This window comes from Candidatus Halobonum tyrrellensis G22, from assembly GCF_000495475.1.
Lineage (GTDB): Archaea > Halobacteriota > Halobacteria > Halobacteriales > Haloferacaceae > Halobonum > Halobonum tyrrellense.
In genome coordinates this window covers 1-53,000 of the sequence record NZ_ASGZ01000021.1, presented here as the reverse complement: position 1 = coordinate 53,000, position 53,000 = coordinate 1, and the positions used below count along the sequence as shown (strand labels likewise).

General features: G+C 63.3%; 65 protein-coding genes, 2 tRNA genes and 1 pseudogene (1 of these 68 running past the window's edge). 18 read left to right on the top strand and 50 right to left on the bottom strand.

Annotated elements, in window-relative coordinates:
- From K933_RS06545 to K933_RS06535, 3 genes are all read left to right on the top strand, one after another.
- Positions 1-542: the end of a molybdopterin-dependent oxidoreductase gene (locus K933_RS06545; RefSeq protein ID WP_049947669.1), read on the top strand. Its footprint begins 979 nt before the window's first position; the window shows 542 of its 1,521 coding nt (coding positions 980-1,521); its start codon lies beyond the left edge, outside the window; the stop codon is at positions 540-542.
- Between the two features lie 132 nt (positions 543-674).
- Positions 675-1,460 (top strand): zinc transporter, encoded by a 786-nt coding sequence (locus tag K933_RS06540; RefSeq protein WP_023393909.1) that lies wholly within the window; start codon positions 675-677, stop codon positions 1,458-1,460.
- A 130-nt stretch (positions 1,461-1,590) separates the two neighbouring features.
- Positions 1,591-2,256 carry a DUF3267 domain-containing protein gene (locus K933_RS06535; RefSeq protein WP_023393908.1) on the top strand — a complete coding sequence of 222 codons (666 nt, stop codon included), beginning with the start codon at positions 1,591-1,593 and terminating at the stop codon, positions 2,254-2,256.
- 61 nt (positions 2,257-2,317) lie between these two features.
- Here the strand turns inward: K933_RS06535 and K933_RS06530 are convergent, their stop codons facing one another.
- The 4 genes from K933_RS06530 to K933_RS06515 form a co-directional block, all read right to left on the bottom strand.
- Positions 2,318-2,656 (bottom strand): hypothetical protein, encoded by a 339-nt coding sequence (locus K933_RS06530; protein ID WP_023393907.1) that lies wholly within the window; start codon positions 2,654-2,656, stop codon positions 2,318-2,320.
- A complete protein-coding gene (locus K933_RS06525) occupies positions 2,653-3,672 on the bottom strand; it encodes a DUF7490 domain-containing protein (protein WP_023393906.1) in 1,020 nt (339 codons plus the stop codon). The genes K933_RS06530 and K933_RS06525 overlap by 4 nt, the downstream gene beginning before the upstream one ends.
- Positions 3,673-3,795: 123 nt before the next feature.
- Positions 3,796-4,731, bottom strand: a complete 936-nt coding sequence (locus K933_RS06520) for an alpha/beta hydrolase (RefSeq protein WP_023393905.1) — start codon at positions 4,729-4,731, stop codon at positions 3,796-3,798.
- Between the two features lie 435 nt (positions 4,732-5,166).
- A complete protein-coding gene (locus tag K933_RS06515) occupies positions 5,167-5,352 on the bottom strand; it encodes a hypothetical protein (protein ID WP_023393904.1) in 186 nt (61 codons plus the stop codon).
- A 170-nt stretch (positions 5,353-5,522) separates the two neighbouring features.
- Between K933_RS06515 and K933_RS06510 the strand changes: the two genes are divergently transcribed.
- Entirely contained in the window at positions 5,523-7,004 is a 1,482-nt protein-coding gene (locus K933_RS06510) for a PAS domain S-box protein (RefSeq protein ID WP_049947667.1), read from the top strand.
- A 305-nt stretch (positions 7,005-7,309) separates the two neighbouring features.
- On the opposite strand, the gene K933_RS17880 is transcribed toward K933_RS06510, so the two are convergent.
- On the bottom strand, positions 7,310-7,969 hold the full coding sequence (locus K933_RS17880) for a hypothetical protein (RefSeq protein WP_152529767.1): 660 nt from the start codon (positions 7,967-7,969) through the stop codon (positions 7,310-7,312).
- Between the two features lie 865 nt (positions 7,970-8,834).
- Here K933_RS17880 and K933_RS17875 point away from each other — a divergent pair.
- Positions 8,835-9,044, top strand: coding sequence for a hypothetical protein (locus K933_RS17875; protein WP_152529766.1), 210 nt, complete (start codon positions 8,835-8,837; stop codon positions 9,042-9,044).
- A 25-nt stretch (positions 9,045-9,069) separates the two neighbouring features.
- Here the strand turns inward: K933_RS17875 and K933_RS06505 are convergent, their stop codons facing one another.
- Positions 9,070-9,351 carry a hypothetical protein gene (locus K933_RS06505; RefSeq protein WP_023393902.1) on the bottom strand — a complete coding sequence of 94 codons (282 nt, stop codon included), beginning with the start codon at positions 9,349-9,351 and terminating at the stop codon, positions 9,070-9,072.
- A gap of 234 nt (positions 9,352-9,585) precedes the next feature.
- Between K933_RS06505 and K933_RS17870 the strand changes: the two genes are divergently transcribed.
- Positions 9,586-10,353 carry a hypothetical protein gene (locus K933_RS17870; protein ID WP_152529765.1) on the top strand — a complete coding sequence of 256 codons (768 nt, stop codon included), beginning with the start codon at positions 9,586-9,588 and terminating at the stop codon, positions 10,351-10,353.
- Here the strand turns inward: K933_RS17870 and K933_RS06500 are convergent.
- The 3 genes from K933_RS06500 to K933_RS17865 form a co-directional block, all read right to left on the bottom strand.
- Complete coding sequence (locus tag K933_RS06500; RefSeq protein WP_161631408.1) at positions 10,350-10,889, bottom strand: SLATT domain-containing protein; 540 nt, start codon at positions 10,887-10,889, stop codon at positions 10,350-10,352. The two genes, K933_RS17870 and K933_RS06500, sit on opposite strands and share 4 nt — an antisense overlap.
- Before the next feature lie 227 nt (positions 10,890-11,116).
- Entirely contained in the window at positions 11,117-11,773 is a 657-nt protein-coding gene (locus K933_RS06495) for a site-specific integrase (protein WP_049947666.1), read from the bottom strand.
- 515 nt (positions 11,774-12,288) lie between these two features.
- A complete protein-coding gene (locus K933_RS17865) occupies positions 12,289-12,582 on the bottom strand; it encodes a hypothetical protein (RefSeq protein ID WP_152529763.1) in 294 nt (97 codons plus the stop codon).
- 132 nt (positions 12,583-12,714) lie between these two features.
- Between K933_RS17865 and K933_RS06490 the strand changes: the two genes are divergently transcribed.
- Positions 12,715-12,915: an antitoxin VapB family protein gene (locus K933_RS06490; protein ID WP_023393899.1), complete on the top strand. Its 201-nt coding sequence runs from the start codon at positions 12,715-12,717 to the stop codon at positions 12,913-12,915.
- Positions 12,916-12,998: 83 nt separating this feature from the next.
- On the opposite strand, the gene K933_RS06485 is transcribed toward K933_RS06490, so the two are convergent.
- The 3 genes from K933_RS06485 to K933_RS17860 form a co-directional block, all read right to left on the bottom strand.
- The gene (locus K933_RS06485; protein ID WP_049947665.1) at positions 12,999-13,301 is read right to left on the bottom strand and encodes an AbrB/MazE/SpoVT family DNA-binding domain-containing protein; all 303 of its coding nucleotides are present in this window, start codon (positions 13,299-13,301) and stop codon (positions 12,999-13,001) included.
- A gap of 32 nt (positions 13,302-13,333) precedes the next feature.
- Positions 13,334-13,504 carry a hypothetical protein gene (locus K933_RS18295; RefSeq protein WP_161631407.1) on the bottom strand — a complete coding sequence of 57 codons (171 nt, stop codon included), beginning with the start codon at positions 13,502-13,504 and terminating at the stop codon, positions 13,334-13,336.
- 93 nt (positions 13,505-13,597) lie between these two features.
- The gene (locus K933_RS17860; RefSeq protein ID WP_152529762.1) at positions 13,598-13,831 is read right to left on the bottom strand and encodes a hypothetical protein; all 234 of its coding nucleotides are present in this window, start codon (positions 13,829-13,831) and stop codon (positions 13,598-13,600) included.
- 64 nt (positions 13,832-13,895) lie between these two features.
- Here K933_RS17860 and K933_RS06480 point away from each other — a divergent pair, with 64 nt between their 5' ends.
- Genes K933_RS06480 through K933_RS06475 form a run of 3 tightly spaced genes read left to right on the top strand, consistent with a single transcriptional unit; the run spans position 13,896 to position 15,454 of the window.
- A complete protein-coding gene (locus K933_RS06480; RefSeq protein ID WP_049947664.1) occupies positions 13,896-14,486 on the top strand; it encodes a DUF7437 domain-containing protein in 591 nt (196 codons plus the stop codon).
- Between the two features lie 52 nt (positions 14,487-14,538).
- Positions 14,539-15,075, top strand: coding sequence for a GIY-YIG nuclease family protein (locus tag K933_RS17440; protein ID WP_080509210.1), 537 nt, complete (start codon positions 14,539-14,541; stop codon positions 15,073-15,075).
- Between the two features lie 55 nt (positions 15,076-15,130).
- Positions 15,131-15,454 (top strand): hypothetical protein, encoded by a 324-nt coding sequence (locus K933_RS06475; RefSeq protein WP_049947663.1) that lies wholly within the window; start codon positions 15,131-15,133, stop codon positions 15,452-15,454.
- A gap of 10 nt (positions 15,455-15,464) precedes the next feature.
- On the opposite strand, the gene K933_RS17855 is transcribed toward K933_RS06475, so the two are convergent.
- Complete coding sequence (locus tag K933_RS17855; protein WP_152529761.1) at positions 15,465-15,755, bottom strand: hypothetical protein; 291 nt, start codon at positions 15,753-15,755, stop codon at positions 15,465-15,467.
- Positions 15,756-15,844: 89 nt separating this feature from the next.
- On the bottom strand, positions 15,845-16,012 hold the full coding sequence (locus K933_RS18290; RefSeq protein ID WP_161631406.1) for a hypothetical protein: 168 nt from the start codon (positions 16,010-16,012) through the stop codon (positions 15,845-15,847).
- Positions 16,013-17,034: 1,022 nt separating this feature from the next.
- On the opposite strand from K933_RS18290, the gene K933_RS06470 reads away from it, so the two are divergent.
- Entirely contained in the window at positions 17,035-20,310 is a 3,276-nt protein-coding gene (locus K933_RS06470; protein ID WP_023393897.1) for an N-6 DNA methylase, read from the top strand.
- Between the two features lie 43 nt (positions 20,311-20,353).
- Here K933_RS06470 and K933_RS17850 read toward each other — a convergent pair whose 3' ends face one another.
- The 6 genes from K933_RS17850 to K933_RS06445 all read right to left on the bottom strand — a co-directional run bounded on the left by K933_RS17850 (position 20,354) and on the right by K933_RS06445 (position 26,992).
- Positions 20,354-20,974 (bottom strand): hypothetical protein, encoded by a 621-nt coding sequence (locus K933_RS17850; protein WP_152529760.1) that lies wholly within the window; start codon positions 20,972-20,974, stop codon positions 20,354-20,356.
- A 59-nt stretch (positions 20,975-21,033) separates the two neighbouring features.
- Positions 21,034-21,597, bottom strand: coding sequence for a hypothetical protein (locus K933_RS17845; protein WP_152529759.1), 564 nt, complete (start codon positions 21,595-21,597; stop codon positions 21,034-21,036).
- 71 nt (positions 21,598-21,668) lie between these two features.
- Positions 21,669-22,361: a hypothetical protein gene (locus K933_RS06460; RefSeq protein WP_023393895.1), complete on the bottom strand. Its 693-nt coding sequence runs from the start codon at positions 22,359-22,361 to the stop codon at positions 21,669-21,671.
- 337 nt (positions 22,362-22,698) lie between these two features.
- Entirely contained in the window at positions 22,699-24,153 is a 1,455-nt protein-coding gene (locus K933_RS06455) for a hypothetical protein (RefSeq protein ID WP_023393894.1), read from the bottom strand.
- Entirely contained in the window at positions 24,150-26,027 is a 1,878-nt protein-coding gene (locus K933_RS06450; RefSeq protein ID WP_023393893.1) for a UvrD-helicase domain-containing protein, read from the bottom strand. Before K933_RS06450 ends, K933_RS06455 begins: the two co-directional genes overlap by 4 nt.
- Positions 26,024-26,992 carry a hypothetical protein gene (locus tag K933_RS06445; protein ID WP_023393892.1) on the bottom strand — a complete coding sequence of 323 codons (969 nt, stop codon included), beginning with the start codon at positions 26,990-26,992 and terminating at the stop codon, positions 26,024-26,026. The genes K933_RS06450 and K933_RS06445 overlap by 4 nt, the downstream gene beginning before the upstream one ends.
- Positions 26,993-28,253: 1,261 nt before the next feature.
- Here K933_RS06445 and K933_RS17840 point away from each other — a divergent pair.
- The gene (locus K933_RS17840; protein ID WP_152529758.1) at positions 28,254-28,520 is read left to right on the top strand and encodes a hypothetical protein; all 267 of its coding nucleotides are present in this window, start codon (positions 28,254-28,256) and stop codon (positions 28,518-28,520) included.
- A gap of 726 nt (positions 28,521-29,246) precedes the next feature.
- Here K933_RS17840 and K933_RS17435 read toward each other — a convergent pair.
- The 27 genes from K933_RS17435 to K933_RS06320 form a co-directional block, all read right to left on the bottom strand.
- Positions 29,247-30,317, bottom strand: coding sequence for a tyrosine-type recombinase/integrase (locus K933_RS17435; protein ID WP_023393891.1), 1,071 nt, complete (start codon positions 30,315-30,317; stop codon positions 29,247-29,249).
- The gene (locus K933_RS17835) at positions 30,304-31,053 is read right to left on the bottom strand and encodes a hypothetical protein (RefSeq protein ID WP_152529757.1); all 750 of its coding nucleotides are present in this window, start codon (positions 31,051-31,053) and stop codon (positions 30,304-30,306) included. Before K933_RS17835 ends, K933_RS17435 begins: the two co-directional genes overlap by 14 nt.
- 105 nt (positions 31,054-31,158) lie before the next feature.
- A complete protein-coding gene (secY, locus tag K933_RS06440) occupies positions 31,159-32,634 on the bottom strand; it encodes a preprotein translocase subunit SecY (protein ID WP_023393890.1) in 1,476 nt (491 codons plus the stop codon).
- A gap of 3 nt (positions 32,635-32,637) precedes the next feature.
- Complete coding sequence (locus tag K933_RS06435) at positions 32,638-33,150, bottom strand: uL15m family ribosomal protein (RefSeq protein WP_023393889.1); 513 nt, start codon at positions 33,148-33,150, stop codon at positions 32,638-32,640.
- Positions 33,147-33,605, bottom strand: a complete 459-nt coding sequence (gene rpmD / locus K933_RS06430) for a 50S ribosomal protein L30 (RefSeq protein WP_023393888.1) — start codon at positions 33,603-33,605, stop codon at positions 33,147-33,149. Before rpmD ends, K933_RS06435 begins: the two co-directional genes overlap by 4 nt.
- Positions 33,605-34,291: a 30S ribosomal protein S5 gene (locus K933_RS06425; RefSeq protein ID WP_049947662.1), complete on the bottom strand. Its 687-nt coding sequence runs from the start codon at positions 34,289-34,291 to the stop codon at positions 33,605-33,607. Before K933_RS06425 ends, rpmD begins: the two co-directional genes overlap by 1 nt.
- Positions 34,292-34,849: a 50S ribosomal protein L18 gene (locus tag K933_RS06420; RefSeq protein ID WP_023393886.1), complete on the bottom strand. Its 558-nt coding sequence runs from the start codon at positions 34,847-34,849 to the stop codon at positions 34,292-34,294.
- Positions 34,849-35,313: a 50S ribosomal protein L19e gene (locus tag K933_RS06415; protein ID WP_023393885.1), complete on the bottom strand. Its 465-nt coding sequence runs from the start codon at positions 35,311-35,313 to the stop codon at positions 34,849-34,851. The genes K933_RS06420 and K933_RS06415 overlap by 1 nt, the downstream gene beginning before the upstream one ends.
- Positions 35,310-36,050, bottom strand: coding sequence for a 50S ribosomal protein L32e (locus K933_RS06410; protein WP_023393884.1), 741 nt, complete (start codon positions 36,048-36,050; stop codon positions 35,310-35,312). Before K933_RS06410 ends, K933_RS06415 begins: the two co-directional genes overlap by 4 nt.
- Positions 36,051-36,587, bottom strand: a complete 537-nt coding sequence (locus K933_RS06405) for a 50S ribosomal protein L6 (protein WP_023393883.1) — start codon at positions 36,585-36,587, stop codon at positions 36,051-36,053.
- A complete protein-coding gene (locus K933_RS06400; protein WP_023393882.1) occupies positions 36,587-36,979 on the bottom strand; it encodes a 30S ribosomal protein S8 in 393 nt (130 codons plus the stop codon). Before K933_RS06400 ends, K933_RS06405 begins: the two co-directional genes overlap by 1 nt.
- 2 nt (positions 36,980-36,981) lie before the next feature.
- Positions 36,982-37,188: a 30S ribosomal protein S14 gene (locus K933_RS06395; protein ID WP_023393881.1), complete on the bottom strand. Its 207-nt coding sequence runs from the start codon at positions 37,186-37,188 to the stop codon at positions 36,982-36,984.
- On the bottom strand, positions 37,181-37,717 hold the full coding sequence (locus tag K933_RS06390) for a 50S ribosomal protein L5 (RefSeq protein WP_023393880.1): 537 nt from the start codon (positions 37,715-37,717) through the stop codon (positions 37,181-37,183). The genes K933_RS06395 and K933_RS06390 overlap by 8 nt, the downstream gene beginning before the upstream one ends.
- Positions 37,714-38,448 (bottom strand): 30S ribosomal protein S4e, encoded by a 735-nt coding sequence (locus K933_RS06385; RefSeq protein ID WP_023393879.1) that lies wholly within the window; start codon positions 38,446-38,448, stop codon positions 37,714-37,716. Before K933_RS06385 ends, K933_RS06390 begins: the two co-directional genes overlap by 4 nt.
- A gap of 1 nt (position 38,449) precedes the next feature.
- A complete protein-coding gene (gene rplX / locus K933_RS06380; protein WP_023393878.1) occupies positions 38,450-38,812 on the bottom strand; it encodes a 50S ribosomal protein L24 in 363 nt (120 codons plus the stop codon).
- A gap of 1 nt (position 38,813) precedes the next feature.
- Entirely contained in the window at positions 38,814-39,212 is a 399-nt protein-coding gene (locus K933_RS06375; RefSeq protein WP_023393877.1) for a 50S ribosomal protein L14, read from the bottom strand.
- A complete protein-coding gene (locus K933_RS06370) occupies positions 39,212-39,538 on the bottom strand; it encodes a 30S ribosomal protein S17 (protein WP_023393876.1) in 327 nt (108 codons plus the stop codon). Before K933_RS06370 ends, K933_RS06375 begins: the two co-directional genes overlap by 1 nt.
- Positions 39,529-40,029, bottom strand: coding sequence for a ribonuclease P protein component 1 (locus tag K933_RS06365; protein WP_023393875.1), 501 nt, complete (start codon positions 40,027-40,029; stop codon positions 39,529-39,531). Before K933_RS06365 ends, K933_RS06370 begins: the two co-directional genes overlap by 10 nt.
- Before the next feature lie 7 nt (positions 40,030-40,036).
- Positions 40,037-40,255: a 50S ribosomal protein L29 gene (gene rpmC / locus K933_RS06360; protein ID WP_023393874.1), complete on the bottom strand. Its 219-nt coding sequence runs from the start codon at positions 40,253-40,255 to the stop codon at positions 40,037-40,039.
- A 3-nt stretch (positions 40,256-40,258) separates the two neighbouring features.
- Complete coding sequence (locus tag K933_RS06355; protein ID WP_023393873.1) at positions 40,259-41,269, bottom strand: 30S ribosomal protein S3; 1,011 nt, start codon at positions 41,267-41,269, stop codon at positions 40,259-40,261.
- Positions 41,269-41,730: a 50S ribosomal protein L22 gene (locus tag K933_RS06350; RefSeq protein ID WP_023393872.1), complete on the bottom strand. Its 462-nt coding sequence runs from the start codon at positions 41,728-41,730 to the stop codon at positions 41,269-41,271. Before K933_RS06350 ends, K933_RS06355 begins: the two co-directional genes overlap by 1 nt.
- A gap of 7 nt (positions 41,731-41,737) precedes the next feature.
- Positions 41,738-42,160, bottom strand: a complete 423-nt coding sequence (locus tag K933_RS06345) for a 30S ribosomal protein S19 (protein ID WP_023393871.1) — start codon at positions 42,158-42,160, stop codon at positions 41,738-41,740.
- The gene (locus K933_RS06340) at positions 42,160-42,888 is read right to left on the bottom strand and encodes a 50S ribosomal protein L2 (RefSeq protein WP_023393870.1); all 729 of its coding nucleotides are present in this window, start codon (positions 42,886-42,888) and stop codon (positions 42,160-42,162) included. The genes K933_RS06345 and K933_RS06340 overlap by 1 nt, the downstream gene beginning before the upstream one ends.
- A 2-nt stretch (positions 42,889-42,890) precedes the next feature.
- Positions 42,891-43,142 carry a 50S ribosomal protein L23 gene (locus K933_RS06335; RefSeq protein ID WP_023393869.1) on the bottom strand — a complete coding sequence of 84 codons (252 nt, stop codon included), beginning with the start codon at positions 43,140-43,142 and terminating at the stop codon, positions 42,891-42,893.
- A complete protein-coding gene (gene rpl4p, locus K933_RS06330; RefSeq protein WP_023393868.1) occupies positions 43,139-43,885 on the bottom strand; it encodes a 50S ribosomal protein L4 in 747 nt (248 codons plus the stop codon). Before rpl4p ends, K933_RS06335 begins: the two co-directional genes overlap by 4 nt.
- The gene (locus K933_RS06325) at positions 43,885-44,901 is read right to left on the bottom strand and encodes a 50S ribosomal protein L3 (protein WP_023393867.1); all 1,017 of its coding nucleotides are present in this window, start codon (positions 44,899-44,901) and stop codon (positions 43,885-43,887) included. The genes rpl4p and K933_RS06325 overlap by 1 nt, the downstream gene beginning before the upstream one ends.
- 15 nt (positions 44,902-44,916) lie before the next feature.
- Positions 44,917-45,750 carry a putative RNA uridine N3 methyltransferase gene (locus tag K933_RS06320; RefSeq protein WP_023393866.1) on the bottom strand — a complete coding sequence of 278 codons (834 nt, stop codon included), beginning with the start codon at positions 45,748-45,750 and terminating at the stop codon, positions 44,917-44,919.
- A 241-nt stretch (positions 45,751-45,991) separates the two neighbouring features.
- Between K933_RS06320 and K933_RS06315 the strand changes: the two genes are divergently transcribed.
- From K933_RS06315 to K933_RS06305, 3 genes are all read left to right on the top strand, one after another.
- Positions 45,992-46,062 (top strand) — tRNA-Gly (locus tag K933_RS06315).
- A 253-nt stretch (positions 46,063-46,315) separates the two neighbouring features.
- Positions 46,316-47,155, top strand: coding sequence for a helix-turn-helix transcriptional regulator (locus K933_RS06310; RefSeq protein WP_023393865.1), 840 nt, complete (start codon positions 46,316-46,318; stop codon positions 47,153-47,155).
- Between the two features lie 98 nt (positions 47,156-47,253).
- Positions 47,254-47,324 (top strand) — tRNA-Gly (locus K933_RS06305).
- A 184-nt stretch (positions 47,325-47,508) separates the two neighbouring features.
- Here the strand turns inward: K933_RS06305 and K933_RS06300 are convergent.
- Positions 47,509-48,717 carry a YihY/virulence factor BrkB family protein gene (locus K933_RS06300; RefSeq protein ID WP_023393864.1) on the bottom strand — a complete coding sequence of 403 codons (1,209 nt, stop codon included), beginning with the start codon at positions 48,715-48,717 and terminating at the stop codon, positions 47,509-47,511.
- Positions 48,718-48,877: 160 nt separating this feature from the next.
- Between K933_RS06300 and K933_RS06295 the strand changes: the two are divergent.
- The 3 genes and pseudogenes from K933_RS06295 to K933_RS06285 all read left to right on the top strand — a co-directional run.
- Positions 48,878-49,180 (top strand): annotated as a pseudogene (locus tag K933_RS06295) (MTH1187 family thiamine-binding protein); the annotation flags it as partial.
- 236 nt (positions 49,181-49,416) lie between these two features.
- The gene (gene mch, locus K933_RS06290; RefSeq protein WP_023393862.1) at positions 49,417-50,409 is read left to right on the top strand and encodes a methenyltetrahydromethanopterin cyclohydrolase; all 993 of its coding nucleotides are present in this window, start codon (positions 49,417-49,419) and stop codon (positions 50,407-50,409) included.
- Between the two features lie 13 nt (positions 50,410-50,422).
- Positions 50,423-50,977 (top strand): hypothetical protein, encoded by a 555-nt coding sequence (locus tag K933_RS06285; RefSeq protein WP_049947661.1) that lies wholly within the window; start codon positions 50,423-50,425, stop codon positions 50,975-50,977.
- A gap of 17 nt (positions 50,978-50,994) precedes the next feature.
- Here the strand turns inward: K933_RS06285 and K933_RS06280 are convergent, their stop codons facing one another.
- Together K933_RS06280 and K933_RS06275 are read right to left on the bottom strand one after the other, a co-directional pair.
- Positions 50,995-52,620, bottom strand: a complete 1,626-nt coding sequence (locus K933_RS06280) for a GTPBP1 family GTP-binding protein (RefSeq protein ID WP_023393860.1) — start codon at positions 52,618-52,620, stop codon at positions 50,995-50,997.
- Positions 52,621-52,766: 146 nt separating this feature from the next.
- A partial coding sequence (locus K933_RS06275; RefSeq protein ID WP_023393859.1) for a J domain-containing protein occupies positions 52,767-53,000 on the bottom strand: 234 nt, incomplete at its 5' end.

The window sequence follows — 53,000 nt, the reverse complement described above, 5'->3', positions numbered from 1 at the left end:
TCGCGTACGGGATGAACGGGCTCGACCTGCCGCGCGGGCACGGCTACCCCGTCCGGGCGCTGATCCCGGGCCACTGGGGGGAGATCAACGTCAAGTGGCTGACGGAGATCGAGATCCTGGAGGAGCCGGCGACGGGCTACTGGGAAAAGCAGGGCTGGCACGGCACCGGCCCGGTGTCGACCGTTGCCAAGATCCACGCCACGGACACGAGCGGCGACTCGGTCGTCGTCGGCGGGCACGCCTACGCGGGCACCCGCGGCGTCTCCGCCGTCGAGGTGTCGACCGACGGCGGCGAGACGTGGACCGAGGCGGACCTGTCGGCGCCGCTCCCCGGCGCGGTGGCCGCCGACGCCGACCCCGCCGACATCGGCGGCGAGGCGGACGACGCCTGGCGGATGTGGCGCCACGAGTACGACAGCGAGACCAACCACGAAGTCGTCGCCCGCGCCGTCGAGGCCGACGGCACCGTCCAGCCCCGCGAGGAGCGGTCCGCCTATCCCCGCGGCGCGACCGGCTGGGTCTCAGTCGAGGTGTTCCCCTGACCCACCCCCCGAACCGGAGTCGTTATTAACATTGGAGCGTTCGTTAGTAACGTGAGCGAGGTTATTAACGCATTTTCGGGGGTTAACAACCGCAGGCGGGCGGCCTACCTCGGCGCGGGGAGCGTCGCGGCGATGGTGGTCGCGGGCGCGCTCGCGCTGTGGACCGGCCGGACGACGCTGTTCGGCGTCGCGTGGACCGCGTTCGTCGGGATGGGGGCGGCGGCGTGGCTGGGCGCGCGCGCCTCCCGCGAGCACGCCCGGCGGCTGGTGTGGGGGTACGGCCTCGCCAGCGGCGCGATGGTGACCAGCGCCGCGGTGTTCCTGCTCCCGCAGGCGCTCGGACAGCACATGCAGTACGGCGGGCTCGGCGTCGCGCTCGGCCTGCTCGTCGGGTTCGCGACCCACACCCTCGGCCACCGACTGGCACACATGGACCTGCCGGTCGACCGGACGCTCGCGGAACTGACGGCCCACGCGGTGTCGGCGGGCGCGATCATCGGCGTCATCTACGGCAACATGACGCTCGGCCCGCTACTCGGGCTTGCCATCGTCTCGCACAAGGGTCCCGCGGGCTACGCCGCCGCGAACCGGTTCGTCGGCGACGGCGGCGACTGGCGGGCGGTCCTCCTGCCCGCGGCGGGCGTCGGCGTCGCCGCCGTCGCGGCGTCGTTCCTCCCGCTGCCCGCCTCCGATCCGGTCCGGGGCGTCGTGTTCGGCTTCGCCGCCGGCGTCTTCCTCCACGTCGCGATGGACTTCCTCCCCGAGTGTGAGATCGGCTCCGAGATCCACGAGTCGATCGAGGGGAACCACGAGGACGCCGACGCCCACGCGGTGTTAGACCGGATGCGCGCACACGCCGTCGCCAGCACCGCCCTCGGCGGCCTCGCGGTGTTCCTCGGCTGGCTCGTGGTGGTCTGAGACGGGTCGGCGTCGGAACCGACGGCGCAGGACGGGTCGGGTCCGAACGGGGGCCGGCCGACGCGGCCCGGACCGACCGCCCCGCGAGCGCCCGGCGCGTTTTTGCTCCCCGAGGCGGGAGTGGCGGACCGTGAGCGACCCACCCGCGGACCGACCCGGCGAGACGGAGCCCGGAGCCGCACCCGACCCGCCGGCGGGGTACGGACCGCCGTGGCGGTTCGCCTACCCCGCACTCGGGGTGAACCTCCTCGCGGCGACGCTGACGGTCGTCTCGCTCGCCGGGTTCGGGTGGCTCGCGCTCGCGCTCCGGCGCGCGGACCTGCTCGCGTGGGTCGTGGTGACCGACACGCCCGACGGCGTGGTGTTGAACCTCGGGGGCGTCGCGGTGGCGTTCGTCGTCGGCTTCCTCCTCGCCGTCCCGCTCCACGAGGCGGTCCACGGCGCCGTCGCCACCGCGTTCGGCTACCGGGTGTCGTACGGCGTCGCGACCAACGTCGGGGGGGTGTACGCCGCCGCGTTCGGCCAGTTCCAGCCGCGCGAGCACCTGATCCCGGTCGCGCTCGCGCCGCTGGTCGTCCTCGACGCGGTCGGAGTCGCGCTCGTGGCGTTCGCGCCGGCGCCGGTCGCCGCGGGCGCGGTCGGCGCGCTCGTCGTCAACACCAGCGGCGCCGCCGGCGACCTGTACGCCACGACCGTCGCGCTCCGGACGCCGCCGGGGACGCTGTTTTACGACGTCGACATGCGCAACTCGTACGTGTTCGAACCCGCCGGGGAGGGGGACGGCGCCCGGCGGTGAGCGGGCGGCGCCGGCCCGCCCGGCGCGGGGCGTTCCCGCGGTACGCCGTCGGGCGGCCGGCTCAGACCAGCCGCCGGAGTTGGACCGAGACGCCGAGCGCCGCGAGCAACAGCACCGCGAGGTTGAACGCGGCGCGGAACAGCGAGCGGTACTCGGCGGCGACCCAGCGGTTGATCGTCGCCCCCGCCGCGAGGTAGAACTGGAGCGCGGCGACCACGCCGAGCAGGACCAGCCCCGCGAGCACCGCGTAGTTGAGGTACCGGCGGAGGTTGCGGGCGGTCGACTCCCGGTCGGCGTCGCGGTCGCCGGTCGACTCCGTCGACTCGACCGGTTCGGCCGGGGCGGGCTCCGTCGCGGACGACGCGTGCGTGTCGGTGGTGTCTGTGTCTGTGTCGGTCATCGTGAACGCCTCCGTGCGACGAGCGCCGCCGCCAGGAGGGCGACGGCGGCGACGCCGGCGGTGAATCCGGGTGTCTGTGCGCCGGTCGTTCGCTCGGCGCCCGCCTCCGTCGGGACGCCCCCGCCGCCCGCGCCGCCGCCTTCGAAGTCGCTCACCTCGAACTCCACCTCGCGGGTGGTCTCGTTGGCGGCGATGCGCTCTGTCGGGTCGAGGTTGGCGACCGAGCGGGCGGTGCCGACGAGGACGCCGTCCTTGTAGAGGGCGGCGTCGACGTAGTAGTTGTACTCGGAGGGGACGGTCAGGGTCGCCGCGGCGTCGACCGTCCGTCCGGGTCGGATCGACCCCACGTCGGCGCTCGCGCGCGCGGCGACGAGGTTGGAGTCGGCCTGCCGGGCGACGAACTCGACGCGGAGGTCGTCGTTGACCGCGTCGCCGCCGTTGGTCAGCGAGGCGGCGACCCGGAGCGTGGTGCGGTTGGCCGCCTCGTCGACGGCGTCGACCGACACCGACAGCGGCGGGACGGCCTCGCTGTCGGTGAACCGCACCGCGGTCTGGGCGTACGACGGCACGAGCGCCTCCATCCCCGCCACCTGCCGGCGACGGCTGTCGACCGCCTCGCCGTCGCGGAACACCGTCGTCTCGACGACGTACCCGCCCTCGCGGTCGACCCGGAGGGTGGTGTCGACCGGGACGCTCCCCTCGGCGTCGAGCGTCCCGAGGTCGACCGTCTCCTCGGCCTTCAACAGCCCCGACTCCGCGTCGTACGCGCGGAACCGGACCGAGACGTTCCGGGCGGGGTTGCCGTCGTGGCGCACCCGCGTCTGCAGTTCGAGTTCGGCGGTCGCGCCGCCGACGTCGCCGGGAGCGACGGCGACGTCCTCGGCGACCCGAACGGGACCGGGGCGGAGCGGTTCGTCCGAGGGAACCGCGACGACGCCGGGGACGACGACCGCCGCGAGGAGGGCGACGACGAGGACGGCGGCTGCCGCCCCCGCGAGGTACTGTTCGCGGGACACACCGCGTGGGTTTCCACGACCCGACTAAATGCTTTGTGTGCGGCCGGACGGCGCGAGAGGGGAAGTCCCGCCCGGCCCCGCCCACCCCGGCCCAGTCGAGGCGTCACCCGACGCGGCCGCGTCTCACAGCCGCGCGTCGAGGAACGCGACCTGCTGGGCGACCACCTCGTCGAACCGGACCGTGTAGGCGTCGAAGTGGCCCATCGGGAGTCGGAGCAGCGACGCGTCCGGGAGTCGGTCCGCGAGCGTCTCCACCGAACTGTACGGGACGAGGTCGTCGTCGGTGCCGGCGACGAGGAACACGGGGCACGTCACCTTCGCGGCGTCGTCCGCCGGCGTGTACCGCGGGAGCGCGAGCAGCGTCCGCGCGCGCGTCTCGTTGCGCCACGTCGACTCCCGGGGGACCAACGAGAGGAAGCCGTCCTTCGCGCCGGGCGCGTTCAACACCGCGAACTCGTCGGGGTCGCCGTACACCTTCACGCGGTGCGGGCGGTCGGCCAGCCCGCCAGCCCGGTCGCGGAGGCCCGCGAACAGCGCCTTGAGCTTCCCGAACAGGCCGTGACTGGCGAGCAGCGACCGCCCGTTGGCGACCGGCATCTGCCCGACCACGCCGTCGACGTCCGACCGCTCGGCCGCGAGCGACACCGCGTAGCCGCCCGACAGCGCCGTCCCCCACAGCACTCGTCCGTCGCCGACCGCACCCATCAGGTCGAGTCGCGCGAGCGCGGCGCGCCAGTCGTCGAGCTGTCGACCCGGCAGGACCAGCGGGTCGCCCTCCGAGGGACCGAACCCGCGGTAGTCGAAGCGGAACGCGGCGTACCCCGCCGCGGCGAACGTCTCGGCGAACCGCGGGAGACCGAACGACGACTCGCCGGCGTAACCGTGCGCCATCACGACGACCGGCGGGTCGTCGGCGTCCGCGGGGAGGTACAGCGTTCCGACGCACTCGTCGCCCTCGGAGTCGAACGCGACCCGACGGGTGGCGTACGAGTCGCGCGGCGGCCGGTCGCGCTCGCCGCGTTCGCTCGCCGCGGCGCGGCTCGCCCTCCGCTCGGTCACCGGGCGCCCTCCCGGGCGGTACACGCGCCGCCGCCGTCGGCTCGGAGCCACCCCGCTCGCGGGGCGTCGTCTCTGGTTCGCATACGTTCGGCTTCCCCCGCCGGTGACTTACCGGTTCCGGGGGACGGCAGAATCGGGCGGCGGTGGGTACGGCGGGTCCGGGGAAACCATGTCAGAGGCGGCCCCGCGTACCCGTCGCCGTCGACAACTGCGTGCGCTCGATACTTAACCGCTATGTGAATCTGGGTTCACCTAACGTCAGCCAGCGAAAACGAGCCGGGAACACGGCCGGAAAGAATCGGACGACGGCGGTCGATCTGGGTCGGTCGACCGCCCCGCGGACGGCATCGACCGCGCTACCTATCGCCGAGCGCGACCGCATCCACGGTCCCGACGTCGCGGTCGAGTTCGGGGTCGGCGCCGGCCGTCCCGTGTTCAGCGGAGCTGTTCGAGCGGTACGGCGCCGCTGACGTCGGCCGAGACCCACCGCGCGTCCGGCGCGTCGGGGTCGTACACCGTCACCGCGCCCGGCGACTCCCCGTCGTCGAGGAGGTAGCTCAGGTCGAACTCGGGGAACTGCTCTAGCCCGCTCGGCTCCGCGCGGCCGTCCATCGCGCTCATGGCACGAACGCCGCCCTCGGGGTACATCAACGTATGCGACCGCCTCTCACGGCTGAGAACCGCCGCGTGTCGATTCGGTAACAACCTGGCCGTCCGACTCGGCTCGGACGGGGGTGGAGCGTAGGTTTTTATACTCTGCTCGTACTTTCTACGCGGCATATGGGGAAATAATGAACGGGGGGAACACGACGGCGGCCGTTCGAGTGGTACACGTCGGCGGCGGGGACGGGTTCGCCGAGTCGGTGCGGGAGTTCCTCCGAGAGCGGGCCGACGGCGTCTCCGTCGTCGCGGTGGCGGACGCCGCAGCCGCGCTCGCGGAACTCGAAGAGGGGGACGTCGACTGCGTCGTCAGCGGGCACCGGTCGGCGGGGACCGACGGGCTCGACCTGCTCCGGCGCGTCCGGGACCGCTGGCCCGACCTCCCGTTCATCCTCGTCTCGGGGGCGGACGAGGACGATGCGGTGGCGCTCGAAGCGATCGGGCTTGGGGCGACCGACTACCTCCGCGAGACGTCGGACGCGACCCAGTACGCCCTCCTCGCGAACCGGATCCGCAACCTGGTGGCGCACGAACGGGCCGAAGCGGCGGTCGAACTCACCGCGCGTCGGACCGAAGCCCAGTTCAAACTCCTCGTCGACAGCGTCGAGGACTACGCCATCTTCCTCCTCGACGAGGAGGGGTACATCCGGACGTGGAACCGGGGAGCGGAGAACATCAAGGGGTACGAACGCGAGGAGGTCGTCGGCGAGCACTTCTCGGTGTTCTACCGCGAGGAGGACGTCGAGGCGGGCGTGCCCGAGCGGAACCTCCGGGACGCGGCCGAACACGACCAGGTGCAAGACGAGGGGTGGCGCGTCCGCGCCGACGGCTCGGAGTTCTGGGCCGACGTGACGATCACGGCGCTCAGACACGACGGGGAACTCGTCGGGTACGCGAAGGTCACCCGCGACAACACCGCGGCCCACCAAGAGCGGATGCTGCTCGAACAGAACGAGCAGCTGCGGCACCTGATCACGTCGATATCGCACGACCTCAAGAACCCGCTCAACGTCGCCGAGGGCAACGTCGAACTCGCCGCCGACACGGGCGACCTCTCGTATCTCGACGAGAGCCGGCGGGCGCTCGACCGGGTGAACGAACTCCTCTCGTACCTGACGAACCTCGCGAAGGAGGGCGGGCGGCTGACCGACCCCGTCCCGGTCGACCTCCGGGAGGTCGTCGAGGCGTCGTGGGTCACCGCGGGCGGCGACCGCGAGCGCCTCTCGGTCGACGCGAGTCTCGACCACGCCGTCGTCACCGCCGACCGCCACCAGCTCAGACAGCTGTTCGAGAACCTGTTCGCGAACGCCCACTGCCACGGCGGTCCCGACGTGCGCGTCCGCGTCGGCCGCCTCGAAGGCGGGGACACGGGGGTGTTCGTGGCCGACGACGGCCCGGGTATCCCCGAGGGGGAGCACGAAGCGGTGTTCGAGATCGGTCACACCCACCAGCCCGACGGGACGGGCTTCGGGCTGGCCATCTGCGAGCAGATCGCCGAGACCCACGGCTGGTGTATCGGCGCGACCGACGCGCGCGACGGCGGCGCCCGCTTCGAACTCCGGGGGATGACCTTCGAGGACGGCCGGGCGACGACGACCGGCGAGAGAGCGTAGCCGCGGTCCGCGGCGGAGACCGACGCGGTCGAACCGAGGGACCGAGGAGGGACGCGTCGCTCGGGGTCGGGGGACGGGCGGGAGAATCGAGCGACGAGCGGAGTCGGCGTCCGGTGCCGACTCAGTCGCCGCCGAACATGGTGCGCATCATAGACCAACTAACAACATTTAGTGATAAATAGGAAATATACTCCGGTAAGTACTCCTTCGGTATTTGTGCGTATGAGGAAAGTCTTCTCAATGACCGGGGTTGTAGCCAGGTGTCAGCCAGTATCGAGCTATCACAGTTTAGAACCATCTCCGATTTACTTCCCATTGTCCGATTGCTTGTCAAGAATCGATTTGTAAATGCGCTGTCTATTCTCAAACGCGTCGGTTTTCTTCGACTCCCACGTCTCCTCAGAGGGGGAAACAAGTTGACGTACCTGATGAATGCGGTCAGCGAGTGCAGTGGACCATCCGATTCCGAAGAGTCCTGCCAGTGAGTCAAATGAATCGCCGCGTTGGAAGGCAGTTGTAGTATGATAGGGTCTTTCTTCGGTATAAACGACCGGGGTTCGACCACATTCTATTGTTGCTTCTATGCGGTTTTCTGATGCTTCAGTTGAGTCAATAAACTCGGGCATCCCATATTCCTCATGGTCTGTCTGAACATATCTACGCGCCACGTTCTTATCCTGATATGCGACGATAGTTCGCCACTGTTCGGTATCAGAAGACAGGATAGCGTCGACCTCGTGGATTGGAGAGTCCTGGAGGTGCCCCCAATACAAGATTGCTATTCCCAAGACTTCACCACTGGATTTGTTAGCCTCAACGACGGTTGGCCATTCTTTGTCAGTCGAGTCGTGAACGACATAACGTTCGAAGTTTATTTCAAGTATTGGCTCCACATTGGTAATCCTCTTCCGCATTTTGCCACCAATCGGGAGTTCAATCTTGGTCGCCCGGTTCTTATGTGTCATATCACACTGATAGACACCTCTGAATATGAATTTTTGCCCCTCACCAGGTCTAGCGGCTAGTTAGGAGGATTTTGGACACACTAGATGTGTCCGAATAGGAGTGTATGTCTAGACCCTAGAAGACCAGCGAAGATAAGATGCTTATCTAGAGGAAGCGGTTAAACTAGCTTCGGATGTGTCTTACCAAGATTGGCTGGTTGCCATTAGTCTCTAGGAGCTTTCTCATGATGAAGCGTCTTAGGCTGGCTTTCCTTCTGTCGAAAGTAAGCCCTGAGACCGCTGAGCGTGTAGAGAAGACACACTTGCCTCATCTAAAAATGGTATTATCATCCGTCGTAGACCCGATGATACCAAGGAGTAGCGCGGTGAATTACAAGCATGGTGCGTGAAACCAGGGAGGACGTGCAACGTGAGGAGCGGCTCACAGAGATACGGGAGTACTCAGATGGTGCGCGCCTCCCGAGCGGCTCTCCATTGATGTGGCGCTTCCTGAACTGGCTCTACGCGCGGACCGGTCATGAGGCAAATCCGCCAGAGTGGATTGAAGAACAGGAGTAACTACGCTACCAGTACCCTCGACGCTTGAGAACACGCGAATTCAGTATACTGGATTCCCGCCCTATTTCATTCAAGACCCGGGGTGGAGAGAGATGAGAGATATGAATGCAAGACAGGGGACGAGCCATGCGTAGACAATGGCGTTGACGACGCAAGTTGTAGTTTGGAACTTCGTCGGCTCGTCTCCGATAGTGAGGAGCGTGACAATCGGGATAAGCGTGCTTCTATTCTCAGTCCTCCTACAAACGTCACGTGACAAGCTGACCGTCGGCGAACCGACTAATATTCTCGACGCTTACACACAGATATGCCCCTTGACGAGGAGTCCAGCGAGCTTCTTCGCCGCCATGCCGCCAGCCTCAGACAGTTGCACCGGATGTTCAACGAGCCGCCTGAAGCGACCTGTACACCCTCCCCTGACACAGAGAGTGCACCCACGAGGAACATGGATGACGCTGAGCTTGAGGCTGAACTCGCCGAACTGGAAGCGGAGTTGCGGAATGAACGAGAAGAGTGATTGGACTGCTCTCTTTGTCTGCCCTCTACTCAGTTCTCGGCCCTGAACCAAACGCCGCCTCGCCAGCATCGCTCGGCATTGTTCCTTCCCAGTCGTCGCGGTCGGCGGTTGCCGGCTGGAGGTCCTCGTCTTCTCTCTCAACGTCTCGGAACAGGTCACGGTAGTAATCGAGGTACTCACACTGCTCTTCAATCCACTCGACGAACGAGCGCACGGCCTCCTCCCACTCATCCTCGTCAAACTCCTCGTTTAGCCCTCGGGGTTCATCTAACACCTCTCCACTCTCCTCCTTCACCCGTATCACCATCAGCTGGATGCGCCGCTCGTGCAGGATGATGGAAGAGTGCCACCGTAGTTTTCCTTCCTACTCGTCGTCAGCCATAGTAGAAACCCGTTATCGAGGTACATCAGGTCGAGGGGTGGTCAGGAACGGGGGCCACGACCAATCTGGACACGACTTCTCTTCTCCAGTACCGATAAGGGTGGGTACGCTGTTGTATCTCCGACCTGAGTTTGACCGCATTGCTCTCTCGTCTCCAGCATGACATGGGAAGATGGGTTAGGGGTCGGGCTATCTCCCGACCAAGCACGCTCAGCCAGGAAGATACTCATCAGGATAGCCCGAGATAGAGGAAGATGGCGAGAGGCAGGTTCTAGGGGAGGATATTTTAAATGCTTTCAGATATATCTTGAGGTGACTGCTCTCCCCATGAAACAACTGGTTCGTAGTGGTGCATCACCATCTCTCCTTCTATCGCGGTGTCGGCGGCAGAGAAACTGGATATGTTGGGCCCATCATCGAGACCCTCGCCTCAGCAAGAAGGTTCCTCTGGACCTCTCTAAGTGGAATGAGTCAAGAAACGAATACGAGTCGGGAGCTTATAGTGACCAGTCAAACTGGAAGTCCTTCGACGAAGCTTTTGAACGGAGTCGGGAAGATACATCAATTTCGGGATTTGGTTTCGTAATGATGGGAACTCCCTACTGCTATATCGATATTGACAACTGTGTGGACCCAGATTCACTAGAAATTGATGACGAAGTGTCTTCTCTGATAGATGAGGTAAACTCCTACACCGAGATTTCATCAAGCAACACCGGCCTCCATATCATTGCGCGAGGGAATCCGTCATCTTACGGATGGGCTCCCGACCACTCGGACATCGAAATCGGAGTGTTTGATGGAAGTTGGGTTGATGTGACACTCCAACACGTAGCCTCCACTCCAAGGGAGACCAACAACATCCATAAGGTGGTTAATGAACTCTGCGAACGGTACAACATCGAAACCCACGGTGGGTGGGACTAATCGGATTTCAGTATCGCATTCACTTCTTCCGCATCGGAACCCGCCGTCGCTTGGGCTTCTTTCTCAGACAAACGATTGTACCAGAAGTTGGTGGTTCTCGGTGACATCTGATTTATCTGGTCTCGCGTCCGGGTGAGTTCTCGGAAGCGTTCCCGCTTTTCGGAGATGGTAGTGTCGTCGTCGTGCATCTCCACGTCGATGAAGCTCTTGAAATCCTCATAGAGGGCGTGGTGCCTGTCCCCGGCGCTGAAATGCTTTTGCGATTTTACTCCAAGTTTCAGCACGGCTTGCGACCACGAACCGATGGCGACTAAGAACGCGATTGTGATGAGAATCTGTTGAGAGACTGCGTCCCACAGAAGGGACACTACGATGGCGGCGGTACCGACAGCGACAAGAAGATTCATGGCGATTCCAATCTTCTCGTAGGCCTCGGCCATCTTATAGTGCGTTTTGAACGTGTACCGGAGACCATTCATCATCTCGGCACACCGCTCTCGCATCGCATCTGCATTCGGGGGTTCGTTTGTGCTCATGCTTGAACCCGTCATACTCTAAAGGCCGTCCTACAGGGTAATGGTCTTTGGGAGGGGGGTCGAACAGCCTATAGATAGTAGGTTATACGCTTTTAATCAGTATCTATCTAGTAATACAAAACTCCGGGGTATATTTCTGCTTCTGGTCAGGAGGCGTAATTTCGATGTTGTCTAGTGTCTCTCAATTCGCTTCTTGATTTTCCCTGAAGGAGAGTACGCTTCGTAAGCTACCGCCGTTGGAAGTGGTCGTACACTCGCTCGGTCGTGGTGACGGAGCGGTGCCGGAGATGGTTCCGCACGTCCACAAGGCGGGTGTCTGAGTCTGCGAGCATATAGTTCGCAAGTGAGTGTCTGAACGCGTGCGGGTGGAGTTCGCTCGGGTCAGCAGGTGCTCCATCTGAACGGTGAATAGTCACGTCAGCGTGGACGGCGAGGTCTCGTACGACGTTCCGCATCGACTCAGTACTCATCACGTCTGATTGCCGCGACGGGAACACGTAGTCGCTCCCCCGGGCGCGGTACCACTCACTTCCGAAGTACGTTCGGAGGAGGCGCACCGTCCCGAAGTGACCGTACGGGTCGAGTCGCATCGTGACCGCACCGGGCGTGATGTCCTCACGAGGGTAGTCCTTCTGGATGTGCCCGGGGAGGACGACCTCGGCATCGTCGAGTCGGAACATCGCTTCCTTGAGTTGGCGTAGTTCGTTCGCACGGAGTCCAAAGTCGATGGCCAGCACGACGAGTACCTCGTCGCGGAGCCGCCGCCCGAGGGAGTCGTACCGGAGCGGGCGGTCGTGGGCCGCGTCACGGAGCGGGTCCACTTCGCGGATGTTGATGTAGCGATGCACCACGGGCTTCTTCGATGTGGATTCTGTGTTGCTCATTCAGAATCACCTACGACTTCATCGTAAGCGGTCTGGAACCGGGGTCTGAGGTCGGGGAGTTGTGCTTCAAACTCGCGCTGGAAGCAGGACGCACAGAGAGTGCACCCGTTCTCACGCGTGTTGTACGGCAGACGCTTCTCACAGTACGAGCAAGCGTCGCCGTTCCTGAGTAGGCGGCGCAGGACACTCAGCATCGAGAATCACGACGACAGTCGTCACATACTGCGGGTTCACCTCCGCTGTCCTTGTCCGTACCACACTGAGTACACCAGTAGTCGGGGTTTCGTATCATACTTGTCAATAGATTGCTAATTTCATAAGTGCTCCCCTCAGTTTGGGAGTCTGCAATACACTCTTGATTCAGACCGATTTTACCCGGTATACGCCCCAAATGGTGGTTCAGTTTGGGAGTCTACGAGAAGAAACCCAAACTGAGTATCGCCGCTTGACCTCCTCACTCACGGCGCTTCGACTCTGCACGCTTCACCATCTCTTGAATGCTGTCAACCTCCGAACTACTCGACGCCCGCCTCCGTCGTCCGCCGTCGACTCTCCCCCTCATCGACGGCCTCGATGACGACGCGTAGAGTTCGGCCACAGCTGACGCGCCCATTCGGGGCGTCCGGGTTGAGGTGCCCGTACGTGAAGTTGTTCGAACCGTCGAAGTAAGAGAGTCGAGTCCTGTATCCATACTCGGGACAGGTTGCATCGTATTCATAACCGTCCACTACTGCCTCACTCATCGCCTTCACCCTCTTCCAAGTCGTCGACAGTTGCGAAATGTCCCTCAGCCATAGCACGGATACCATCCACCATCGACATCCCGTCGATTCGCTCGGTCGTCATATACTCATCACTCACGCTACTGGTGCTTTGGTGTGTCGCCGCCCCCGACCAACGACGGAATAACCGACTTGTGTTCGCATATCCAAATACCACGTATGAGTACCAAGACCGTCGAACTTCGGGACGATGTGTACGAGCGCCTTGCCGCCGAGAAACGTGAAGGGGAGAGCATCAGTGACGTGGTCGACCGACTCCTTGACGACGAACAGTCCGACTGGCGATACTCCTTCGGACGAATGCGCGACGATGCCGAGGAGTTTGAGCGGGTCGTCAAAGAGCAGAGACAGAGAGGGTGAGCAGGACGACCACTCGACCACGAGGATACGGACCGACATCGCAGAAGGAGATGTTCTCTGAACCGGTTGCTCCTTCGACCCCCTCACTCACAGCGCTTCGACTCTGCGCGCTTCGCCATCTCTTGAATACTGTCGATGTGAGAACGACCGAGCGCGTCCATCTCTTCGTAAGGGGGAGCTGGCCTGTCTTCCTCGTGGCGCTCCTCACTCATCTCGCGTATCATCTCAAGATGGTTCTCCCAGAACTCCTCAGGGTCCTGTTCTGACTCGATGATGAGACGACCGTCTTCTATTCGAATATCGACTACAGTCCCTGGTCGCATCCCCATTTCATCCCGTATATCCTGAGGGATTACGAGATGGCCGTCTGAATCGACGCGGGGCATGTTTCTCACTCCAGTGGGAACCGTACAAAAGATTACTCCCGGTCGTGAAATTGCTCCCACGCCTCGCCGAGGGCGTATGAGTCCAATTCTTCGCCAACGGAACACGTCTCCAGCGGGCCTGACTCGTCGGCGTTGAGGTCGAACACGTGGAGTTGTACAGTTCCTTCGTGGGAGAACGAGAGGTCCAGCTTGTAGTCGGGCACACCAGATGCACGCAAACCGGGGAAAAGAGTATCTAGCCTTGCTCGTCAAGGAGTTCTGCGACGACGGTGGTCACACTGATGCGTATTGGACCTTCATCGCTTCTCACTCTCATCCGCAACCTCACCGAGGTAGGCGTGTTCAACGAAGGAGCGATAATTATCTCTCCCAGCTTCGAGTTCGACCTCAGTCGGTCGTGCCCCCCACTTCTCTCGGTATTTGCCATTGGCGAGGTCTTCGAGGTCACCCATTGCCTCTTTCATATCACCGTCAATGCGCTCAAGCAGGCTCAGAAACTCTCGTGCTTCGTCCTCAGAGAGTTGGGGCATACTCATCATCTTACTCCCACTACCAAAGTCACTATCGTCACTTGGTCGCATCTCTCCATCAACTATGCCCTTAGACTCCAAGGCGTCTCTCCAGCGGTTCTTCACCATCCACGAGCTATTGGAGGCTCCCGACCTCGCTCGGTTTTACACCGACGTGTTGGTACACTCTCCGACGACTATCACGGTCACGAGCGAGCGACAGGGGCTCCCGAAGAGAACCAGTAATGAGTACGCTCATACGTTAGCTGAACTGGGTATCGCGGAGGAACTCGACAGCTCTGAAGACGGCACCCCTCTCTGGCGAGCCAATCCGGTAAGCGGTCAGTGGACATCGGACGGGACAGTTAAACTCGGACCAGCGATTATCGCAGTCTACGGCGCAACGAGTGTTGACGATAACCTCTACCGTTTCATGGACCGACACGGAAGAGCGGCGCTCATGCCCGCTATCTTGGCGACGCTGGAGTACCTGAAAGGGGAAGCCACACGTCGAGGGGTTAGCGAGATGCTCGACGTTCCTGCTGTCGAGGGAATCGCCGTCTCACAAGCAATTGAGCCAATTCTGGTCGTTGTGAAAGAGTACGACGCTCTGCTGAATAACATCGATTTCGAGGTAGACACTCATCCTCGCACAGTTGAGCTGGGGCCGTACTAACTCACTCAGCAAAAAGGTTATTGTCTGGTAATAGCTTCTCTCGATACGGTCAATGCACTACTGCGTCGACGGTTCGCCGACTCTATCTCTCTTCACCCGCGACCCGTTTAGCGACCGCGTCGACGACATCGCTGAACGCGTCCCTTTGGACAGTTACCAAGACCCAGATGTGCGAGCACCCTTCTCTCAGGATAGCTCTATCTGGACTATCATCGGCGAGTGTTTTCCGTACTGTACCGCTGAGCCGCGGAAAGACGCAGTCTACGTGCTTGAGTGCTTCAAGAACGAGTCCTATCGAACCACGGCGCTACAGTATCTCGGAAAGACGATGGGTCAACCGTGGAACGGTCGCGTCGAGGGCGCAAATCGCATCCTCTACGTCGGGATGACGCTCAACCTCGTCCGTCGGTTACATCGCCACCTGAATTCACCGGGGAACAAGGGCGCTCACTTCACCGCGGTGTTCAGGCCAGTCCGACTACTCGATGTCTCCTGGTGGTCCTCGTTCGAAGGGGCGAAGCGAGCAGAGAAGACCATCGCTCGTCGATTGCGTGACCGATTCCCTGAAGACTACGTCTTTCAATCGTAATTCTCACCTCCATACGACCGAACTTTGATATAGGTTAGAACTACGTATGTACTTGATGAGCGATTGGGGGGAGATGGTGAGAGCCGCATTCGGAGCGGCTCTAGCGATATTCGCGTTTATATTTCTGAAAACAGCTGACCTATCCTCGGTACAGTCGGGGGGTGAGAGCCTACAGCTCTTTCTTATCGCACTCGTCCTCTCCCTCAAGCCAACCGGTTTCTCGCTTATCGTTGACGCAGGAGCGGCAACTCTGAGTGGCGTCGTTTCGTTTCGGATGGTAGGAGAGAACGTTGTCGCCACGATATTCGTATTTCTTCTCCTCTACTTTTTCATCTCTCTCGTAGTCAACTACCTATTCGTCGCCCCCGGGATGGTCTAACGAGCGTCGGTTACTGCTCACGTACCGCGGCACATTTCCACTCGCTGGGGCTCGTCAGTATACAGCCCTCGTACCGCTTTGTCCGCCTCTCTCCGCTCGGCTCAACGATAATATCAAACAGCGTATCATCATCGGATATCTGCTGTCGTTCAGCGGAGTGTTCGTTACCTTGGAATGTTCCTTGTGCTCCCCGCTGAGTTGAAAAGGCATCAACGACCACTTCGTCGGAGAACGACAGGGAATCGTTGTCTTTGACAATGACCTTAATCGAATCTCCGTTTGCTGTAGAGTAGCGTGCCATATTTTGACTGCTTGGCAGTCCCACGTATATCTCTTATCCCGTTGTTAACTAAGCATTCTTGACGAAGTCTCGGAAGGAGAGAGGCTATACTAACCGCCGAGAAGCCAGTAGATACTGATAAACCCCACAACCACCGCTCCAGCGAGTACTACCGGAGAGACAATCTCTGTCCGGACGCCAGCTAAGAGAGCAACAATTCCGAAGAAGAGCGTGCCGAACGATGTAAGAGCATAGATAGTGTCGAGGAGGCTGTTCACCTGTTTAATCCCCATCTCTGGAGAATCGATGCTTCGCCGAGGTTAGAAACTACCGCACTCGACGACATTCTCGTGAGCGTCGGTGAGGTCGTTGTACTCGATACCGCAGTCCTCGCATCTCCACCCAGCCGACGAGTCTATCGGGCAGACCAAGAGGTGCCCCGGACTGTATGCATCACTTGGGCCCCCTCAGGGCCAAGGTGTAGATAGGAGAGAGCTTTGGTGGAAAACCGAAACGTCGATATCTGAGGTATCAATCAATCTACTCTCTTCAGACGGCCAGTACACGTCTTCCATACTGATGAGTCCGTGGTCAATCGAGATGAGGACACTCATGCCTCGCACCGCGGGCTCCACCCACTACATCGCTGATGACTGACTCCCGGACTTCTTCGGACCGCCACCCACCTAGAGGTTCAAGCGTGGCGATGAGCTTCAGCTCCAGCTCGGTAACTTGTCGATGCAACTGTTCTACTTCTGGGTCTGGCGTGTCTGCCATGTTCTCACCCACGTCATTGAGGACTATTGCTCTTGTATGGTGTATGACCTGTTCACGATGTCAAATATGTGCAGGTCTTCTTGGGTAGGTCTCGTAGGTGTAGAGGCTCAAATGAGAATCGCCTCATCATATCTGTGGAGGTCTTGGGTTGCGCCGGTAGTTGAGGATGACCCTTGCTCTGACAATCCTCTTGCCTTGATGATTCACTACCTCACCACCGTATAGACACACTCCCTCAGTACCTCGACTACAGAAGGGTCGCCCGCATGCGGGGGTGACGGAGGCCCTGTAGCAACGGTATAAACGGTTTCTGGAAACGGTGCTCAATCTAACCATCAATACACCTTCTATACCGTGGCTAACTCGAAGCGAGTTTATTTGAGTTTACCCTCGACAACACCAGAACACAGTATCTCTCGCTATGACCACGCGAAGGGTGGTGGGATAGAGTCGGTCGCAGAAGTGCATCTACCTTCATACCGCAATCGCACCAATTAAGTTGTAGATGTGATACCTTCAACACATGTCGTCCTCGTCCCAGGGAAGTGGGTTCTCCGAGTCTCTCCAAGAGTACCTTGACACGACGCGACGAGCCAATAGTGAGGCGGCTCTCGGTCACCACTTCCTTAACTTCATCCAGGGCACCTTCGATACGCTCAACTCAGGCGAAGCAGACGACCTCCTTCCCTTTCTTGAAGAATACGTCGCTACCAATGAAGCGGCAGTCGCCATTCGGGGTCGTATCGACGCACGGCTCGGGAACGTCCTCATTGAGTTCAAAACGAGCTTAGAGAAGTTCCAAAACGACGCAGAGAGCCAGCTACGCGAGTACATCACGGCCATCTGGACCGAACAGGGACAGGACCAAGAGTACTACCTTGTTGCTAGCGACGGCTTGGACTGCATCGTCTACACGGCAGAATTAGAGGATGGAGAGACGTTGAGTCCCGACAATGTTGAACTCAACCCTGTCGACGAGATACATCTCGCCGAGGACGATGCTGAAAGCGTATACCGCAAGCTCGACCAGTACCTGCTCTTCAGTGACAATATCGCCCCTACCGCGGAGAACTTCGTCAGCGACTTCGGTCCAGGTACGCCGCTCTACCGCGAAGGGCTTGAGCTACTGAAAGAGGAGTGGGACGACGTACGTGAGGACGGTGCCGAGGTTCTCTTTGACGAGTGGCGGCGCTACCTCGAAATCGTTCACGGGGAGCAGGAACACCATTCAGAGGAACTGTTCCTTCGCCACACGTATCTGAGCGTCCTCGCCAAGCTGATGGCCTACGTTCAGTACTCCGGCGGAACTCTTCCTGATGGTGAAGTCCATGAGGTCATAACTGGAGAAGTCTTCTCACGGTGGGGCATTCGGAACTTTATCGAGGAAGACTTCTTCGCGTGGATTTCGCGCCCTGAAGCAGATAGCGCTGACACGCGAGTCGCTCAGCATCTCCTCTCCCGGCTCCGTGACTACAACCTCACGACTATCGAAGAGGACGTGCTGAAGGAACTGTACCAAAACCTCGTCGGGCAACAAGAGCGGCACAGTCTCGGCGAGTACTACACGCCTGACTGGCTCGTGCAGGAAGTCGTCGAGGACCAACTCGAAGACGAGCCCGACGCGTCCGTGCTTGACCCGACCTGCGGGTCCGGGACGTTTCTCTTCAAGTCTATTCAGTACAAGCGCGAGAACCTCGACAAGGAGGGGCAGGAACTCCTCAACCACATCTTCAAGGACGTGGTCGGCGTCGACATCCACCCGCTCGCGGTCATCACGGCCCGCGTGAACTACCTCCTTGCGGTAGGTGACATTCTCCGGGACCACCGAAGCGGCTCCGTCTCCATCCCGGTCTACCTCTCCAACAGCATCCAGCCCCCCTCCTATGAGAAACGGATGGAAGGGGTGAAGGTCTACAGATTCGAGTCCGACGAGGATGACGGTGTATTCGAGATTCCCGTCACGGTAGCGGACGACCTTGACATCCTCAACGATGTACTCGACGGCTCCAAGGCGTACTTGGATGCGAACGATAGCATCAACCAAGAGAGCCTCAACGCGTTCCTGAGCCGCCGCATCGGGGATGACTATGACGAGTTGAGTGATGAAGAGCGGAACGTCATCTGGGAGAGCATCGTCAAGCGCATCCGCGACCTTCAAGAAGAAGACCGGGACACTATCTGGACGTTCATCCTGAAGAACGTCTACAAGCCCATCTACCTCGAACATCGGCGGTTCGACCGTATACTGGGCAATCCTCCATGGCTGTCGTACCGCTACATTACGCGAGAGGACTACGAGAGCCACGTTCGAGACCTCACCATTGACGAGTACGGACTGCTGGACTCTGGAGAGGTTGAGAACATGACGCACATGGAGCTGGCCGCTCTGTTCTTCGCATACAGCATCGACCACTACCTGAAGGATGATGGCTACATCTCGTTCGTGATGCCACGTGGCATCTTCAATTCCGACCACCTCGCCAACCTCCGCGAGTTCGAATTTGGTGACGGCTCTGCTCACCCGACTACACTCTGGGACTTGGAGGGTGTATCGCCTCTCTTTAACGTCCCCTCCTGCGTCATCGCCGCACAGAAAGCAGAGGGAGAGCGTTCGCCGGTGGAAGGTCGGACGTACAACGGAACACTCCCAGAAGCGAACGTCGACGTAGATGTCTCACGTGAGCGGCTTGAGATGGAGGAGACGACGTTCTATCTGAACATCCTCGGTGAGCGCTCTGTAGTGATGACGCGCGAACTCGACCCGGAGGTATTCCGCGCCGAGTCACCGTACGAATCTCAGATACGGCAGGGGGCGACTATCGTCCCTCGGTCGCTCTGGTTCGTTGAGTTCGAGGAACACCCGACCTTCTCGCCCGACCCGACCGCGCCCCTCGTCCAAACCTCTCAGCGCGCGAAAGACCGTGCAAAGGAACCGTGGGACAACGTAGAGATGAGCCAACAGATAGAGAGCCAGTTCATCTTCCACACCGTGACCGGGAGTGAGCTCATCCACTTCCATCACCTCAACTTCCCGCTCTCTGTCCTCCCGGTCGAAATCGAGAACGACTCGTACCATCTCTATACCGAAGAGGAGGCGCGAACCAGTGGGTTCCAGCATCTCCCTGAGTGGATAGCCAACGCGGAAGAGCAATGGGACGACTACAAAGAGGAGACCACCGACGAGGACGTGCTTGAGTGGCTGAACTATCGACACAAGCTTACCCAGCAGGACCCTGACGCGCGGTATCGGGTTCTTCAGAACACGAGCGGTTCATACGTGTACGGAGCAGTCGTCGATACCGCTGACCTTGATGACCCGACCACCCAAGAGACAGAAATCGACCTTCAGCGCAACAACGAGGGCAATCTCCCGCTCGTCGTTGACCACAAGTGCTACTCCTATGGGACCGACAACGTTGATGAGGCGTACTACCTCTGTGGATTCCTCAACGCGCCGCTCATTCTCGAACTCATCGAGGAGATGATGAGTCGTGGACTCTTCGGTGGCCGCGACGTTCACAAACGCGTCTGGGAGGTTGCTATCCCGGAGTACAACCCAGAAGACGAGACCCACACCGCCATCCGAGACGCCGCGATGCGTGGAGAGGCGAAGGCGGAGGAACTTCTCCCCGAACTACTTGACCAGTACAACCCGTTGACCGCGCTCAGCTGGATTCGACGGCGGCAACGCGAGAAGATGGAGCCCATCCGGTCAGAACTCTCCGAGCTGTGTATTGAGGCGCTTGAAGAATCTCAGCCGACCCAGACGACGCTGACAGATATGGGTGACTCAGAGTAGTTACTCTCCTCAGAAGTGGGTGTATCGCTTTGATGAGAGCTGTTCAGCTCTGGTCTCGAAGTTCCCACGGCCGCTCGTAGGCTAATCGAATTGCCCATGCTACCTCAGCCCCGAGTTGTGGGTTCTTCTCCCCATCCTCTGTGTGTTCAACCGTCCATTCTCTCAGTACCTCCTCCCCATCGACTATCTGGATGGTTGAGGGATGGTCTTCGGCGTACCAATCGTCCGTCTTGACCGTCAACGGTGACTCCTGCGGCTCAATTGAGTCATGACCGTCAAGCGGAGGGAGTTCTCGGCTCGGGCCAACGAGTTCCATAGTTCGCTCTTTATGAGGAACATCATCGTCCGGGTACTCGCTGTCGTAGAACAGAGTTACTACCTCGTATCCCGCTGTTTCCTCTATTACCTCGTGAGGGGTTTCGTATACTTCTCGGAGGTCTTGCGCCATCCAGACGATTGCCTTTGGGTCCTTCTTCCAGTATCGGCGGTTGTTGAGTCGGAGTTCAGCACCATTGTTATCGAAGACAAAGCATCCGCCTTCGGCCGAACACACATCTAAGGGCAGTTGCTCGTCAGGATTCGGCTTGATACGAACGTGTTTACTCGTCTCATCAAACTCAATACCAACACCCTCCTCCGAGCGGGGTTCCATGCCAGCGTTCATACTGGTTACATCTTAACGATGGTGACTAGAGGCTCAGAAGCAGATATAAACAAAGTGGCTTAGGCTAAGACGATAGAGCGGAGTTGTAGGGAGTTCGGGTCGCCTGTTTTGTCCACGTGGTGAAGGAAATTGAGTAGCTCACTAACCACCAGCTGAATCACGTCTGGGTCCAGAGAGTGAATCTCTAGAGCGAGTTGAACTCTGCTCGGACTGATTTGCTTTGAGGACTGTATCTCTACGTGGCAAGGAAGCTCATCTCTGTAGATGTCGACGAACTCCTCAAGCTCCCACACCTCATCAGGAACCTTAAAATTCGTATCGAGCACGAGTACGGCCCGCCCATCTAGGTGACCGAACAAGAATCGGCGGAGTTTGTAGAGGTATCCTTGCGCTTCGACGACGTGTAATGTATCGAACTCTGCTACTAGTGGCTCTCTCTTCCATGCTCGGTCATCGAATCGGTGATGAAGGAACCTCTCGCGGTCCTCTGGAGAAGAGAGGTTGCTCAACCGATACCAGACACCTCCAGCAAGGAGACTCAGGAGAGCTATCGTCGAACCAGGGTTGTTGGTTGTGAGATGAAAGAACTGGCTCACCCACTCGACGAGCGCTTCTACAATCATGCAAGCGGTAATCGATGTAGCATTATCAACGACCGGATAGTCCGTTCGGAATAGGTTCGAGTCTCGGTTGTTTACTCTTCTTGCATCTCTACCGCTGGGATGTAGGCGTGCTCGTCGAACTTGATGTGGAAGAGACCGTCGACTGCATAGAGCGGTCTGGCCGTATCTTTGACCAAGTCATCAGCGAAGTTCGAGAGTAAATATCTCTCCTCAATGTCGTGAGTGAGCTCGTTCCGCCGGTTGGCGACGTGCTGGATATGTCCCTTCAGGTCGTCGTCTATGACGCCTGCCTCGTAGAGTCGTTCAGTCACCTCCTTCTTCTTCATTTGAGAGACCGATTTCTGCTCACTTCCGAGGTCGTTGTCCCGAGCAAGTTCTGCTGAGAGGTCGACAACAAATTCGTATGCCAGCGTGTACGCCAATAATAGCATATTTCCAGTAGTATACCTTGCATTGAACTCAGCTATCTCTGCTGGCTCAAACGGAATTGAGTCTGTGTTCCCGCCCTTGTTGTGTTCCAAGGCCCTCTCATACGCGTCCTCGTACTGGTCGCACGCGAAGCGAATAATTTTCTGAACATCCCAAATAGCGAGTCGCCGTCGTTCGAAAGGACCGAACTCGTCAGTAGTGAGAATGTAGAGTGGCTTCTTCTCCTCAATCAGTTCAGCGTACTCGATGCTATCGCGTGCAATATCCTTCTCCGCGGCGAGCCGGTCGATATACTCGAAGAACGTGATATCGCCTTCAGACTCCGGGTTCGACACACATTCCTAACGATGGGCACTACCATATTCTCATCGGCGTCAAAGATGAAGTCACCCTCGTCCCACGTCGAATGCTCAATGTCAGTCATCGGGATGCCAGACAGACTCATCACCTCGCCAATCCCGTTGCGGTTCTTCACGTCGCGGTAGAACGTCGTCTTCTTCCACTACCCTACGAAACTCACTTCGTCGCTCTGAGGTGCAATCTCGTTCGTCTCTGAGGCAATCTGACCGAACCCACGCTACGCGAGTGGACGAGCGATGACTGGCTTACCGACTCTGACTGTCTGAACCTTTATTGACCGATATGAATGGGTTCGGGCCGCAGTCGGAGAGGTCAGAGCATCCCCGAGTCTGTGCCTTCGTACATCGTTGTGAGAACGTCACGAAGCCCGTAATCGAATTGGTCAGCCGAGTCCGCGGCGAGACCTTGTGACTTAGCAACTCCAAGGAGGGCTTGGTAGGGCGGCTTCCCGCTAAATCCGTGGTTGTCGCGGGCGTCCAAACAGAGTTGAGCGAACTCTGTGTCTGACAGCGAATCCAGACATCCGGAGCCTGCGTCTCCGCAGTTGAGGTACTCTTCCATCACCGCGACGAGGTGTAGGGCATTCCCACCCGTACCGTGGCGGTAACACGTCCACACGTCGTTCTCGACAGCGAAATTCCGCCCTCCGTCGGCGAACGACGAACCACCTGAGGAACCGTGCTTAGGGTGTGGTCCTTGTACGCGAGTTCCAACTTTTCGGTAGCCTGACCCGAGGAGTGACGCCGGGTCTACATCAAAGTACGGTGAGCGGTCGCCTGAAGAGGACTCGCTGTCGTACTTGTCGTCGCGCGACGAGAGGTCCTTCAGTACGTCCTCTGCGGTACGGTCGTCTTCATAGTACTCGTCACAGAGGTCCGCGATGAGGTCGTGCCCGTCCGCCACATCGTCAGGCGTACCGGCGAGGTGGTCGCCTGTCGTGATAACGATGCGTCGTCGCTGGTAGATTTCCACCTTCGGTTGTTCCCCCGCGGGTTGTTCGTCCGTATGCATCGGTTCTACGAGCCGTGAGGATGGGAACCACTCGGGGAGGCGGCCGAAGACAAAGATGTGAACTCCAGTCCCAGACATCGAGACCTCGGTGTACGAGTTCGCGCGGTCGATGATTCTTCGCGCCTCTGGTAAGAGTTCGTTCGTTTCGGGGTCTATACAGTCGTCTATGTCGATGAGTATGATGTTCACCCCGGGTGGAAGCAGTTCGCGTTGGAGCAGGTACCCGGGATGCACCTCGCCACACTCGGCGACACCAGGGAGTCCCGTAGAGTGCGCCATCTCCGACCAACGTCGGGCGGTCTCGAAATCCGTCTCCGGTTGTTCGTCGGCGTCGAGTTGACCACCCCACGCGGCATTGTAGAGGTTTCCCGTCTTCCAGGGAGCCTTCACCTGCTTCTCACCCTCTTCGTAGAGGACCCATGAGTCACGCTCAACCATCGCTAGAGCGTACTTCCGACCGTCGTCGGTAATGTGCAATTCGGAAGTATCAGAGCCCTTCTCTTCGACCTCTTCGTTGGCCCGCGGCAGATTGAACGTGTACGAGTCGTCGAGACCGTCTCCTTGCCGCTTGAGGAGACCAGTCTCTACCGCGAGGTCAAGGACACCCATCGGTATCTCGTTGGAGTCATGGATGGCTTCGACTCCGTCCATCATCTCATCGTACGTCGCTGGACGGATATCGTCGATATTCGCCACTACGTGGTCTCGGATGCTGTGCCAGTCGATATCTTGGTGGTCGTGGGAGGTCGTATTCATTGGGAATCACCCTTCTTGGAAGGGAGGGAGGCGTTCGTCGTTCGGTCCGAAATCGTCCACGGCAGGTACTCGTCAGCCCACCACCACACATCTCGGCAGACCACGACGGACTGCATCGCGCGGGTCAGACCGACGTACCAGACGCGGTCTTCGTTCGCGGCTACTGTCGGGTCACGCCGAATGCCCTGCGAGATAGTCGACGTTATTCCGTCGTAGACGACGGCCACGGTGGCTTCCGACCCTTTGCTCGCGTGGATGGTTCGAGCGTCGGGTGCGTCGTCGAGGCCGTCGTCGTGGAGCGTGTCAGGAGCTACTTCGATGGTCGGCCCCTCGTTGTAGTTGAGCGCCGCCTCGATGACTTGATGTTCGAGTGCGCGGTCACCTTGCCGGTGGACGAGGTGATGGACAGAACCGGCACCGCCCGTCATCTCCGTCCAGAACTCGTCCGTGACGAGCGTCCCAAGCCGGGTAATCGAGACGCACTTCGCGCTGTCGAGGAGGTTGGCGGCCACCGCGTCTATTTCGCCGCGAGAGAGGCGAAGGAACTTCGCAGGCGTCTGCTGAAGGAGGTGACCCATCTCGTAGCTGTGCATTTCCTGAGGTGGTTCCTCGTCCGCTGACCCTGCGTCGTCAGACCAGACGACCTCGTACTCATGCCAGCCACCCATCTCCACGTCGACGCCGCGAAGACGCTGGAGTGCGTTGTACACGTGTCGACGGCGGTCGTTCGAACGCCATCCGTTTCCGACCTGCGAGCGAAACAGCAGGCCTTCGTCGAGGAACGCCTGCGTGATACCCTTGACCATCCTCCGTGTTCGGGCGAGGAACAGCATCGAATCGTCGAACCGTTCAACGAGGTCGTCGGGTGTCCCGTACTCGCGCGACGGCGTCATCCACTCGTCGGTATCGTTATTGTAGTCGATTTGGGGTGGGCGAACCTCGTAGAGGTCTCCCACCACGTCTTCGTTAAGCTCGGGTTCGTGCGGCTCATGGTACCCAGCCAGCACGTCGGCGGCCGCGCCCCACAGGACTGGCGGGACGCGCCACGTCTTGTCCAGTTGGACTTCGGGGTGGGCGAGGTCCTCGAACAGTTTAGGTGTCGCCCCCTCGTGGACGTTGACGACTTGTTGTGGGTCGCCGAGGACAATAGCTACCTCCGCGGCGTCAATCCACATCCTGCATACGTCGTCAAGCAACGGGTACGCGTCGTGGTACTCGTCGATGACCACCACGTCGACTGGGGGCGCGATGCCCCCGTCTCGAACGTGTGTCAAGTACTCGTGGAAGTCTACGATATTGTTCTCTTGCTTGTAATCTTCCCACTCCCCCTCGAACTGGTTGAGAGATGAGTGGGACGACCATTCCGACTGGAGTTCGTCGAACCGAGGGCACTGGTGGGCGGCATCCATCGGGAGGTTGTTGTTCACTAACCACTGGTAGACGCCGAACAGGAGTGCCCCATAGTCGGGCGAGTTGTTCGAGTTGCTCTCGAACGGGAGCGAATACTGTGAAAGCATGAAGTCCTGCTTATCGTGCCACCGCGGAGCGTTCCACTGACGGATTTCGTTCCGTTCCGCGATGCGTCGAGCGATGGCGTGGACCGTACTGAAGTACTCAGTACGACCGAGCCACGGTTTCTCCATGTCGTCGTCCGTCAACACCTCCGCATCGACGAGGCGGTCGAGAACGTCCTCAGCAAGCGAACGTCGGTACGTCGCCCATGCGATGTCTTGAACAGTGTACCCGTGCGTCTCGATAAGGTCAACGACCCGTGCGATACCCTGCGTCGTCTTACCCGTTCCCGGTGGGCCGTTGATTTTCAGGGATTTGTCGATAGGGACCTTTTCGACCCCTACGATGTCGATGCCATTCATGCCTCGACACGGGAGTCACCCCCGTTCTCTGCAGTCTCTTGTTCGCCCTCCTCAACCTCCACATCCAGCCACTCGCGGTCAAGTAGCCAAAAGCGGACGTTCATACCGCGGGCGACCTGCGTCTGGCGGACGTTCCCTGCACGCACCTCCCGCTTGTCGAGTTCGATTTGAAGGTCGTTGTACGAGCAATCCTCGAAGTTGGCGAGGATGCGCTCAATGGCCGCTGACGGTACCTGTACCACGCTTGGGTCGTCGGGGTTGACGTACGGACGGTACTGCTGGGCCGCGGTCTTCAGGTCGGTCGTCGCCGGCTTGCCCTCCACAGCATCGCGGAGGTCTTGGACAGCCTGCGTCCGAACACCCTCCACAGGGACAACGCGTACCTTCTCCCCATCGTTTTGAAGGGCCGAAATGAGGTCGCGCACATATTCTGTCCAAGACCCGTTGAGGTCGTCGGGCGTCCTCGCGTTCCGTTCTGCACCAGATGCGTCGTGGTAGCACTGACAGAACGAGTCCGGGGCGAGGTGTTCCGTTTCGGTCTCAACCCTCACTCCTGTCCCGAACGCCCACGAGTACCGCGGCTTCGCAGACGCGTCACTCGGCTTGTAGATAGTGAGTTCGTCGAGGTGGGACTCAAGTAGAGTGTCTATTGAGTGCTTCAGCACCTCTCCATCGCCGTCGTCCTCATCCTCTTCCGTGGCGGCTTCGAGAGCCTCTAACTCCTCTTCGAATTCCTTAACCATCGTCGACTTTGCGATGTCAGAATTCCGTGCGAACTGGCCGAGAAGCGACTCTGCCGTCGTCATCTTCTCACCCTCACTAACTGCGAGTGCGATAGACTCCGCGAACTCAGAGGCGAGTTGCCCCTCCGCGGACGGGCTAGGGGCGTTGTCGAGGCATTCTTTTGCGTCCTTCCAAACTTCTGGGAGGTCGATACTTGATTCGTGGTCGTGTGTGTCGTTCATGGGAGTCCTATTTTAGGGAATCACCTCCAACGACAGGCAGAACGGCGGAACGTACTTGCACCGCGAGCATGTATGTTCGTTCGTCAGTCGCTCGCTGTCGATGTGGAGGGCTGGTTCGATTGGATTGTTTGCACCAATCCATCGGTCTATGCTTTCGGCCGTATCCGAACTTCCCGAGTGCCGTTTTTACACTCAACAAGGTCGTACTCAACCTCACCGGCCGCACCGAACACTTCGCGCCAGTGTTCGGCGACGAGCCGCATCTGACCCCGGTCCCCGACGGACCGGGTTGTCCGTTCGATTAGGTTTGTTTCAACCATATCACACATCATTCCGATGTACCCCTTTAGCCTTGTCGCCAGTTAGGACAATTCGCACCCCCCATTTCTCTAATCTGCTGAATCTGAGTGCGAGGAGTCGGCTGTTCCGTGAATCGTCGTCTCTCGGAATCTCGTTATTAGGGGGTATGTAGGGGGGTGTCTCTGTGTCTCCTTTTTTGGGAGCCAGCACACCCCCCCTCAGTTCCCCCTATTATACTATGCGAGATTGCAAATCACTCTCGCTTGAGTCCACTCTGTAGCGCTGACTAACACGTCCAAATACGTCCGAAAAGGGTCTCCTGTGCGCTGAACGGCGGGTTTAGTTCATCCGTCTCAAGGACACGATTGAATTGAGAGAGGGGAAGCCACGTGTCGTTGCTCACATCGAGGTCGGCCCAGTAGATGGGTCCGGGGCGCAGAGTGAGTAGTTGCGCATCCCTTTGTCGACGGGAGTGGAGGGTCGACGTTCGGTTGACGAAATGGCTTTGTCGGTCCTGTACGTGGTTCGAACAGCGATGACGCACGTTCCGTTGCCGTGAACGTCGATATCGAACGAACGACGCAGAAGCCAGTACGGAACGTGGTAGAACCCGACTACAAAGGCGCGTTACCGGGCTCATTTCATTCAAGACGTGGGGTGGGGGAGCGAGTTCTGTCTGTAAACTCACTACTTCTACTATTCACGCTCCAAGCACGTGGGTACGGGAGGTAATTAGCAAGACAGGGAATAGTAGCGGAAGAGACTAATTGACAACCTTTTATTGGAACCGTAGGCGGCAGACATCGACTACGTCCGGTGATGAATAACGGCGTCAATGGTGCTCGTTGGATTCCCCCCTAGTTCATGTACCAACATTGAGCTCCCGAGAAGTGGTGATTCTCTTCTATCTTACTCGACTCAACACTCGATGTTAAGCGGGGACGATTCATCCGAGCCAGTGATGGAGAGTCTTACAGTCGAAATAGCGCGAGTTAGGGCGTCAACCGCCCTCCTGACAGAACAGGAAATCGAAGACCTGAAGCAAACCGAGAAATGGGAAGAGATAGTGAATGACGAGGGCCACCTCTATCGAGCTCGCCACGGGAATTCGGGATTAACAGCGACCGGAGAGACACGTATAGAAGCTCTAGAGAATTTGGTACAGGGAATGAAGACGGTCATAGAATCGGATAGGAAGCTGATACGGGAAGGAGTCGGCTGGACCTGATTTCTTCCTGAACCTCGTCATTATTGGTGGCGTCTGTTATCGGCCAATTCGGATGCGGGTTAGCTTGTATTGGAAACCATCATTTCTCTTCGACCTCATGATATTGTCGATGAAGGTTGTTGCCCTGACTAGAGCCAAGCCTGCAGGTCCTCATGAGTCGAGTGAAGAACTGCACGGCGACGCCGCGGAGGACGACTGCCAGGACAAAGGTGGTCATATCTGGGAAGGTCGCCACCCACAAGAGGGCAAGTGCACAGCAGAACCCCTAGAACGGATGTACCCGGAGTTCTCGCAACAATTGGAACTTGGTGCACTCTGAGTCATCCATCCTTTGATGCATTACATCGGTGAGGTCTTGGCACGTCTCTCTTCAGCAAGCGGGGTCTAATTCACTTTCAGTTCCGTCCCCCGGTATCCTCGACATCAAGTACTCGTTCGCTGTCTCTGTCGCTGATGTCCGTACAACAGACGGTCCACGTGGAACGCGTGCGCGAGTCGACTGCACTCCTGAATGAATCTCACATCGCGTGTCTCATGGATTCTGGTGGGTGGGACGAACTGGTCTCGATGGACAGAGAGTGCTGGCAGGCTCGTCACAGGTTGACGGGCCTGACGGCCACCGGGGACACGCTCGACGGAGCACTCGCTAATCTCTCACGAGCGATGCGATTTGTTGAGGAAGAGCCGGGGGCGATTCGGGAGTGGTTCGGCTGGACTTGATTAACGCTACGTATTACGGAGCGCAGAGTGGTATCCACTTCGCGCAGATTCCCAATTCGATTCCACATAACCGAGAGTGGTGTCGAAGTTTGCGTGTCCTGCCATCATCCGTAGGAAGTGTAGTTTGAAGTCATCAACCTCGTTAGCGAGATGGGAAATCCGAGAGTGACGCAGTCGATGCGCAGTTACTAGCCACTGCTTCACCCCTCCTTCCGCATCCTGTAGGAGTGGTTCCTGAATACCAGCATTATTTGCGGCCTCTTTTATGATACGAGAGATGGTTGATGGTTTGAGATTCTCCCCGTGTGTACTGAGGAATAGATATGGACTATTATCTGCGTAAGTTGAGAACTGTGCTCTATGACTGTCGACCCACCGCCGCATCAGGAGGTCTAGGTCTGGTTCCCACCAAACATGCCGATAATACAGGTCGGGGTGGTCCTCCGGGTCAAGTTTTGAAGACCGAATCTCAATGTCACGCTCGTTCCAATCTATCTTTCTCGTTCGCATTCGAGAGAGTTCGTCAGCACGACAGGCGGTCTGCCACGCTAATCGCACAATGAGCTCATTCCGAGTTCGAGTTGCTGGGTTCTTCCCGGGTATAGCAGAAGGTTTGAACATCTTTTCGATAGTTTTCTTTGGAAGAGCAATGATATCATTACGCCCTTCTCGGTGAAGAACCCTAACGTATTCTGAAGTCTCTTTGACTCCGTAGTCCTTTGGTAGAGATATTGGAGCGACGGGGTTATCTTCGTAATTTACCCCTGTTCGTGGGTCATTTTCAAGATATTGGTAGTATTTGCTGACGCTAGCTATTTGACGTGTGAGTGTAGTATCCGCGTACTGACTTCGGATATCGACGATATAAGTCCGGATATCAGTAGTATCCACACTTAGTGGGTCAACATCGTTATTCTCGCACCACCACAGCCAAGCCTTTACTCCAGCCTTCAATCGTTCTATCGTCGTGGACTTCTCTCGATTAGTCTCCACCCACCCTCCATAGTCATTGTATAGGTCTTGATGCTCCCGAAGCTTATGCTTGGCCACGAACTGACCCTTTTCAGTTCGGTCCATCTTCACTCACTATAGATTGGAATCTCTGTGCCGCTTCTTCGGCCGCCTTGTCAGATTCTACTCCTGTATCGAATAGGTCGGCCGCATCTACATCGGAGTGTTCGTTCAGTTCTTTCACCCATTTCCACTCATCAGGACTATCTGGGCGATGAATGTACCATCGCCTTATTCCGCTATCAATTACGCTCTTCACACTCTCGTCTTTATTTTCCAGGTAGATAGCGGCATCCTGAATATGGTAGCGGGATTCCTCATGGTAATCTGCTAGGTCATCAGCATTCCCGCTAATCTTCGGCCGGTGTTTTGGCTCAAGCTCGCTCCAATACTTCATGAGATGGGTGAAGGCCCACTCTGACGGCGCACTAGGGAGAGTATCATAGATTAGATTAGCGAGTCTAATCAGCTCACTCTCCTCCAGTTCCTTTTCGCCTCCAGTCGCATCGGCAACGGTAAGCCCATCAATCTGCCTGCTGAGAACGATTAGCTGTTCTTGAACGTCTTCAAGCTCCTCATCAACCCCAGAGAGGTCTACGTCTATATTTTCAGTCTTAGACTGGGCTTCACTCTCTAAGACCCAGTGGTCGCTGATAGTCTGGTCCACTGCTTCCACAATAAGCGACGACAGATTACCTCGATGGTGCTCGTGTGCGTACTCCAGCCAGCGTTTTTTCGTTTCCTCTCCCACTTTTGCGTGGACGTGGGGGGAAACGTCCTTTTTCGCGGAGTCTGTAGGCATGCCTCTCTGGAGGCAGTACCCTCTAATAAAGACAGAGGATTTCTGTGGTGATGTAACTACACGTTGTGAGAAAGGGGAAGGGATTGCCCGATTGTTAAATCGTGTTCAATCCCCGCCGAACATGGTGCGCATCATGGGGTGCATCTCCATGAGCTGTTCTTCGGCGATCTCCTCGTAGAGCTTGTACGTGATCGACACCGTCAGCAGCAGCCCCGTTCCCGAGACGCCGCCGATCGTGCCGAGCAGGTTCGCGAGCACCGCGAGGAAGCCGACGAGCGCGCCGCCGATCACGGTGACCTGCGGGATGTACCGCTCCATCACCTTCTCGATCACCTGCGGGTTCCGCCGGAAGCCGGGGATCTGCATCCCCGAGTTCTGGATCTGCTGGGCGGTCGACTCCGGGCCCATCCCGGTCGTCTCCACCCAGAAGATGGCGAAGATCGCGCCGCCGACGACCATCACCGTCAGGTCGATCAGCACGCGGACCGCGATGTCGAGCGGGTCGCCCGCGGGCGCGTAGATGAACCACATCCACTGTTCGCGGCTCTGGACCGGATCGAGATAGTAGAACAGCCCGCCGACGGGCTGTCCGTCCGAGTAGACGCCGAGCCAGTCGGGCATCCCCACGTCACCCAGTTGGGAGTAGAGGATCTGCCCGAGGAACTGGACGTTCGCCTGGAGCGCGCGGACGAGGATCATCGGTAGGACGCTCGCGTAGATAAGCTTCACCGGGAACCGCCCCCGGGCGCCCTTCACGCGCGCGTGACTCAGCGGGATCTCGACGCGGACGCTCTCGGCGTAGACGACGACGGCGAAGATGAACAGCGTCGTCACCATCGCCAGCAGGTTGCCGGGTTCGAACAGCAGCGCCTCCAGCAGCGACCCTTCGAGGTCGATACCGCCGGTGACGATGCCGACCCACGCCGGGAAGAACCCGGTGACGTTCGCGAGCGCCTCCGTCGCGAACAGGCCGGCGACGAGCTGTTGGCTCACCGATGCGATGATGAACAGCCCGATCCCCGATCCGACGCCCCACTTCGAGATGACCTCGTCCATGAACAGGATGAGGACGGCGCCGACCGCGATCTGTGCGAAGATCAGCGCTCGCACGGGCATGAGCGCGCCGCTCGACCCGAACAGCGCGGCCGCCACCTCGCCGCTGGGGGGCAGGTAGTTGCTCGCGAACACCATCGGCAGCCCCGTCAGGCAGATCATCGCGAGGACGAGCACCTTCTGGAGGCCCTGATACAGCACCTGGTCGCGCGGGTCGTCGGTGTCGAGTCCCAACAGGTTCGCGCCGCCGAGCAACTGCAAGACGATGCTCGCCGTCACGATGGGACCGATCCCCAACTGGAGGAGCGACCCGGTCGACCCGGCGAGTATCGAACGGAACTGTCCGTAGAAGTCACCGCTGGTGGTCTGCGTCTGCAGCCCGAACAGCGTCACGTTCGTCAGGAAGAAGTACAGCACGAGGACCCCGGCGGTCCACCCCAACTTCCGTCTGAACGGAACGTGCCCCTCCGGTCTGGTGACCGAGGGCATCCGTGTGAGTACCGGTTCCGCGGCCTCCTTCCAGCTCATTAATTACGCCTCGTCCTCGTCGGATTGAGTATCTTCCGCTTCCTCCTCTTCGGCTCGGCGCTCGGCGCGCGCCTCGCCACGCTCGGAGAGCGCGACGGATCCGCCCGCGTCCTCGATGAGTTCGCGCGCGTCGTCGGTGAACGCGTCGGCGGTGACGTGGAGTTCGCCCATCACGCGCCCGTTGCCGAGCACCTTCACGACGTCGGCCTCGTGGCCGTCCTCGGCCACGTCGCGCGCGTCGAGGCTGTAGCCGTCGCCCTCCTCGTCGGCGACGCCCTCCGCGGCCAGCAGCGCGGCGTCCTCGTCGAGTTTCTGGACGGTGACTTCGACGACGTCCTCCTTGACGCCCTGCGGGCGCTTGAAGCCGTGCTTGCCGAGCGGGCCGTAGAGGTTCCGCTCGTGCTTCTTGCGACCCGCACGGCCGCGGCCGCCGCGGTGGCCGGCGCCGCGTCGGTTCTTGTGACTGCCGCCGCCGTGCGTCCGGCTACCGCGCTGGCGTCGCTTCTTGCTCGTCATCGCATCGCCCCCAGCAGGCCGTCGATGTCGTCGTGGTAGCCGAGTTCGCCGCCGTTCTTCGCGGCGTGTTTGATCCCGCGGTGCCCCTTCCGCGGCGGGTGGAGCCGGATCGCGGGCGAGAGTCCCTGCTCGCGCAGGGTGGTCTCCTCGTCGACCAGCGCCGACGCGAGCGCGTCGACGTCGTCGTAGTCGGTCTCGTCGGCCACCCAGTCGTCGTCGACGACCGCGTCGCCCTCGAGCGGCTCCCCGCGCGTCCGCAGCAGGGTCGCCACCGTCTCGACCGACGGCTCGCCGAACGCGACGTAGTCGTTCACCTTCGCGATCATCCCGCGGTAGGTGTCCTCCTCGGGCACCAGCGTCGCGTGGTTGACCGCGTGGAGGTTGAGCATCTTCAGGGTGTCGTGCTGTGCCGCCGACATGTCCACCTCGCCGCGGAGCTGGACGACCGCCTGCATCACTCGGGCACCTCCTGACCCTGGCCCTGCCGTCCGCCGCTCTCGCCGCGCGCCTCCTGCTGGACCCGCTGCGCCCGGTCGGGCGTGCGCGCCTGCGAGGCGTTCTGGAGCGCGTTGAACGTCGCCTTCGCGAGGTTCACCGTCGTCCGGGTGTTGCCGTTCGAACTCGTCCAGGCGTCCTGGACGCCCGCGAGTTCGAGGATGTTCCGGACGGTCTCGGCGGCCGCGAGGCCGAGCCCCTGCGGCGCCGGGCGGATCTCGACTTCGACCGAGCCGGCCTTGCCGTGGGCGGTCCGGGTCAGCGAGTTGACCCCGCCGGCGGAGTCCTCCCACGAGCCCGAGCCGCGGTCGACGCTGATGATGTTCAGCTTCGCCACCTCGATCGCCTTCTGGATGGCGCCGCCGACCTGGTCGTCGCGGGCCTCGGCGTAGCCGAGGTAGCCGTCGCGGTTGCCGACCGCACAGACACACCGGAACTTCACCCGGCGGCCCGAGTCGGTCATCCGCTGGACCATGTTGATGTCGAGCACCTCGTCCTCCAGACCGGGGAGGAGTTGGTCGACGATCTGCGGCTCCTTCAGCGGGAGCCCCGTGGCGAGCGCCTGGTCCATCGATCCGACGTCGCCCTCCTGTACCATGCGGCCGAGCCGCGTGCGCGGCTCCCAGCCGTTGTTGCTTCGGCTCATTTACTCGTGTTCCTCAGTGATGGTCTCCCGAACCTCGTCGAAGTGGGCCGGGAGGTCGGTGGCGTCGAACGCCCCGGAGTAGAGCGGCTCGTCGAGCGACTCCGCGTACTCCGCGATGTGTTCACCGCGGTTGCGCGACCAGTCGGCGAGCACGCTCTCGTTGTGGGGGATCTCCAGCCCCGCGTCGATCGCCCCTTCCTGTACCGCGAACGTCTTGTTGCCCGGCGTCGCCGTGTGGAGACCGATGTCGAGGACCGCCTCCTCGAGACCGGCCTCGACCGCGCGCAGCCCCGCGAGGTAGCCCGTGAGGTACGCGCTCGGGAGGTTCCCCGTGGGGGCCTCCCAGCCGTACTCCTCGAGGTCCTCGCTCGAAGCGGCCGCGTGGGTCTCGTCGCCGTTCGGACCGGGTGTCACCAGCTGCGCCCTGACGTGGCTGTTCGAGGCGCGCGCGACGAGGCGCGGCTTGCCGGATTTCAGCAGGCGCAACCTCTGGTGGTAGTCGGTCCGAACCTCTCGGCGGCGCCGCATCGGCACCTTGTATCGTGGTCCGGTTGCCATCAGTCGTCGTCCTCCAATGTGATGTCGTAGTTGGTCTCGGCGTACGTCTCGAGCCGGCGGACGTCCTCGAACTCCCCGCCCGAGGCCTTGTCGTACAGCTCGCGGTACTGCGAGCGGTCGAGCGGCCCGTCGTCGCGGAGCTCCTTCAGCCGTGCGCGCTGTGCGCGGATCCGCGCGACCCAGTCGCTCTTCGTGTCCTGGCGGCCGCCGGCCTTCCCCTTCCGGGAGCCGGGACCGGTGCGGTGGCCGTACGAGCGCTTCTCGTCGCGCTCGCGGGCGCGCCCGCGGGAGTTCGACTTCGCGTCCTCCTCGCGGACGTTGCCCTGTTCGACCTGCTCGCGGATGTCCTCGCGCGTGATCGCGTCCGCCAGTTCGTCCTGTGCTTCGGGGTTGAGCCAGACCCGGCTCTCGCCGACGTCGAGGACGTCGGCCGCGAGCCGGCGCTGGGCGCTCAGGTCGGTCATTCTGTCACCTCGACTTCCTCGTAGGTCGGGTTGAGCACGCGGATCTCTCGGTCCTCGCAGACGTCCTCGATCCGCTCGCGCTTGCGGCCGCCGACCGAGGAGCCGATCCGCACCGCCTCCGTGTCGGGGTCGACGCCCTCGAGGTCGTCCGTGTTGTGCACGCGGACCTCCTCGAACCCGCTGGGGTGGAGTCCGCGGGCCGCCTTCGGCGAGCCGTAGCCCGCCTCGACCTTCGGTCCCTTCCCCTTGATCCCGCGGCGCTGTTTCGACAGCCCGCCGCGGGGGCGGCGCCACGAGGTGGGCGTCCGCTTCTTCTTGTGGTAGTCCTGCCGGTTGAACTGCGGCTTGGACTCGCGGTGCTTCTGGACGAGCGCGCGTGCGGCGTCGTTGGAGAGGTCGGGCGTCTTGTCGGCGTGCCCGCGCGGACGGAGTTCGGTCTCGGCCGCCTCCGTCTCCTCGTCGTCCGCCTCCGTCTCCGTCTCGTCCTCTTCGATCTCGGCGTCGGTCTCGGTGTCGACCTCCAGCCCGCCGACGTCCGCCTTGATGCGGGCAGCGAGCGCGTTGCCGACCCCGTCGACGTCCGCCAGTTCCGACTGGGAGGCCGCCTGGACGTCCTCGACCGACTCGTAGCCGGCCTCGCGGAGCGCCTCGGCCTTCGAGGGTCCGACCCCCGAGATATCCTCCAGTTCTTCGATCTCCGCTCCGTCGTCGGTCTCGGCTTCGGTGTCGTCGGCCATCTAGGCACCTCCCACGGGTTTCTGCGTGATGTACACGCCGTCCTGGAAGACGCGCGTGTCCTTGTCGGTCACGCGAGTGAGCTGTTCGATGTTGGCCGCCGTCTGCCCGACGTCCTCCTTCGAGGGTCCCGTGAGGGTGATCTCCTCGCCGTCGATCTCCACCTGCGTGTCGCCCCGGATGCTCGCGTGCCGCGGGGCGCGTTCGCCGAGGAAGTTCGAGATGGCGACTCGGTCGCCATCGACGGAGACGTCCATCGGGAAGTGGGCGTAGAAGACTTCCATCTTGTACTCCCACCCGTCGGTGACGCCGTGGAGCATGTTGTCGACGTGGCTCACGAACGTGCCGACGGTGGCCGTCGTCTTCCGGTCGGCGTCCTCGGGCCACTCGATCACGACCGCCCCGTCGTCGACGGAGACGGACACGTCCGGGTACCACAGCCGGCGCGTCACGGAGCCGTCCGGTCCCTCGACCGTCAAGTCGAGGTGGTCGAGTTCGGCCGACACCTCGTCCGGTAGTTCGATCTCTTCTCGTTCCATTAGTATACGTATGCGATCACCTGGCCACCGATCCCCTGTTCGCGGGCATCGTAGTGGCTCATGACGCCGTGGGAGGTGGTCACGATGAGCGAGCCGTAGTCGCGGGCCGGCAGGTAGCGCTTCTCCCAGCGCTCGTAGCCGTCCGCGGCCACGGAGTACCGCGGCTTCACCGCGCCACACTCGTTGATGGCGCCCTTCAGTTCGACCTCGAACAGGCCGGCCTTGCCGTCTTCGACGTACTCGAAGCCGTCGACGTAACCGCGGTCGTACAGGACTTCGAGGATCGAGCCGACGATGTTCGAGGCGGGCTGGACAGTGTACTCCAGATGGCCGACGCTCTCGGCGTTGTTGAGACCGCCGAGCGCGTCGGAGAGTGGGTCGTTGCCTGCCATGATTATCGGTACTTGTGGAACCCCATCGAGCGGGCGACCTCGCGGAAGCACTGCCGACAGAGGTTGATGTCGTACTTGCCGACCAACCCCTGCTTGCGGCCGCAGCGCCGGCACTCGTGCTCCTGGCCGGTCCGTTTGGTCGCGTGCTCGCCCGTCTCGGCGGTTCCGGGTTCCGCTTCCGAGTCGGTTTCCGTCTCTGCTTCACTCATTGTCGGTCACCTCGACTTCGAACTCGCGTTCGAGGTACGCCACCGCGTCGTCGACCGTCATCCGGTGACGGCCCGGCAACGACCGGGTCACCGTGTCCCGCTTGGAGACGCGGTAACCCGGCCGCGTGAGCGCGACCGTCACGTCGAGCCCGTAGATGCCGACGTTCGGGTCGTACTCCTGGCTCGGGAACTCGGTGTGCTCCTCGACGCCGAAGCTGAAGTTCCCGGTGTCGTCGAACTGCGCCCGTCGGAGGTCCACCAGTTCCAGCGCCGTCTGCAGGAACTCGTCGGCGTCCTCGTCGCGGAGCGTGACCTTCGCGCCGATCGGGTCGCCCGGCCGGATGTCGAACTCGGCGATGGCCCGCTTGGCCGTCGTGCGAACGGACTCCTGGCCGGTGATCTCTTCGAGGATCTCCTCGGCGTTCGCCAGTTCGCGCCCGCCCTGCCCGACGCCCATGTGGACGACGGCCTTCTCGATGCGCGGTTCGCGCATCTCGTGGAACTCCTCGCCGCTCTCGGCGTCGCTCACTCGTCGTCACCTCCGTCGGTGAAGTTCTCGTCGATCACGACGACGTACTCCTCGACCGTCTCGAAGCCGGGCTCGCGGTCGTCGGCCGCGCTGACGGCGTCGTCGTCCTGTTCGACGGTGACGCCGTTCGACCCGGAGCCGGGGGTGACGGTGATGTCGTCGACCGTGCCGACCTCGCCCGCGTGCGTGCCGGCGACGGCGGTCACGAGCGCACCCTCCTCGTAGGGGAAGTGCGCGACGACCTCCTTGGTCTCGTTGTCGACCACGAGCGAGTCCTTGCCGGCGTACTCGCCCTCGTCGGCGACCAGCGTGGTGCCGTCGTGGAGCGTGTACTGGAACTGGCCGCCGGTGACCTGCCGCTTGCCGGTGACCTTCCCGAGCCGCGATTCGGCGGACGCCTCGTCGATCGGGTCGAGCGAGAGCCGGCCGCCATCGCCCGGGAACACCCGGTAGAACTCCTCGCGTTCGGTGAACGCCAGGATGTCGAACATGCCGACCGGGCGCTCCTCGTCCGACACCGCGACGCCGTTGACGAGCACGGAGTCGTTGTCGAGCGCGTAGCGCGCCTCCTTGCGGGTGTCGACGTACCCCAGCACGTCCCGGAGGACGATCAGCAGGGGGACGCCGGATTCGCCGTGCGGGCCGGCGTCGGCCTTCACGGTGAACGTCTCCTCCTTCCGCTCGACCGGCCACGAGTTGGGGGCCGAGAGTCGTTTCTGGTGTTTCGTCATCTTACGCTGCCTCCTCGTCCGCGTCGAGACGCGCCTCGCGGACGTCGTCCTCCAGGTTCAACTCCGTCACGCGGAGGTTCGACGCGTCGAGCGCCCGCGGGGTCTCCTCCCCGTCGGCCTTCTCGATCACGACGTCCTCGACGTGGACGACGGAGTTGCGGAGGTCGACGCTCACGACTTCCGCCTCCTCGCCGGCGAAGTCCCCGCGCATCACCTCGACGGTGTCGCCCGCGTTGACGCGGACGTTCCGCTGGCCGTACTCCTCGCGGAGGTCGGGCGTCAGCGTCGCGCGGACGAACTTCTGCCGCTCGTGGAGCGGCGCGTCCCGCGTCTGGTTTCGCTGTTTGTGCGGTTGCTCTGTCATACTAGACGATCTGTGTCGCCGTGGATGCGATGCTCCCGAAGCGTTCCGCGACTTCGCGCGCGATGGGACCCTTGATCTCGGTCCCGCGCGGTTCGCCAACGTCGTCGATGACGACGGCGGCGTTGTCCGCGAACTTCACGCGCGTGCCGCTGGGGCGACGGATCGGCTTGCGCTGCCGGACGACGACGGCTTCGAGCACCTGTCGTCGCATCTCCGGCGTGCCTTTGGTGACCGAGACGGTCACCTTGTCGCCCACACCCGCTTTGGGGTGGCGGTTCTTCGTCCCCGAGTAGCCCGAGACGCTGATGACCTTGAGTTCGCGGGCGCCGGTGTTGTCGGCGCACGTGATCAGCGAACCCTTCTCGAGGCCCTGCGTGACGTCGGCCTTGAGCGCCTCCATCAGGCATCACCCTCCAGCGTCTCGACGACGACGTGCGACTTCGTCTTCGAGAGCGGACGGGTCTCGGCGATCCGCACCTCGTCGCCTTCCTCGACGTCGAGGCAGGGCGAGCAGTGTGCGGGGACGCGGCTCCGTCGTTTCATGTAGCGGTCGTACTTCGGTACGAACACGTCGTACTCCCGCTCGACGACGACGGTCTTGTCCATCTGCGTGGAGGCGACGGTGCCTTCGAGCGTCTGCCCGCGGACGGAGAGCGACCCGTGGAACGGGCAGTTCTCGTCGGAGCACGTCTCCTCCGGTTCTGTTGCGTTCAGTCCTATTGCCATGTCGAATCACCCGCACGTTCCGTGCGGAAGGCGGGTCGTGAGAGCAGTCTGGTCCCATCCACCGTAACGTAGACCGCGTCCTCGCAACCGCCCGACTGACCGGGTGTGACCCCGGCAGTATCGTCCTGCCCGCGCCCGGCGACCAGTGTGCCGTGCGCGGACGACGGAAGTTCGAACGCGGACCCCGGGGGCTTGCGCGCCCCGGCGGCTTCATCTGTAGGGTGGGACGCGCGAGCGTCCCCTGCTGTGACGGAACCGTCCGCCTCGTCGGTTCCTGCGGCCGAGGGGAGCGCGAACGTGAACGTCGCGCCCGCCTTCGGCACTCGTTTGTCCCGGTGTTCCCCCGAGGGGACGCGGACCACGAGGGTCCGCTGGCTCTCGGAGACGACTCGGCCCGCGATGCCGACGTGGGCGTCGCTGGGCGCGTCGGCCACCCCGACGGGCAGGCCGACGAGTTCGTGTCGCGTGAGCGTCTCGGGGGTCAGGGGCATGCGGTCTCTACTCCGTGTCCTCGTCGGTGTCGCCTTCTTCGCGCTGGATCGTCTTGATCCGCGCGATCGTCCGGCGGAGTTCGCCGACGCGGCCGGGGTTGTCCGGCGCGCCGCCGGCCGCCTGGACGGCCTTCGCGTTGAGCAGTTCCGTCTCGAGTTCCTCGAGTTCGGACTCCCGCTCGGCGGAGGTCATGTCGCGGATCTCCGCGGTGTGGAGGATCGCCATCGGCTACTCCTCCTCCTCCTCGTCCTCGTCGTCGGACGCCGCTTCGTCCTCGTCGCCGGAGTCGTCGGACGCCGTCTCCTCCTCGTCGTCGGAGTCGTCCTCGTCGGACTCCATCTCGGCGACGAGTTCCTCGGCTTCGGACTCGACGTCCTCGTCGAGGTCCTCCATCTCCTCGGCGTCGGCGGCGGACTCGCCGGACGGTTCGCCGGTGTCGGCGGCGCCGTCGCCGTCCTCGGTCTCGTCGCTCTCGATGACCTCCTCGACGACGTCCTCGTCGATCACGTCGACGTCGTCGGGTTCGTCGGTCGGCACCTCGACGTCCTCGTCGTCGCCGACGTCGGGGACCTCCTCCGGTTCCTCCTCGAGGAGCGCCTCGACGCCGTCGTCCTCGACGGTCTGTTCGACCTCGGGCGCCTCGGCGTCGTCGGCCACCTCGAAGTCGTCGGGCAGTTCCGCGCCCGGCGGGATGATCTTCACCGTCACGCCGATCGTCCCGAGCTTCATCACCGCGACGCCCTGGCCGGTGTCGACGACGTCCTGGGCGGGTTCGCCGTTGTGTTTGATGTAGCCGCGGTTGAACTTCTCGTCGCGGCTCCGCGCGCCGGTGACCTTCCCGTTGAGGTTGATCTCGGCGCCGAGCGCGCCCGCGTCCATGATCCGGTCGATCGTGGTGTGGCCGGCCTTCCGGAAGTACCAGCCGCGTTCGAGCGCGTTGGCGAGGCGGTCGGCGACGATCTTCGCGTTGAGGTCCGGTTCGTCGACCTCCTGGACGTCGATCTGGGGGTCGTCCATGTCGAACCGCTCTTCGAGTTCGGTGGTGACCTTGCGGATGTTCTTCCCGCCCTTGCCGATCACCATGCCGGGCTTCTCCGCCTTGAGCACGATCTGGGTGCCCATCGGCGTCTTGGCGACGTCCATGCCGCCGTAGCCCGCGCGGCCGAGTTCGTTCTCGAAGAACTCGTCGATCTGGCTCCGCTGGAGTCCGTCCTCGATGAACTGGTGTTCGTCCGCCATTACTCGTCGGCCTCCGTGAGTATCATTTCGACGTCCACTTGGGGTGAGTTCCACGGGGTCGCCCGGCCCATCGCGCGGGGCTTGCGACCCTGCTGTTCGCCGACCTTGTGGGCCGCGACGTGCATGATCTCCATCTCGTCGGGTTCGAAGCCCGCGCGGTCGGCGTTGTTCTTGACGTTCTCGAGCAGTTTCTGGAAGTCCTTCGTGGCCTTCTCGGGGTAGCGGCCGGCGTCCCAGCCGTCGATGTCCGATCGGTGACCCACGCCGGAGTTGTGCTGTTTGAACGGCACCGACCGTTCCTCCGCCAGCACGGCTTCGAGGTACTCCTCGGCGTCGGCGACCGTCTCGCCTTTGATCTGTCGGGCGATGGCCTTGCTGTGCTTCAGGCTGATCTGCCGCTCGCGGAGCATCCCCTTGGCGGTGGAGTCCGGGTCGGCGTCGACGCTGTAGTTGATTCCCATGGTTGTGTTACTTGAGCGGCACGAACTTCGAGGACCGGGTCGCGCCGATGCCGGCCTGGCCGTGTTCGACCGACGTCCGGGTGAGTTGGAACTCGCCCAGGTAGTGGCCGATCATCTCGGGGGCGACCCGGACGCGCTCGAACGACTGACCGTTGTACACCGCGAACGTGAGGTCGACGAACTCCGGCAGCACCGGCATGTCGCGCAGGTGCGTCCGGAGCGGGTCGTTTGCCGACTCCTCCTCGTCGGTCTCGCGCGCCTTCTCCAGCAGCTTCCGCTGTTCGACGGTGAGTCCTCGGGTGATGGTTCGCCGCGTCCGCGCGGGCAGCAGTTCCGAGACCTCGTCGAGGTCCATCTCCTGCAGTTCGTCGAGCGTGTGACCGCGGTAGGTGAACTCACCCTCGCGGCCGGTTCGGTAGTCCGAGCTCATTATTTGTTACCTCCGCGTCCCGTCCGCTTCGAGGCGATGTCGCCCACCTTCCGCCCCGGCGGCGCGTTCCGCGACACCGACTTGGGCTGACCGGGGTGCTGTCTGCCGCCGCCGCCGAACGGGTGGTCGACGGCGTTCATCGCGACGCCGCGCACGTTCGGCCACTTGGTGCCGCGGGCCTTCATCTTGTGGTGTTTGTTGCCGGCTTTGACGAACGGCTTCTCCGTCCGGCCGCCGCCGGCGACCACGCCGATGGTGGCGCGGGCGTCGGGGTTGAGCCGCTTGACCTCGCCGCTGGGCAACTGGACGACCGCCACGCGGCGGTCGTGGGTCAGCAGCGTCGCGTTGACGCCCGACGCGCGGGCGAACTTGCCGCCGTCGCCGGGTTTCGACTCGACGTTACACACCGGAACCCCCTCGGGGATCTCCGCGAGCGGGAGCGTGTTGCCGGGCTTGATCTCCGCGGAGACGCCCACCTGGAGCGTCTCCCCGACGGTGACGCCCTCGGGCGCGAGCACGAGGCGGCGGTCGCCGTCCTCGAACTCCACGTCCGCGAGCGGCGCCGACCGCGAGGGGTCGTGCTCGATCCCGACGATCTCGCCCGACACCGTGTCGCTCTCGCCCTCGGTCGTCTTCTTGTGCGACTTGTCCGACTTGTAGCGGTGCGACGGCGCACGGAACGTCGGTCCGCCGCGACCGCGTCGTTGTCCCTGAATTCTGCGTCCCATTCTCAGAACACCCCGATCCGGGAGGCCACTTCCTGGGCGTCGTCGTCCTCGTTGAGGGTGACGGTGGCCTTCTTCGTCCCCTTCGGCGTCATCTGCGTGCGGACCGCCTCGACGGCCACGTCGAACTGCGACTCGATGGCCTCGACGATCTCGCCTTTCGACGCGTCGGTCGAGACGATGAACTGGAGTTTGTTCGCGAAGTCCATCTCGTCCATCGCCTTCTCCGTGACGAGCGGGTGGCGGATCACGCTCATCGCTCCGCCACCTCCCCGAGCGCCGACTCGGTGAACACGGTGAGCCGCCCCGGGTGCGTCCCGGGCGCGAGGTCCTCCGCGTTCACTTCGGCGCCGGTGGTCACGTCGACGCCCGCGAGGTTGCGGGCGGCTTTCGACGGCTCGTCCGACGTGACGAACAGCAGCGACTTCGGCTGCTTGTACTTCCGGCCGCGGGTCGTCCCCTGACCGGCGCGGACCGACCGGCCCTCGTCGGCGCGTTCGACGTCCGCGTGGACGCCGATGGCTTCGAGGAAGTCGACGACCTCGCGGGTCTTCACGAGCCCTTCGAACTCGTCGGAGACGACGAGCGGCAAGTCGAGTTCCTCGTCGAACTGGTGGCCGCGCTCGGCCACCCGCTCGGCGTCGGTCGTGGCCGCGATGGCCGACCGGACCGCGAGCTTCCGCTCCTTGTCGTTGATGTCCTTCCCCTGGTCCTTCTCGGCTTTCGGCGGGTGGGCCTTGCGTCCCTTCACCGTCTGGGGGACGCGCCGGGCCTGACCGTTCTGCCGGGGGACGTGGGCCATGCCGCGGCCCGACCCCGGCGACTCCGCCGGCGTGCGGAGCCCCGCGTACTCGTCGGCGCCGTACGCCTGCTTCCGGTTGGCCTGCGCGGCGACGACGGCCCGCCGGATCAGGTCCGGGCGGTACTGCGTCTCGAACACGTCGGGGAGGTTGACCTCCTCGCCCTCCTCGCCGTTCAGGTCTCGTACTGTTGCCTTCATTATCCTTGGTTCGACGCGGTGGAGACGTACCGCACCTCGGGGTCGAGGCGCGGCTGGTCGTTCGGCCGGATGGCCGGGCGGAACCGCAGGAGGCGCTGGCTCGGCCCCGGAACGGAGCCTTTCACCAGCGCGTACGACCCGGTGACCTCGCCGTAGCCCTTGAAGCCGCCCTCGACGGACGCCTCGTCACCCTCGCCGAAGTCGATGAGTCGCTTGTTGAGTTCGGTGCGCTGGTGGTAGCCCATCTGCCCCTGCTGGGGGACGGTCGAGCGCACGCGGGAGGGGTTCCACGGGCCGAGGTTGCCGATCCGACGGCGCCACCCCTGCCGGGCGTGTTTGCCCTTCCGCTTTTGGACGCCCCAGCGCTTGACGGGACCCTGCGTCCCCTTCCCCTTGGTGACGCCGGAGACGTCCATGTACTCGCCCGCGCGGAACACCTCGCCGAACTCGTGTTCGCCGCCCTCGCCGACTATATCGAGCGCGTACTCCAGTCGGTCGGAGAGCGACCCGCCGCCGACGCGAGTCTCCATCACGTCGGGCTTCTTCTTCGGGACGTTCGCGAGTTCGCTCGGGGCGGTGTGGGTGATGAACCGCAGGTCGTCGACGACGCCGTCGTCGACCAGCGTCCGGAGTTCGTCGGCGTCCTCCTCGTGGGTGTCCTCCGCCGGCAGGTCGAGCGTCCGGTCGAGTTCGTCGTGGAACTCGGACGCCCAGACCTCGGTCACCGGCTTCTGTCCGTACGGCGTGTCCTCGTAGGCTCTGAGGGCGACCGCGCGCATCGGCGGCACCTCGACGACGGTCACGGGCACCGACTCCTCCATCCCCTCGCGCGGGGAGTCGGATTCGTCGTTGACCATGACGACGTGGGTCATCCCCGCCTTGTAGCCCGCGAAGCCCTGCACGACGGCGGAGCCGTCGTCGTCGGGCCACGAGCGGATGCGGGGGACTTCGCTGGTCGCGCGGGTGCGCGGGCCGAAGCCCATCGAGCCCTTTCGTGGTCTGCTTGGTTGTGGCATTGTGTTGTGTGTGGCTTACTTCGTCAGCGAGAGGGGCGAGAGCGTGGCGAACACCGCCTCCTCCGTCCGCACCACCTCGCTCCCCTGTCGCGGAACCGTGTTCAGCCAGAGGTCGAACCCCGAGTCGTCTGCGTCTCCGGGTTCGACCGGCACCTCCTCGGGGGACATCCCGAGGATGGCCGGAAGCCCCCGCCCCGGCGAACCGAACGCGACGGCGACGTGCGTGTCGTCCAGTCGCGCGTGGAGATCGCTCAGTCCCGACACGGACAGCGGGCGTCCGTGCCGCGAGGTGGCGACCGCCAGTTCGGCGGCGGCGGCGGCGTCCGCGACGTCCTCGCCCGCGACGCGGAACCCCGGTGGGGGGTCGTCCACGATGCGGGCGCGGACGGGTTCTCTCGAAGAGACCCTGACGGTGACGCGCTCCCCCTCCTGCGCCTCCCGTCCGGGAGGCAGGTGGAGGGAGATCGGGTGTTGCAGTCCGCAATTGACCCGAACGCGGCCTTCAGGTCCGACCTCGGTCACGATTCCGGCTCGTCGCTCCGACCCGTCGGGGCCGGATGAGTCGGGCCGCATCGGCGGGAGCACGCCGGCGTGCCGGAGTTCCTCGCGCATCCCCCACTCCTCCTTCCGGAGGTAGGCGGGGGTCGCGCAGTACTCCAGTACCGTGCGGACGTACTCGCCGCCCCAGCGGCGTTCGCCTTCCCGGTCGGGGAAGACGACCAACCGGTCAGCCCGGAAGACCGTCGCCGCGCGGGCGACGTAACCGAGTTTCCGCGTGGCCTCGCGGCCGTCCTCGGCCTCCCGGACGAGCGACGACGGCACGAGCACGTCGAGTCTCGTGTCGTCCATGATCGCTCACACCGGACTGTACTCGACCACTCGAGTCCCGCGCCGTAAAAACACGTCGGAACGCACCCGGGTGTGTGAGCGCGTCACGCTCCGAGAATCGTCCGTTTCGCGTGTCACGTCGTGCCGCGGGGGGAGGCGGGCGAGCCGGGAGAACCGTGGGAGTCGTCCCCACGCCCTCGTGCGGTTTGTCGCGTTTCGACAGGGTTAAGTGTGCGTCGGCGGTAGCGGGAAGTGTAGCAGGGCGCTGGTAGTGTAGTGGTATCACGTGACCTTGCCATGGTCACAACCTGGGTTCAAGTCCCAGCCAGCGCAGTTCTGTCCGGTCGTCTCGACTCCGAGCGGCGCGGTTCGACCGATCGGGATAGTTCGTCGCGTGCCGACCGATACACTGACGGCCGCCGGCCCGTCCGCGGCCGGTCCGAGCGGTCGGAGTTCACGGGCGTCGGCGAGGGCACGTACGGGGTGGGCTGCCGGCGGGCGTCCCGGATCCACCCCATTTGTATCCCCGAAACTCGCGTTGAATTAGACCGAAGCGTTGATTTTACCCGGTTCCGTTCCTCCTGACATGTCAACCGACGACACGGCCACGGCGCTGTTCGAGACGGCGCTGCGGCGGTCATCGTTCCTCGACTGCCTCGACGAGGAGCCGACGGACAAGCGGACGCTGGTGGCGGAACTCGACTGCTCGCGGTCGACGGTGAACCGCGGCGTCCGGGAGTTGGAGGCGGCGGAACTCGTCGAGTACGACGACGGGGGGTACCGGACGACGCCGCTGGGCCGGCGGATCGTCGAGGGGTTCGCCGAACTCGCGGCGGACGCGGCAGTGTGGACGGAGCTGGAGCCGTTTCTCCGGTGGGTGCCCGAGGAGGAGCTCGGGTTCGACCTGACGCTCCTCGACGACGCGGAGGTGGTGGTGCCGGACCCGGGGGACCCGTACGGGGTGATCAACCGCCACGTCGGCCGGCTGCGGGAGATGGACGAGGGGCGCTTCCTGCTGCCGTTCACCGGGCTGCACGCCGCGGAGACGGTCCACGAGCGCGTCGTCGACCACGGCGCCGACTGCGAGGTGGTCGTCGCCCCGTCGGTCGCGCGCACGTTCCGCGACGACGAGTACGCGCCGGTGGTCGCGGAGATGGCCGACGCCGGCGGATTCCGGGTGTTCCGCGCGAGCGAGGCGCTACCGCTGTCGCTCGGGGTGGTCGACGACCGCGTCCAGTTCATCGCCGCCGAGGGTCAAGAGCCGCGCGCGCTCGTGGAGACTGAGCGGCGGGAGGTGCGCGAGTGGGCGGAGGAGACGTTCGAGGCGTGCAAGCGGGAGGCGGAGCCGGTGACGTTCCCCTCGGCGTCGGGAGCGACGTCCGGGGACCACCTGTCGCCCTCCTCGGCCGGCTCGGACGTCCGGTAGGGTCCCGGTACGCGCCCGGTAGCCAGTGTATGATTAAGTGGTATCCACCTGCAGAAGTGAGCGAGGACGGCGCGACGCCGGCCCGACACGCGACCCGCGCGCTGGTAGTGTAGTGGGATCACGCGGCCGTTCCACGGCCGTGACCCAGGTTCGACTCCTGGCCAGCGCAGTTCCGCTCGTCCGACCGGTCCTCGCCCGCGTCGTCCGACGGCGACCCGACCGTCACCGCGAGCGTCGCGTCCTCACCGGCCACGGGGTCGTCGCGCACCCGCCGGACGGGGTGGCCGAGGTGCACACCCGAGCGTGACGCGCGGCCGGGCGAGCGCGTTTCGCTTCGGCGCCCAGCGGCGGAGTCAGCCGTCCCGCTCGGGGTCGCCGTTCGCGTCGGCGTCAGTGTTCGCGTCGGCGTCCGCGCCGGCATCGGCGTCACTGGTCGCGCCGGCGTCGGCGTCACTGTTCGCCTCGGGATTCGGGCTCTCCCCCGCGTTCGCGCGGTCCGCGTCGGCCGACTCGGCCGACGTATCGCCCCCCGAGTCGGGGTCGCCGCTCCACCGGAGCGTCACTCCGAGGTCGCGCCCGCCGAAGAAGTCGGCGTTCGTGTCGGTCTCGACCCGCCGTGGCGCGGGGAAGGAGACGGAGCAGTCACCGACCGAGACGGTGAACGCCGCGGGGTCGACGAGCAGGTCCTCAAGCGACTCGATGGCGCGGACCACCTCGGTCTCGCTCGGCCGCTCGGGCGTCGTGTACGTCCCGAACACGGGGTCGACTGTCACGTCGGCGCTCCGGTTGGCGAGGACGGCGTTGATGGCGGCTCCGACGAGGATGACCAGCCCCGAGAAGTAGAGCCAGGTGAGAAACACCAGGATGGCGGCGACGACGGACTCGTCGGGCTGGCGGCCGCTCCACCCGACGTAAAACCGGAACAGCGACTCGAACACCGTGAGACCGACCGCCGCGGTGAACGTCCCGGGGAGCACCTCCCGGAGAGACACGTCCGCGTCGGGGAAGACGTAGTACATCGGCAGCAGCGACACCGCGAGCACGGCCGCGAGCGAGACGCGGTGGAGCCACCACCAGAGCGGGCCGGCGCCCGCGCTCGGGAGCACCCCCTGGATCCCGATCGCCAGCCCCACCGCGCCGCCGAACAGCACCAACACGACCACGCCGTCCGCGAGTTGGTCGAGCAGGTCATTCTCCGCCTCCGTCTCGTATATCGCGGAGAAGGCGGTGTCGAGCCCGCGGAAGATGCGGAGCGCCCCCCACGTCAACACGCCCACCCCGGCGACCGAGAGGCTGCTCGACCGGCTCCCCCGACGGAGTTCGTCGAGGAGTTCATCGCCCGCGTCGGCCGTCAGCGCGGTGCGGACGAGCGACTCGAACGCCGATTCGAGACCGGCGTTGCCCGTCGCCGAGAGGACGAACACCACGAGCAACAGAAGCGGCAGCAGCGAGACGAACGCGTGGTAGGCGATACTCCCCGCGAGGAACGTGACGTTCTCGACGCGGATCTCGTGGTAGACGGCCCGCGCGAGGGAGCCGACGCGACGGCGGTCGAACTTCATCCAACGGGCCGCTCGACCCCCCGGACCGAGAAGGTAGCGACACCGCGGCGCGGCGAGCGCCCCGACGGGGCGTGTAACCCGCCGCGAGCGGGACCCGGTACGAACGGGACCCGCTGCGGGCGTGGGTGAGAGTTACGGTACCCGGCGACGAACGGCCGATGTGACAGTCATCGCGCTCCTCAGCGTCGCGCCGGTCGTCGAGGGGAGCATGGCGGCCGAGGTGGCGAAGGCCGTCGACGCCCTCGACGCGTTCGACGTGACGTACGAGACCAACCCGATGGGGACCGTCATCGAGGCGGAGTCAATGGAGGAACTGATGGCCGCCGCGACGGCGGCGCACAACGCGGTCGACGGCGACCGGGTGAGCACGTTCCTCAAGATAGACGACAAGCGAACCAGCGACCGACGGGCGAGCGAGAAGGTCGACGCCGTCGAACGCGAACTCGGCCGGCCGGCGCGGTCGGCCGACGACGGCGGGAGCGACGACGAAGAGACGAGCGGGGAGCGGGCGGACGCGGCGTCGCCCTCGGCGCCCGCCCCCGACCCCAACCGGGAGACCTGAGCGGCCGAGCGGTGGCCGAGAGCGGGCAGTGTTCGTACTCGCGTGTGGGCGCGCGCGACCCGTTCGACCGTCGGGACCGGCGAGCGCCGGCGGTCGGGACTGGCAAACCCTTTCCGCGGAAGCGCCCAACGGCCGGCATGGACAGTCTCAACCGGATGGCGGTCGAGTTGGTCGACGAGGCCATCGACTTCGCCGACGAACTCAACGTCGCCGCCTACGAACTCGACTCGGGCGCGACGGTGCTCGACTTCGGCGTCGAGGCGGACGGCGGCGTGGAAGCGGGGTTGTTGCTCGCGGAGATACAGACGGCCGGGCTGGCGACGGTCCAGACCCGGATGGGGCGGGTCACGGGCGCGCCCGTCCCGCACGTCGAACTGTCGACCGATCACCCCGCCGTCGCGCTGCTGTGTTCTCAGAAGGCGGGCTGGGAACTCGACACCGAGACGTTCGAGGGGCTGGGCTCCGGCCCGGCCCGCGCGCTCGTCGGCGAGGAGCGGGAGTTCGAGGCGGTGGGCTACTACGACGAGTTCGACCTGACGGTGCTGTGTGTCGAGAGCACGACCCTGCCCGACGACGACGTGGTCGCGCGCGTCGCCGACCGCGCGAACGTCAACGAGTCGGCGGTGTTCCTCCCCACCTGCGCGCTCGGGTCGACCGTCGGCAGCGTCACCACCGCCGCCCGCGCGGGCGAGTTGGCGATGTTCCGCCTGCTCGAACTCGGCTACGACCCGACGGACGTGCTCTCGGTGTCGGCGTCGGCGCCGGTCGCGCCGGTCAGCTACGACGAGACGACCGCGATGGGGCGGACGAACGACGCCCTCGCGTACGGCGGCGAGGTCCACCTCACGGTCGCCGAGGAGTTCGACCGGTTCGACCAGGTGCCGTCGGTCGCCGCCGACCAGTACGGCACGCCGTTCGGCGAGATATTCGCCGACGCTGACTACGACTTCTACGACCTCGACGAGTCGGTGTTCGCGCCCGCGAGCCTCACCGTCGACGTGGTGAACGGCCCGACGTACGCGTACGGCGAGGTCCGCGAGGACCTGCTCGCGGAGTCGTTCGACTTCGTCGGCCGGGCGGGAGCCGAGGAGGGCGACCCGGACGCCGATGCCGACGCCGACGCGGCGTGAGCGAGGTACGCGCGTGAGGTTCAAAGTGGTCCCCGACCCGCCCGGGACCGTCTCGTTCGTCGGGGAGGTGCAGGCGGCGGTGCCGCTCGTCCCCGAAAGCGAGGACGACTGCTGTGCCCGGCTGATGCGCCGGTGCGGGTTCGACTCCCGCGACGTCGCGCGGACGTGGCTCACGTTCCTCCGGGCGGTGGGACTGGCCCGCGAGACAGACGCGGGGTTCGAGCGCACGCGGGTCGAGGCGACGGCCGACCACCTCCGGACGGCGTACCTCGACGGCGTCTACGGCGCGCGCGAGGCGGCCGAGGCGCTCCTCGCCGCACGCGACGGGGACGGCGGTTCCGGCGGCGGGACGGCCCCCGGCGGGGTCGCCGTCGACGCGGCGTTCGCCCGGGTTCGCGAGCGCGTGCCGGGGTGGGAGCGCAACCGCACCACCGACTGGGAGGACGTGTGGCGCGAGCGGGTGGGGCTGACGCTGGAGTGGTTCGTCCTCCTCGGACTCGCCACCGAGGCCGACGGCGAGTACGCCGCGAGCGACGAACTGGTCGCGATCGAATCGCGCGGGGGCTGAGTCGGTCCCCGCCCGCCTCAGTCGTCGGCGTAGTTCACGCCGGTGACCGTCCCGACGCCCTTGCTGCGCCCCTCCCGGAAGACGAACCGTTGGCCCTCCTCGACCAGGTACGACCGGAACTTGAACTCGACTTCCGTCTCGCCCGTGTCCCCGGGGAGCAACTGCCCGCCCTCGGGGTGGAAGACGGCCGCCTCGCTCAGCGTCTCCAGGTGGACCACGGGTTCGTAGCCGTCGCGGATGCGCGTGGGGTGGTTGAGCACCATCACCTCCGCGTCGAACGACTCGACGGCCCGCGGTTCGGACGCCCGCGGGACGAGGACCATCCCGCGTTCGAGTTCGCTCTCGGCGACGCCCTTGAGCGCGATGCCGACGATGCGGCCGGCGCGGGCCCTGTCGACGCGGTGGTAGTGCATCTCGATGGAGCGCACCTCCACCTCGCGGAACGACCCGTCGGCCATCGGCCCGACGAGGAGGTCGTCGCCCGCCTCCACCCGCCCCGACTGGATGGTGCCCGACGCGACGGCGCCGACGCCCTTCACGTCGTACGAGCGGTCGAGGTACATCCGGAACTCGCCGTCGGCGCTCGACGCGCGCTTGGGGAGCGCCTCGAAGAAGCGGTCGAGGTCGGTCATGCCGCGGCCGGTCACCGCCGAGGTGGAGACGACCGGGACGACGCCGTCGCCCACCTCGTCGACGGCGGTGGCGACGCCGTGGCGGTCGACCCGCAGCGGCGTCTGTTCGACGTTGCGGAGCATCGACTCCACCTCCCGCTCCACCTCGGCGACGCGGTCGTCGGGCGCGGCGTCCACCTTGGTGACGGCGACGATGGTGGGCAGGTCCATCGCGAGCAGGATGCCGAGGTGTTCGCGGGTGGTCTTCGTCGGGCCGTCGTCGGCCGCCACGACGACCAGGCCGTAGTCGAGTTTCTGCCCCACCAGCCCGCGGATGGTGGTGCGGAGCCACGGCTCGTGGCCGACCGTGTCGACGAACGACACCAGTCGGTCCGCCTCCTCGACGACGCGCGCGCGGTCGGACTTGCGGTGGGGGTTGTCCATCCGGACCGGCCCGTCGTCGTCGAAGCCGTACACCGCGTAGCTCAGGTCGGCCGAGAGGCCGCGCTCCACCTCGTGGGGCTGGACGTCGAGAAAGGATCGGGTCCCGCCCTCGCCGTCGTCGTCCTCGCCGGTGACGAGCGAGCCGACGAGCGTCGACTTGCCGTGGTCGACGTGGCCCGCGGTGCCGACGACGATGTGTTCGTCGTCCGTCTCCAACATCGCCCCCTCCCGCACGGTGGCGAGACCGACCAGTCCCGACTCCTCGGCGGGACCGTCGCCCGCGCTCCACGTCTCGACGTCGCCGATGTGGGCGTCCGCCTCCTCCGCGAGCAGCGAGAGCACGTCCATCGACTCGGAGAACTCCGACGGCGAGATGCCCGCGATGCCGCCGTCGTCGTCGACGCCGACGACGTACAGCGCCTCGCCGTCGCCCGAGAGCACGCGGTGGCGCAGTTGTGCCGCGAGACTCTCCATGCGTCCGTCGGCCAAGTGAATCGCCCGCGAGAGCCGGGTCTTGAACTCGATGCGGCCGCCCTCCTCCTCGCCGCGCTCGATGGCCCGCCGCAAGGCGGCCCGGTCAGCGCTCATGGGGCCGCTCGGCGCGCACCGGCTATAATCCTTTTCACGGGTCGTGTTCCCACACCACTCTCCGGTCCCCTCCACCGCGTCGCGCCGTCGGCCGAGCGTTCGTCAATCGGAGTCGCCCGCGGGCGGTTTCTCTCGGCCAGCTCGCTCTAGCTTCCCGCCTCGGTCAGCGTCTCGTACGCGCTGGTGACGCGCTTGAACTCCTCCTCGTCGCCGCCCGAGTCGGGGTGCGTCTCCTTGACGCGCTCGCGGTAGGCGCGCTTGACCTCCTCGCCGGACGCCTCCGGCGAGAGGTCGAGTTCGCTGTACGCCTCCGGTCGGGACATCCCGGCCCCGCCCGCGGGCGACCCGGCCCGGCCGCCGGCGCCCGCGCGCTCCCGTGC

Bases quoted from the DNA above. Each gene is read 5' to 3' on its own strand.
- K933_RS06540 (WP_023393909.1), top strand. From the start codon at position 675: ATGGTGGTCGCGGGCGCGCTCGCGCTGTGGACCGGCCGGACGACGCTG.
- K933_RS06530 (WP_023393907.1), bottom strand. From the start codon at position 2,656: ATGACCGACACAGACACAGACACCACCGACACGCACGCGTCGTCCGCG.
- K933_RS06515 (WP_023393904.1), bottom strand. From the start codon at position 5,352: ATGAGCGCGATGGACGGCCGCGCGGAGCCGAGCGGGCTAGAGCAGTTC.
- K933_RS06510 (WP_049947667.1), top strand. From the start codon at position 5,523: ATGAACGGGGGGAACACGACGGCGGCCGTTCGAGTGGTACACGTCGGC.
- K933_RS17880 (WP_152529767.1), bottom strand. From the start codon at position 7,969: ATGACACATAAGAACCGGGCGACCAAGATTGAACTCCCGATTGGTGGC.
- K933_RS17875 (WP_152529766.1), top strand. From the start codon at position 8,835: ATGCCCCTTGACGAGGAGTCCAGCGAGCTTCTTCGCCGCCATGCCGCC.
- K933_RS06505 (WP_023393902.1), bottom strand. From the start codon at position 9,351: ATGGTGATACGGGTGAAGGAGGAGAGTGGAGAGGTGTTAGATGAACCC.
- K933_RS17870 (WP_152529765.1), top strand. From the start codon at position 9,586: ATGACATGGGAAGATGGGTTAGGGGTCGGGCTATCTCCCGACCAAGCA.
- K933_RS06500 (WP_161631408.1), bottom strand. From the start codon at position 10,889: ATGAGCACAAACGAACCCCCGAATGCAGATGCGATGCGAGAGCGGTGT.
- K933_RS06495 (WP_049947666.1), bottom strand. From the start codon at position 11,773: ATGAGCAACACAGAATCCACATCGAAGAAGCCCGTGGTGCATCGCTAC.
- K933_RS17865 (WP_152529763.1), bottom strand. From the start codon at position 12,582: ATGGTATCCGTGCTATGGCTGAGGGACATTTCGCAACTGTCGACGACT.
- K933_RS06490 (WP_023393899.1), top strand. From the start codon at position 12,715: ATGAGTACCAAGACCGTCGAACTTCGGGACGATGTGTACGAGCGCCTT.
- K933_RS06485 (WP_049947665.1), bottom strand. From the start codon at position 13,301: ATGCCCCGCGTCGATTCAGACGGCCATCTCGTAATCCCTCAGGATATA.
- K933_RS17860 (WP_152529762.1), bottom strand. From the start codon at position 13,831: ATGCCCCAACTCTCTGAGGACGAAGCACGAGAGTTTCTGAGCCTGCTT.
- K933_RS06480 (WP_049947664.1), top strand. From the start codon at position 13,896: ATGCCCTTAGACTCCAAGGCGTCTCTCCAGCGGTTCTTCACCATCCAC.
- K933_RS17440 (WP_080509210.1), top strand. From the start codon at position 14,539: ATGCACTACTGCGTCGACGGTTCGCCGACTCTATCTCTCTTCACCCGC.
- K933_RS06475 (WP_049947663.1), top strand. From the start codon at position 15,131: ATGAGCGATTGGGGGGAGATGGTGAGAGCCGCATTCGGAGCGGCTCTA.
- K933_RS17855 (WP_152529761.1), bottom strand. From the start codon at position 15,755: ATGGCACGCTACTCTACAGCAAACGGAGATTCGATTAAGGTCATTGTC.
- K933_RS06470 (WP_023393897.1), top strand. From the start codon at position 17,035: ATGTCGTCCTCGTCCCAGGGAAGTGGGTTCTCCGAGTCTCTCCAAGAG.
- K933_RS17850 (WP_152529760.1), bottom strand. From the start codon at position 20,974: ATGAACGCTGGCATGGAACCCCGCTCGGAGGAGGGTGTTGGTATTGAG.
- K933_RS17845 (WP_152529759.1), bottom strand. From the start codon at position 21,597: ATGATTGTAGAAGCGCTCGTCGAGTGGGTGAGCCAGTTCTTTCATCTC.
- K933_RS06455 (WP_023393894.1), bottom strand. From the start codon at position 24,153: ATGAATACGACCTCCCACGACCACCAAGATATCGACTGGCACAGCATC.
- K933_RS06450 (WP_023393893.1), bottom strand. From the start codon at position 26,027: ATGAATGGCATCGACATCGTAGGGGTCGAAAAGGTCCCTATCGACAAA.
- K933_RS06445 (WP_023393892.1), bottom strand. From the start codon at position 26,992: ATGAACGACACACACGACCACGAATCAAGTATCGACCTCCCAGAAGTT.
- K933_RS17840 (WP_152529758.1), top strand. From the start codon at position 28,254: ATGGAGAGTCTTACAGTCGAAATAGCGCGAGTTAGGGCGTCAACCGCC.
- K933_RS17435 (WP_023393891.1), bottom strand. From the start codon at position 30,317: ATGGACCGAACTGAAAAGGGTCAGTTCGTGGCCAAGCATAAGCTTCGG.
- K933_RS17835 (WP_152529757.1), bottom strand. From the start codon at position 31,053: ATGCCTACAGACTCCGCGAAAAAGGACGTTTCCCCCCACGTCCACGCA.
- secY (WP_023393890.1), bottom strand. From the start codon at position 32,634: ATGAGCTGGAAGGAGGCCGCGGAACCGGTACTCACACGGATGCCCTCG.
- K933_RS06435 (WP_023393889.1), bottom strand. From the start codon at position 33,150: ATGACGAGCAAGAAGCGACGCCAGCGCGGTAGCCGGACGCACGGCGGC.
- rpmD (WP_023393888.1), bottom strand. From the start codon at position 33,605: ATGCAGGCGGTCGTCCAGCTCCGCGGCGAGGTGGACATGTCGGCGGCA.
- K933_RS06425 (WP_049947662.1), bottom strand. From the start codon at position 34,291: ATGAGCCGAAGCAACAACGGCTGGGAGCCGCGCACGCGGCTCGGCCGC.
- K933_RS06420 (WP_023393886.1), bottom strand. From the start codon at position 34,849: ATGGCAACCGGACCACGATACAAGGTGCCGATGCGGCGCCGCCGAGAG.
- K933_RS06415 (WP_023393885.1), bottom strand. From the start codon at position 35,313: ATGACCGACCTGAGCGCCCAGCGCCGGCTCGCGGCCGACGTCCTCGAC.
- K933_RS06410 (WP_023393884.1), bottom strand. From the start codon at position 36,050: ATGGCCGACGACACCGAAGCCGAGACCGACGACGGAGCGGAGATCGAA.
- K933_RS06405 (WP_023393883.1), bottom strand. From the start codon at position 36,587: ATGGAACGAGAAGAGATCGAACTACCGGACGAGGTGTCGGCCGAACTC.
- K933_RS06400 (WP_023393882.1), bottom strand. From the start codon at position 36,979: ATGGCAGGCAACGACCCACTCTCCGACGCGCTCGGCGGTCTCAACAAC.
- K933_RS06395 (WP_023393881.1), bottom strand. From the start codon at position 37,188: ATGAGTGAAGCAGAGACGGAAACCGACTCGGAAGCGGAACCCGGAACC.
- K933_RS06385 (WP_023393879.1), bottom strand. From the start codon at position 38,448: ATGACGAAACACCAGAAACGACTCTCGGCCCCCAACTCGTGGCCGGTC.
- rplX (WP_023393878.1), bottom strand. From the start codon at position 38,812: ATGACAGAGCAACCGCACAAACAGCGAAACCAGACGCGGGACGCGCCG.
- K933_RS06375 (WP_023393877.1), bottom strand. From the start codon at position 39,212: ATGGAGGCGCTCAAGGCCGACGTCACGCAGGGCCTCGAGAAGGGTTCG.
- K933_RS06370 (WP_023393876.1), bottom strand. From the start codon at position 39,538: ATGGCAATAGGACTGAACGCAACAGAACCGGAGGAGACGTGCTCCGAC.
- K933_RS06365 (WP_023393875.1), bottom strand. From the start codon at position 40,029: ATGCCCCTGACCCCCGAGACGCTCACGCGACACGAACTCGTCGGCCTG.
- rpmC (WP_023393874.1), bottom strand. From the start codon at position 40,255: ATGGCGATCCTCCACACCGCGGAGATCCGCGACATGACCTCCGCCGAG.
- K933_RS06355 (WP_023393873.1), bottom strand. From the start codon at position 41,269: ATGGCGGACGAACACCAGTTCATCGAGGACGGACTCCAGCGGAGCCAG.
- K933_RS06350 (WP_023393872.1), bottom strand. From the start codon at position 41,730: ATGGGAATCAACTACAGCGTCGACGCCGACCCGGACTCCACCGCCAAG.
- K933_RS06345 (WP_023393871.1), bottom strand. From the start codon at position 42,160: ATGAGCTCGGACTACCGAACCGGCCGCGAGGGTGAGTTCACCTACCGC.
- K933_RS06340 (WP_023393870.1), bottom strand. From the start codon at position 42,888: ATGGGACGCAGAATTCAGGGACAACGACGCGGTCGCGGCGGACCGACG.
- K933_RS06335 (WP_023393869.1), bottom strand. From the start codon at position 43,142: ATGAGCGTGATCCGCCACCCGCTCGTCACGGAGAAGGCGATGGACGAG.
- rpl4p (WP_023393868.1), bottom strand. From the start codon at position 43,885: ATGAAGGCAACAGTACGAGACCTGAACGGCGAGGAGGGCGAGGAGGTC.
- K933_RS06325 (WP_023393867.1), bottom strand. From the start codon at position 44,901: ATGCCACAACCAAGCAGACCACGAAAGGGCTCGATGGGCTTCGGCCCG.
- K933_RS06320 (WP_023393866.1), bottom strand. From the start codon at position 45,750: ATGGACGACACGAGACTCGACGTGCTCGTGCCGTCGTCGCTCGTCCGG.
- K933_RS06310 (WP_023393865.1), top strand. From the start codon at position 46,316: ATGTCAACCGACGACACGGCCACGGCGCTGTTCGAGACGGCGCTGCGG.
- K933_RS06300 (WP_023393864.1), bottom strand. From the start codon at position 48,717: ATGAAGTTCGACCGCCGTCGCGTCGGCTCCCTCGCGCGGGCCGTCTAC.
- mch (WP_023393862.1), top strand. From the start codon at position 49,417: ATGGACAGTCTCAACCGGATGGCGGTCGAGTTGGTCGACGAGGCCATC.
- K933_RS06280 (WP_023393860.1), bottom strand. From the start codon at position 52,620: ATGAGCGCTGACCGGGCCGCCTTGCGGCGGGCCATCGAGCGCGGCGAG.